We start from the raw sequence: 57671 nt of genomic DNA, 5'->3' as shown, positions 1-57671 counted from the left end.
TCGGTCACCGCCCATCCGATCCTGGAGACGTTGTCGGCGACGGGCGACACCCGCATCCTGCCGGATGAGCCGGTGGCGTTGCCGTCCGGCGCCGCACACATCACGCACGTCGACGAGGGTGCGATCTGCACCACGATGCTGGAGCTGTACCAGAACGAGGGCATCATCGCCGAGCCCGCGGGTGCACTGGCCGTGACCGGCCTGTCGCAGCTCAAGCTGCCCGACGATGCGACCGTGGTGTGCCTGGTGTCCGGGGGTAACAACGACGTCTCCCGCTACGGCGAGATCATCGAGCGGTCGCTGGTGCATCAGGGGCTCAAGCACTACTTCCTGGTCGACTTCCCCCAGGAACCCGGCGCCCTGCGACGTTTCCTCAACGAGGTCCTCGGACCCGACGACGACATCACCCTGTTCGAGTACGTCAAACGCAACAATCGCGAGACCGGCGCTGCCCTCGTCGGCATCCAGCTCGGCAGCCGCGACGGTCTGCCCGGTCTGCTCGATCGAATGGACCACTCGCGCCTCGATTGCGTTCAGCTGAAGTCGGATTCACCGGAGTATCGCTACCTGACCTGACAGCGGCCACAACCCCTGTGGGTGGTAGAGCCGGGGTTCCTGGTGAGTTGGCAACGTCGGCAACCACTTCGGGTGGTCGCGACCGGGGCTCGGCCGGCGGGTGGTTTCGACTCGACTTGTCGCTGCGCTCCGCGTCGGCTCAACCATCGGGTGTGGCGGCTGTCATCGGTGAGATGTCGATGTCGGCAACCGGTTTGGGTGGTTGATCCGGGGCCGGGCGTCGCGAGGACCCGTGTCGAAATCTGGTGGGATGACGGTGTCGGTGACCGGGGTGGTCGCGACCGGGGCTCAATCATCGGGTGTGGCGGCTGTCGTCGGTGAGATGTCGATGTCGGCAACCGGTTTGGGTGGTTGATCCGGGCCGGGCGTCGCGAGGACCCGTGTCGAAACCTGGTGGGACGACGATGTCGGTGATCGCCGGTAGCGCACAGCCGCTCACGCACCAGGCTTCCGGGGACCGATCACCACCGAATGGCCGCCCAGCCGGAGTCCGTCGGCGACCACATCGTACCGACCCCAGCCGAGCCGCACCGCCGACACCGGCACCGGTACGTCGACGGAGCCCTCGCCGAGGTTGCACACCACCGCCCAGTCGTCACGGAACATCACGAACCACCGTGCGTCCTCGTCGAACTGGGTGCCGGTGGCACCGAAGTCGGTGCCGGCGAAGGCCGGTTCGGTCTTGCGGAGTGCGATCAGGTCGCGGTAGAACGCGAGCATCGCGGCGTGTTCGGGGAGTTCGCGCTCCGACCAGTCCAGCTTCGACCGCAGGAAGGTCTGCGGATCCTGGGGATCGGGGATGTCGTCGGCGTCCCAGCCGTGGGCGGCGAACTCGGCCTTGCGGCCGCGGGCGGTGGCCTCCCCGAGCTCGGGTTCGGGATGGGACGTGAAGTACTGGAACGGAGTTCGCGCCGCCCACTCCTCACCCATGAACAGCATCGGGGTGAACGGGGACAGCAGTACCAGGGCCGCCTTGATCGCGATCTGCCCGGCATCGAGATAGGCGGTCGGCCGGTCGCCGATCGCGCGGTTGCCGATCTGATCGTGATCGCAGGTGTAGGCGACCAGGGAGGTGGTGGGCAGGGTCGGCGGAATCGGACGACCGTGGTGGCGGCCACGGAACGACGAGTAGGTGCCGTCGTGGAAGAATCCCCCGCGCAACACCTTCGACAGCGACTCCAGACTCCCGAAGTCGGCGTAGTAGCCCTGGCGTTCCCCCGACACCGCGGTGTGGATCACGTGATGGATGTCGTCGTCCCATTGCGCGGTGAGTCCGTAGCCGCCGGTCTTGCGCGGGGTGAACAGGCGCGGATCGTTCAGATCGCTCTCGGCGATCAACGACAGCGGTCGGCCCAGCTCCGCCGACAGCGCATCGGTCGCCTCGGCCAGCGCTTCGAGCAGATGCACCGCCCGATGGTCGACGAGCGCGTGTACCGCGTCCAGACGCAGTGCGTCGACGTGGAATTCGTCGAACCACCGTAGCGCGTTCTCGACGATGAACCGCCGCACTTCGTCGGAATCGGGTCCGTCGAGATTGAGCGATGCCCCCCATCCGGTCGAACCGGAACCGAGATACGGACCGAACTCCGACAGGTGATTGCCCGACGGCCCGAGATGGTTGTAGACCGCATCGAGCGCCACACCCAGGCCGCGGACGTGGCACGCGTCGACGAACCGGGCGAGTGCCGCAGGGCCGCCGTAGGACTCCTGCACGGCATACCAGCCGACCCCGTCGTATCCCCAGTTGTGGGTTCCGTTGAACGCGTTGACCGGAAGGGGTTCGACGAGGTCGATGCCGAGATCCACCAGGTCGTCGAGGTGTTCGATCGCGGCGTCGAGTGTTCCGTCGGGAGTGAAGGTTCCGATGTGCAGCTCGTAGATCACCGCACCTCGCACATCACGGCCGGTCCACTGCGCGTCGTGCCACTGCGCGTCGTCGACGGTGAACAGCGCCGAGAGTCCATGGACCCCCTCGGGCAGTCGCGTGGACCGTGGATCGGGTATCGGATGGTCGACGCCCGCCATCGTGAATCCGTATCGCAATCCGTGCCCGTCGACGACGCCGAGTGCGGCGAGTGCGTCGGGATCGGGCCGATACCAACCGGGTTCGTCGTCGGGCAGCATCGTCACAGTGGATCGTCCGGTCAGGTCCGGGGAGTCGACGACGAGCTGCAATCGCTGCGTGTTCGGTGCCCACACGCGCACCTCGTCGAGGGCGCGGGGTGGTCGGAACGGACGCGTCGCTGCGGTGCGACAACGATTCGGGCGTTTCTGCCCCGAATGTTTCTCTGCGGTGGTTATCGTGGCGTCACCCGAGCGGGTGTGGTCCCTCTCCGGGAGGCGACCATCTTGTGGTTCGCTCATCGTCCTCACCCTAGGTTCGCGATGGGAGGAGTGCAGGCCGCGCAGGGTGTGACCCATGCCATAACGGACGAGGGTGGTGCGGTATATTACTGCCGACCAGGCCTGCCAGGGGGGCGACGCGATGGTTGAGAGACGCAGGGACGGGGATTGAGTACTGACGTGGAGGCTCCGGGGGATGGGGCCGTAGCGACGGACCGGAGGGAGCCGAGGGCGGCAACCACCTGGTTCCGTGAGCATGTGGTCGCCGGCTTCGAGACGTTCGGTCGTCAGCTGGCGATGTTCGTCGAGGTATTCAAGGTCCTGATCGAGGACATCCTCAAGCGACGATTTCCGTTCGGGGAGTTCATCCGTCAGTGTGCCTTCATGTCCAGCACGTCGGTGTTCCCGACCCTGCTGGTCGCGATCCCGATCGGGGTGATCGTCTCGATCCAGGTCAGCAACATCGCCGGGCAGATCGGTGCGACGTCGTTCTCCGGCGCCGCCACCGGACTCGGTGTGATCCGCCAGGGGGCGCCACTGGTCACCTCGCTGCTGCTGGCCGGCGCGGTCGGTTCGGCCATCGCCGCGGACCTGGGCTCCCGCACGATCCGCGACGAGATCGACGCGATGAAGGTGATGGGCGTCAATCCCGTGCAACGGCTCATCTCACCGCGCCTGCTGGCCACGATGGTCGTCAGCTTCCTGCTCTGCGGCTTCGTCTGCTTCGTCGGATTCATCACCGGCTATGTCTTCAACATCTACTTCCAGGGGGGCACCCCCGGTAGCTACACCGGCACGTTCGCGGCGTTCGCCTCGGTCTCGGATCTGTTGTTCGCGCTGGGGAAATCCGTGATCTTCGGTGCGATCGTGGCCATCGTCGCCTGCGACCGCGGCCTCAATACCCGTGGTGGGCCGGCCGGTGTGGCGAACTCGGTGAACGCCGCCGTGGTCAATTCGGTGCTGCTGCTGTTCACCGTCAACGTGGTCCTGACCCAGTTGTTCGCGATCCTCGTCCCCACCAAGGCGGTGTGAGATGACCGCGTCTCGATACGTCCCGCCACTGCTCCGTCCGGTCGAGGCGGTCAAGGGTGTCTACCGCGGCCCGCGCGACGGCCTGGCCCAGATGGGTCACCTGCTCACCTTCCTGGTCAAGTCGATCGGCGCAGTGCCCATCGCATTCACCCACTACCGCAAGGAAGTCTGGCGCCTGCTCGCCGACGTGGCCTGGGGAAACGGTGCGATCGTCGTGGGCGGCGGCACCGTCGGCGTCATGGTGATCCTCGGGATCATGGGCGGTGCGACCGTCGGCATCGAGGGATTCACCGCCCTGCACCTGCTCGGCCTGGACCCGGTGACCGGTGGGCTGTCGGCGTTCGCCACCACCCGCGAGATCGCCCCGCTGCTCGCGGCGACGGCCTTCACCGCCCAGTCGGGATGCCGGTTCACCGCCCAGCTCGGTTCCATGCGGATCAGCGAGGAGATCGACGCGCTGGAGTCCATCGCCATCCGTCCATTGCCGTACCTGGTGACCACCCGGATGTCGGCGGCGGTCCTCGCGATCATGCCGCTGTACTCGGTGTCGCTGGCTGCCAACTACCTCGCCTGCCAGATCATGTTCCAGCTGCAGAGCGGGCAGGGCAACGGCAACTACCTCAACTACTTCCACTCCTTCCTGATCTCGCAGGACATGGTGTTCTCCTTCGTCAAGGTGATCGTGTTCGCCCTGCTGACGACCTTCATCCAGTGCTACTACGGGTACTTCGCTTCCGGCGGTCCCGAAGGGGTGGGAGTGGCGGCCGGCCACGCGATCCGGCTGGCCATCATCGTGATCGTGTTCGCGAATCTGGTCATGACGCTGGTGTTCTGGGGGACATCACCCGGCATCAAGATCTCGGGTTAGGGGGTCGGCATGCAGATCTCCACCGATGGTGCCAACCCGTCTCTGCCGGCCTATGTGCTCCGCGGGCTGGCCTTCGTGATCGCCCTGGCGGTTCTGTTCGTACTGCTGTTCATGCGCTACCAGGGCGTGTTCACCCAGACCGTTTCGGTGAACACGCAGCTCACCGATGTCGGTGACGGCCTCAACGACGGCGCCGACGTCCGCTACAACGGCCTGATCGTCGGGCAGGTCACCGGCGTGCGACTGGCCGAGGGGCAAGTCGGAACCGGGGGACAGGCGCTGCGGCAGGTGGACATCGACGTGCTGCCCGCCCAGGCCGACGGCATCCCGGCCAACGTCACCGCCCGCACCGTCCCGTCTAATCTGTTCGGCGTCAACTCGGTGGAGTTGGTCGCCCCGGCCGACCCGTCGCCGCAGCACCTGGAGTCGGGGGCCACCATTCCCGCCGACCACACCCTCGAGACCGTCAAACTGCAGGACGCCCAGAACCAGCTCCGCACCCTGCTCGATGCGGTGCCGCCGGAGCAGTTGGCGGCCGTGCTGGGCACCATCGCCGACGCTCTCAACGGCGGCGGACAGGTGTTCGGCATGTTCGTCGGGGTCCTCGACCAGTACTTCAAGACGATCAACGACCAGTTCCCGCCCGGAGCGCCGTCGGGCTTCGACAACTTCGACAACTCGGTGCGCGGACTGGCACAGTCGTCGCCGCAGTTACTCGACACCCTCGGCCGCAGCGTCATCCCGGCCATGACGATCGCCGAGAATCGGGACTCGCTCACCGCCCTGCTGTCGGCGGCGCAGGGCGTCACCGACGAGGTGCAGGCGCTGTTCGCCGCCAACGGCGATGTCGGCAAGCGGGTCGTCGCCGACGCCAACACCATGCTCGGCGCTGCCGTCTACAACGAGGGTGCACTTCCGCAGGCGCTGACCGCGCTGAACGACCTGGCCGCCAAGGTGCTCACCGTCTTCACCGGAGTCAACGGACACGCCCAGCTCAACATCGGGGTCAGCTTCAGCGCCTTCCAGCGATACACCCGGCAGAACTGCCCGGTCTACAACGGGGGACCCTACGGTCAGCTGCGCGGACCGGGCTGCGTCGGACCGGGCACCGGCACCGGGCCCACCAGCTCCGGACCACTGCTGGTCTATCCGCAGGACGGGATGCGGCGCAACGCGGCCCGCCCGGCCGGATCGGTCACCACCCACTCCGACAACCAGACCCTGCAGACCGCGCTCAACCGCACACCGTCGGCCGCCGACACCCTGATGCTGGGCCCACTCGTCCAGTCGGTGACCCCGACCCAGACCACATCAGACCAGACCACATCGGATCAGGGCACACCCCCCACGGCGCACGGAGGTGGACGTTGAGTGCAGGACACGCCACCATCCGCAAACCGCTGATCGGCTTCTCCCTGTTCGCCGTCGTGGCATTGCTGTTGACCTACATCATCTACTCGACACTGGAACGGTCGGTGTCGGGCGACACCACCGGCTTCGACACCACCTTCTCCGACGCATCCGGCCTCGCCGTCGGCGACGACGTCCGCATGGCCGGGGTTCGGGTGGGCCGCGTCGACGCGATCGAACTCGACGGCGGCAAGGCCAAGGTGACGTTCGAGGTGCAGGACAGTCAGCCGATGTACACCACGACGAAGGCCGCGATCCGCTACCAGAATCTGATCGGCCAGCGGTACCTCGCGCTGAGCCTCGCCGACGGCGAGGCCCGGCCGTTGGCGGCGGGATCGAGTCTGCGACAGCCGTCGGAGGATTCCTTCGACGTCACCAGACTTCTCGCCGGGTTCCAACCGGTGTTCGACACGCTCACCCCCGAGCAGGTCAACGACCTGTCCAACGGACTGCTCCAGGCCTTCCAGGGCGACACCGTCTCGTTGAGCAACACCGTCGCCCAGGTCGGCAAGATGGCCTCGGATATGGCCGATCGGGATGTCGTGATCGGGGCGATCATCGACAACCTGAGCGGCGTGATGCGCGACCTGTCCCGGCAGGGCGATCAGGTCGGCACGCTGATCGACTCGGTCGGTCAGGTCGTCGAGAACCTCAACGCGCATTCGGCACGGTTCGGTCAGGCCGTCAGCCAGATCGGGGACACCGCAGCCGGATTCGCCGACGTGCTCAGCCAGACCCGCGGCGACCTGGCCCAGGCGGCGACCTCGGCGGACCAGGCCACCGAGAAGCTGATCGGCAACGGCGCCAAACTCGATCGCCTGGCCGTCGACCTGCCGATCTTCCTCGGACATTTCCCGTTGGTGCTGGGCGAGGGGGCCTACCTGAACATCTACGCGTGCGACCTCGACATCGCGATCGGTGACGTACTGTTCCCGCCGGGCATCATCAACAAGATCGGCGGCACCCGGCATTCGGTGGTGTGCCGATGAGGTCACGTCTGCGTCGCAGCTTCGACGGCAACCGCCGACTCTGGTACGGCCTGGTGGGAGCCGTCGTGATCGTCGCGCTGGTCCTGGGCGTCACCGCCCTCGCCGAGGCCGACCTCGGCAAGAAGACCTACACCGCCGATTTCGCGCAGGCCGGCGGCATCCGGGCCGGCGACAAGGTGCGCGTGGCCGGCATCGACGTCGGGAAGGTCACCGCGACCGAACTGCAGGGCAACCACGTCCACATGACCATGAAGGTCGACCGGAACGTCGACGTCACCTCCAACGGCTCGGCCGAGATCAAACTGTCCACCCTGCTGGGCCAGCGGTACGTCGATGTGTCCCTGGGGAACTCGCCCGACCCGGCACCCGCCGGTGTGATCTCCGAGACCCGGGTGCCCTACGACCTGCAGAAGACCATCGAGAAGGGCACCCCGATCCTCCAGGGCATCGACGACGCCGACCTCGCGCAGAGTGTGCGCGCGCTGAACCGGCAGCTCGCCGGGGCGCCGGCGGTGACCAAACCGACGCTCGACGCACTGACCCGGATGTCGGACATCATCACCGGCCGAAGCGACCAGATCAACCAGCTGGTCATCGACACCCGCACCGTCACCTCGATCGTCAACGACTCGCAGACCCAGCTCGCGGTGATCGTCGGGCAGGGCGCCCAGCTCACCCAGAAGATCGTCGCCCGGGAGTCGCTGGTGACCAAGCTGCTCGACGGGATCGCCGCACTGACCGATCAGGCGCGGGTCCTTGCCGCGGAGAACGGCAACCAGTTCGCGCCGATCATGGCCAACCTCAACACGATCAGCCAGGGTCTGGAGAAGAACCGGGCCAACCTGCGCAAACTGCTGGAGATCCTGCCGGTGACCGCGCGACTGACCAACAACATCCTCGGCGACGGACCGTACGCCAACGGATATCTGCCGTGGGGAATCTTCCCCGACAACTGGTTGTGCCTGGCCCGGGTGGTGGACGGATGCTGACACCGATGACCGAGTCCGTGGGCACCGACGGCTCGGTGGCACCTCGTGGGCGCCGGATCTGGGCGCCGACCGCCGTCCTGATCGTTCTCGCCGTCGGCCTGCTGTCGGGATGCTCGCTGATCCCGGCGGGGTGGACGACGGCGACCGGTCAGGCCATCGAGGTGTCGGCGTTCTTCCCCAATGTGGCAGGCCTGCACACCACCAATGACGTTGCGGTGCTGGGCATGCCGGTCGGCCAGATCACCGGGATCGAACCGCAGGGCAACCGTGTCAAGGTCACCTTCACCGTCGACAAGAGCGTTCCGATACCCGCCGACGCCACCGCCGCGATCGTCAACACCTCGATCGTCACCACCCGGCACATCGAGCTCACCCCCGCCTACTCCGGCGGCGCGCGACTCGAGAACGGTGCGGTGATGCAGAACGAGGGACTGAGCCCGGTGTCGGTGGGCGACCTGTTCAGCGCCGTCGACAAGCTCATGGTGTCGTTGTCGGGAGATGCCCCGGGGGAGGGGCCGGTGGCCGACATGATCGACATCACCGCCGGGATCACCGGCGGCAACGGGGAGCGGTTGCAGGAGGCGATCAACCAGCTCGGCAGTGCTTCGCAGGTGGTGGCGGGCAACGGCGACGGGATCGTCGAGATCGTCAAGTCGGTGCAGTCGCTGACCGCGGCGCTCACCGCGAACTACCCCAAGATGACGGCGTTCTCGTCGTCGCTGAACCAGGTCAGCGAGATGCTCGGCCGGCAGTCACCCGGTCTGGTCGCCACCCTCGCCGACCTCAATCAGACGCTGCTGAACACCTCGGAGTTCCTGCACAACAACGGTTCTGCGATCGGTGCCTCCACCGGACGGCTCGCCGCGCTCGCGGAGAATCTGAGCGACTACTCGCGGCAGGTGGTCGAGACCATCGACCTCGGGCCGCTGCTGTTCCAGAATCTGTCGAACTCGGTGTCGGCGGAGCAAGGGGCCTGGCGTGCGCAGGTGCTGCTCGACAAGTCGCTGCTCGACAACCAGCTGCTGTCGCAGTTCTGCCGGACGATCAAGTTGCAGAAGAATGGTTGTGAGACCGGGCAACTCGCCGATTTCGGGCCGGACCTCGGTGTGTTCTCCGCGCTGTTGGAGCTGAGCAAGTGATCGGGGGAATGCGGATGCGCAAGGCGCTGCTCACGCTGATCGTCGCGTCGATGCTCGCGGTGTCGGGGTGTGGTGTCCTCCCCGGGCTCACGGTCGAGCAGATCCCGCTGCCTGCTCCGGGCAACCTGGGCGAGACCATCGAACTCACCGCCTCGTTCGAGAACGCCCTGAACCTGCCGTCCCGGGCCAAGGTGAAGATGTTCGGGTCCGACGTCGGTGAGGTCACCGACATCCGGGCGGAGAACTACAAGGCGATCGTGACGATGCGGGTGTCCACGTCGTCGCGGGTGCCAGCGGGAACCGGAGCCGAACTACGCCAGGCGACTCCGCTCGGTGACGTCTTCGTCGCACTCCTGCCACCGAACCGGCCGACCGACGGATACCTGGCCGACGGCGACACCCTGACGGGCCCGACCTCGGCGGCGGCCACCGTCGAGGATCTCCTGGTCAGCATGAGCGGATTCGTCGACAGCGGATCGCTCGGCTCCACCCAGCAGATCATCACCGAACTCAGTGCCGCGGTGTCGGCGGGACCCGACAGCGGCACCGAGCTCGGTGGTGCGATCGAGGGGCTGACCACGGCGATCACCAAGCTGAACCAGAACTCCGCCGAGGTCGACACCGCGATGCGCAACACCCGGATCCTGACCGGTCAGTTCGCCGACGGACGCGCGCAGATCATGGCGGCGATCAACAAACTGGCACCGGCGTTCAACACGATCAACGGGCAGATCCAGCTGATCCTCACCACCCTGGACAAGACCAATCGGGTCACCGCCGCCACCAACGACTTCCTGCGCAACGACAAGCAGGACCTGATCGAGATGATCGGTCACCTGGCGTCGCTGCTCGACGAGCTCAACGCAGGTGTCGGCACGTTGGGGGCGCTCTCGGACAACGTCGCCGAACTCACCCCGAAGTGGGTCAAGTCCACCAGTTCGAGCGCGGCATCGTTGTCGGCGAAGGTCTACTACCTGAATCCGGGCGCCGGATTCGATTCGGCCAGTAGACTTCCGGAACTCCAGGATCTGGACGCGGGCGGTCAATCGTTGCAGCAGACGCTCACCCGCCTGCTCGCACGGCTCACCGGGACCCGGGGGTGCTGCGGATGAGTGCGGTCTTCGGATGGATGCGCAAACACTCGGTGGGGCTCGGCAACATCGCGCTCGTCCTGGTGATGCTGCTGGGCCTGTCCTATCTGACCTTCGGGGCATTGCGGTGGCAGCCGTTCCAGGGGCACTATCACCTGACGATCGACTTCCCGATCTCCGGTGGACTGCAGGACACCTCGCCGGTCACGTTGCGGGGTGCGCGGATCGGTGACGTCGACTCGATCCAGGTGCGTCCGCGGTCGGTGGAGGTGAAGGTCTCCATCGAGGACGACGTGAAGATCAACCGCAACACCATCGTCGCGGCCCTCGGATTGTCGGCGACCGGTGAACAATACGTCGACTTCCAGCCGCCGACCGCGGACGGTCCCTACCTCGCCGACGGTGACATCATCAACGTCAACCAGACGACGGTGACCACGCCGTTCCCGAAGCTGCTCGAGACCACACTCGGTGTGGTGGACCAGATCCCGCCGGAGAAGCTGACGGTGATCGTCGACAACCTCGACATCGCGCTCAACCCCGACAGCGACACCAACGACCTCAAGGCGCTGTTCGACGCCGGCGGGACGATCTTCGCCGACCTGTATCGGGTGCTCCCGCAGACCACCAAGCTGATCCAGGAGACCGGGACCATCCTGAAGACCACCGCCGAGATCCAACCGGACCTCGGTGGCACCGTCGCGGCGATGAGTAGTGTGGTGAACGCGGCGGTCGCCGCCGACCGGGAGCTGCGCACCCTGCTCGGCAAGGGGCCCGCGCAGCTGACCAGCCTGACCGGCTCGCTCGGCGAGATCCGCGACCCGGTGACCGATGTGCTCGGGCAGTTCGCCGACATCGCCCGGCAGGGTGCGCTCCGGGCCCCGGCGATCGTGAACCTGTTGCCGTCGATCCGGGATGCATCGATCAAGAGCCTCACCATGTTCCACGACGGCGCGTGGTGGGCGTTCGGCGCGATCTATCCGCGCCCGTACTGTGACTATCCGATCACGCCGACCCGGCCGACCAAGATCCTGGAGCTCACCATCCCGACCAATCTGTACTGTGTGACCGAGGATCCTCATCAGCAGGTCCGGGGGTCGGCGAATGCGCCGCGTCCGGCGGGGGACGACACTGCCGGACCACCGCCGAACTACGACCCGAATGCGCGCACGGTTCCACTCGACAAGTAGCGGCGAGGAATTCTGTGAGATGACAACTGTGGACGACAACGACACCGACAACACCCGCGAAGCCCGGGAAGCCGAATTCCTGGAGACCGAGACCCCGGACGCCGAGACCCCGGACGCCGAGACCCCGGACGCCGAGACCCCGGACGCCGAGACCCCCGACACGGGTGATCCGGCCGAGAAGCCGGCCCGCAAGGCCGTGCCGCCGGCCAAGAGCGGTCGCGCCCGGGCGCGGGCCGAGGTCGCCACCACCGAACCCGCACCGGCGACGAAGAAGGAGAACCGGGAGTTCTCGATCACGCTGTCGGGTCGCGCCCTGTGGCGTGCGCTCGGCGTCATCGTGGTGATCGCCCTCGCCGCAGCCGTCGGAGTGCTCGGATGGCTGGTCTACCAGGGTGATCAGAAGCGGTCGGCATTCGACGATTCCAAGCAGGTGTCGGAGGATTTCGTGACCCGGTTGGTCACGACGATCAACCCGGGCAACACCGACAAGTACAAGGAGATCCTGGGTCCGCTGTCGACGGGTGACCTGCGCAAACGGCTCGAGCAGGATCGCGCCGACACCGAACAGAACAGCCAGGCCCTCGCGATCGAGGCGACGTCGAAGATCGTGTCGTCGTCGGTGGAGTCCGTCGACACCGACGCCGCCAAGACGACGGTGATGGCCGAGGTCAGCGCCAAGAGCGCCAACGTCCCCAACGGCGAGACGCGGCTGATGATCTTCATGCTCGACCTGACGAAGGTCGACGGCCAGTGGCTGGTGTCGGAGTTCAGCGGCCCGCCCGGATCCACCAAGAGCGGCATCGTCGATCCGTCGCAGTCGCTACCCGGCCAGGGCCAGTCGACCGCCCCGACGACGACCCCGGCACCGACACCCGCCGGATGAATATCGACTCCATCGGCGTTCCGGCTGTGTTGTCCGAATCCGCCGGAGGTGACGATGTCCGGATCCACCCCCGGCGGTGGTCGGGTTTCGAGGTCGGGCGTCGGAGGTTTCGACTCGTCTCGTCGCTGCGCTCCTCGTCGGCTCAACCATCAACTGCGAGAATTGGATTGAGTTGTGGCCCGTGTCCAAGTCTCTGCCGCCGCTGCGTTCTGTTGATTGAGCCGGGGCTGGTGGTGGAGTCGGTGTCGTTGTGTTCTGTTGATTGAGCCGGGACCGAGCATCGCGAGGACCCGTGTCGAAATCTCGTGGGGTGGCGTCGCGCGGTGACCACTTCATGCGCTGCCGCCGGGCCGTCGACATCCGGTGAGGTACGCATCCCGTATCCACCTCCGACGACGATCACCCCCGGCGCAGGACCACCACCGGGTGGTCGGCGCGCAGGGCGGCCATGTCCACCACGCCACTGTGCACGCTGTCGTCGAGGACATCGACCCAGGAACCGGGTGGCAGGGTGACGGTGGTGGCGGCCGCGCCCGCCGGACTCAGGCTGTGGGTGAAACGTGCGGCGACCAGTATCACCGACGGGGGCTCACCGGCCACGCCCCGGGCGAAGGCGACGATGTGGTCTGCTGCGGTCCCGTCGGCATGGATCGGCCGATAGTCACCTCCCGGGCCGAATACCTCGGGGACGGCGGCACGCACCCCGAGGGCGGCCGCCACCAGGCGCGTCTTCGGGTGGTCGAGAGACCGGCCGTAGTCCACCGGGCGACGATTGTCCGGGTCGACCAGCGAGTCCTCGAACCACTCGGTGCCCTGATAGAGATCGGGAACACCTGGACCGAGGAGTCCGATCGCCTTGCGGGCCAGTGCCTCCTGCTCCCACGCACTCGCGATCCGCGAGACGAAGGAGTCGATCAGTCCCGACACGGGTGCGGTGGTGAGGGCGTCGATCCAGGCGTCGAGCGCATCTTCGAATCCGTCATCGACATCGGTCCACGACGTCCGCAGTCCGGCTTCGCGGGCGGCCTTGCGTGCGTAGGCACACAACCGTTCGCGCAGCTCGTCGTCGACCACCGCCGGGCGTTGGGAATCGACGGGCCACACGCCGATGACGTTCTGCAGCAGGAAGTATCCGGTCAGGTGATCGGGAGGCGGTGCGGCCGCCCACAACTGTCGCACCAGCAGTGACCATCGTTCGGGGACCTGTGCGATCACGGCGATCCGGGCGCGCACGTCCTCGCCGCGTTTGGTGTCGTGGGTGGATGCCGCTGTCATCGCCCGGGGCCAATCGGCGGCACGGATCACATTGTGGGCGTGGAAGTCCCGCAACGGCAACGTCGGGTCGGCCGGGTCCGACCCCACCTCCTGCGCGGACACCAGACGCGCGGTGCGGTAGAAGAGGCTGTCCTCGACGCTCTTCGCCGTGACCGCCCCACAGGTCTGGGCGAGGCGGGCGGTGGCCGCCGACCCCGGGTTGACGGTCTCGGCCACGATGGTGGCGAGCGCATCGGCGAGATCGGGTCGCCGTTCGCCGATGCGCGCCACGATGGCCTCCAGACGTGGCCGCAGCGAGGGATAGTCGGCGCGATAGACCCCCAGGCCGGCGATCAGCTCCGCGGTCGCCTCGGTGACGGCGGCGACGTCCGTACTCGGGTCGGAGTGGGTGATGGCACGCACCAGACGCCGATGTTCGGCCGGGAACATCTCGGCGAGGGTGCGCAGTTTGCGGTTGTGTTCGGTGTCGCGAAGCCAGCCGGCGTCACCGGGAATGCCGGTGGTGCGTTCGTGGATCTCCGACAACTCGACGATCCCCGACGGTGCGGTGAACAGCGCGTCGATGATCCGCATCTGGTCGTATCCGGTGGTGCCGTCCACCGGCAGACCGGGCTCCAGCGCCTCGTCGGCGGCGAGGATCTTCTCGATCCACAGCAGGCGGTCGGTACCGAGATCACCGCGCAACCGGCCGAGATAGTCCACCGGATTCCACAGGCCATCCGGATGATCCACGCGCACACCGTCGATCAGGTCCGCCTCGATGAGGTCGCGCAACCACGCGTGGGTGGCGTCGTAGACCGTCGCGTCCTCTTGCCGTAGGCCTGCGAGTTCGTTGACGGTGAAGAACCGGCGGTAGCCGATCATCCCCGAATCCCACGGGACGAGCCGATAGTGCTGGCGCGCGTGGACCTCCTGCGGGGTACCGCCGAGGGTGCCGGGCGCGGTGGGAAAGGCGTGGTCGTGATACCGCAGCACTCCGCGGGCGTCGACGGTGAGCGGTTCGAGATCGCCGTCGGCGGCGAGCACCGGCAACGCCAGGGCGCCATCGCATCCGTTGTCGACGGAGAAGTCGGCGTCGAAGAACGAGGCGTACCGCGAGCCCGGACCGTGTTGAAGCAGATCGGCGAACCACGGATTGCGCAGGACCTCCGCGACACCGGTGTGGTTGGGGACGATGTCGACGACGATCCCGATGCCGCGCTCGCGGGCCGCCGACCGCAGGGTGCGTAGCCCGTCGCGTCCACCGAGTGCCGAGGCCACCCCAGGAGGTGGGACCCAGTCGTATCCATGGGTCGACCCGGGCATCGCGGTCCCGATCGGGGAGAGGTACACATGCGAGACCCCGAGTGCGCAAACGTGATCGAGAATCCCGACGACCTCGGTGAACCCGAAGTCCGGGGTCAGCTGCACCCGATAGGTCGCGATCGGCTCCGGTCGCATCGCCACGTCAGGCCATCTTGCGCAAGACCAGCAACGACCGTTCCCGCACCGACAACACCGACCCCGACACCGCGGAGGTGACCGCGGACTCGCCGGTGGCACTGGCAGTGTCGAGTACGCCCTCCCATTCGAGGCCGTATCCGGTGGGGGGCAACCGGAAATCGATGCTCTCGTAGTGGGCGTTGAAGCAGATCAGGAAGCTGTCGTCGATCACCTTCTCGCCGCGCTCGTCGCTCTCGGCGATCCCGGCACCGTTGAGGAACACCGCCAGCGACTTGCCGAAGCCGCTGTCCCAGTCGGCGGTGGTCATCTCCGCGCCCGAGGGAGTGAGCCAGGCGATGTCGAGTGCCTGATGGCCCCACCGGATCGGCTTGCCGGCGAAGAACCTGCGTCGCCGGAACACCGGATGCGCGGTCCGCAGGGCGATCGCGCGCCGCGTGAATGCCAAGAGGTCGGCGTTCTTGGCCACCAGAGACCAGTCCATCCAGGACAATTCGGAGTCCTGGCAGTACACGTTGTTGTTGCCACGTTGGGTCCGACCGATCTCGTCGCCGTGGGCGAGCATCGGTGTGCCCTGCGACAGGAACAGCGTGGCCAGGATGTTGCGTTGCTGGCGGGCACGCAGCGCGAGGATCTCCGGATCGTCGGTGGGGCCTTCCACGCCACAGTTCCACGACCGGTTGTGGCTCTCGCCGTCGCGGTTGTCCTCACCATTCGCCAGATTGTGTTTCTCGTTGTAAGACACCAGGTCCCGCAAGGTGAAACCGTCATGGGCGATGACGAAGTTGATACTCGCCGATGGCCGGCGGCCGGTGGCCTCGTACAGGTCCGACGACCCGGTGAGACGAGAGGCGAACTCGCCCAACGTCGCCGGTTCACCTCGCCAGTAGTCGCGAACGGTGTCGCGGTACTTGCCGTTCCACTCGGTCCACAGCGGCGGGAAGTTGCCGACCTGATAGCCGCCCTCACCCACATCCCACGGCTCGGCGATCAACTTCACCTGGCTGACCACCGGGTCCTGTTGCACCAGATCGAAGAACGCCGACAATCGGTCGACGTCGTGCAACTCCCGGGCCAGGGTCGAAGCCAGATCGAACCGGAATCCGTCGACGTGCATCTCCAGCACCCAGTAGCGCAGCGAGTCCATGATCAGCTGCAAGGTGTGCGGATGCCTGCCGTTGAGACTGTTCCCGGTGCCGGTGTAGTCCATGTACATTTCGGGATTGCTGTCGACCACACGGTAATACGCCTTGTTGTCGATGCCGCGGAAGCTGATCGTGGGACCCATGTGGTTGCCCTCGGCGGTGTGGTTGTAGACGACGTCGAGGATCACCTCGATCCCGGCCCTGTGGAACGCCCGCACCATCGCCTTGAACTCGGTGACGGCGCTCCCCGGCTGATGTTTGTAGGCCGCCGCGTACTCCGCATGCGGGGCGAAGAAGCCGAAGGTGTTGTACCCCCAGTAGTTCTGCAGGCCCTTCTCCCGCAGGACGAAGTCGTTCATGAACTGGTGCACCGGCATCAGTTCGATCGCCGTCACACCCAGCGACTTCAGGTGGTCGATGATCACCGGATGACACAGCCCCGCATACGTTCCGCGCAGATGCTCGGGAACGTCCGGGTGGGTGGCGGTCATGCCTTTGACATGTGCCTCGTAGATCACCGTCTGGTGATAGGGCAGACGTGGCGGTCGGTCGTTCTGCCAGTCGAAGAAGGGGTTGATCACCACCGACAACATCGTGTGATGCAACGAATCGAGCTGCGGCATGTCCGATGACGGGTCCGGATCGACCTGCTGGGGATCGTTCGGGAACGGTGATTCCGGCTCCTCGAACACCTCGTCGTCGGTCTCGTCCGGGTCGGCGTCGACGGTGGCCACTACGGCCGCCACCTCGACGGTGGCCGGCTCCAGGGCCGCCTCCTCGACGGCCGCCGGCCCGTCGGTGGCGGTGAGTGGGTCGACGGGTTGAGCTTCGGTGCCGTCGACCGGTTCGCCACCGGCTCCCGCGCCGGGTGATGGGTCCGCGAGCGTGGGGGCCGCGGGTGTGGGGTCTCCCACGGCCCCGCCGCTCGTGACCCCGCCGGTCGTGACCCCGCCGGTCATGTCCCCGGTCACCGGGGCGCCGTCGAGAGCGGAAGCGATGACGGTGGTGGACAGCGGGAGCGACTCGGACCCACCGGGATCGGTGGGGTCGCCGGAACGTGTGGGGATGACGACGTCCGGCGAAACGACCGTCGTCACCGGGATCTCGCCTTCGGCCTCCGCGTCGGCGGCTTCGGTCGAGAGGGCGGAGACACCGTCGGTGTCGGGATCGTCCGGCGCGGTGTGATCCTCGGCTGCCCCGGAATCGTCGGTCGCAGCGTCGGGATCGGGTGCACTCCCGGTCTCCGTACCGGGGTCGGTCTCGGACGTCATCGGATACGAGAACAGCGACGGGTCGGGATCGAAGTCCCCGTAGAAGGCCTTTCCGTACGGGTCGAGAAGCAGCTTGCTGGGGTCACACCGCAGGCCCTGCGACGGATCGAACGGGCCGTGCACCCGGTACCCGTAGAACTGTCCCGGTCCGATCCCGGGCAGATAGCAGTGCCAGCAGTATCCGTCGACCTCGTCGAGCCGGATGCGCTGTTCGCTGCCGTCCGGCTCGATCAGGCACAGCTCGACCTTCTCCGCCACCTCCGAGAACAGCGAGAAGTTCGTGCCCGCACCGTCATACGTTGCGCCGAGCGGGTATGCCTGACCCGGCCACACCGGGAGCGGACGTGGCGCGGGCACACCGGGCGTCGACGCGGCACCCCGGGCTGTGGGGGTGCCTGCGAGACCGGCGGGATCGAGTGGTGCCTCGGTCGTGGACCGATCGTCTGCGGTGGGCGGTACGGTCATGCGCGCCGTCCTGTGTTCATGTGTCGACCCTAGCGGCGAACCCGCAGGTCTACATCTCGGACACGTGTCCCGGCCACCAGAGCGTGATCGGCGTCGCAACCGGTGGAGGCGGGTCGGTGTCGGGACCCGATCGGTGTGGGGATCGAACCGGTGCCGGGCTCGAAGTGGTCAGGGACGCGCGCCCGTCGTCGACGGCAGCGCTGCGCCCATCTGCGCACCGAGCCCGTCGGTGAGGCTGCGGACGTAGGTGGCGCTGAGATGATGCCAGTCCTTGTAGACGATGATGTTGCCGACGATCGCCGGGCACAGGTCGGGGGCGCACACACCGTTCGACATGTCGAGTGCGTGGAACAGCGGATTGGTCCGGGCGTATTCGGCGGCCGGATCGGTGGCCGAGAGGGCTGCCCACCGCTGGGTGCCGCACGACTCGGCGGTGCCACCCTCGGCCAGACATGTCGGGGTGTCGATCATTCCCTGCGCATTGTGCGGCCAGGGGGTGTCGCGGATGCCGAGAACCGGGATGCCGGCCCCGGTGAAGCGTTCGAAGATCGGCGTGTAGTCGGTGGGTGTCCAGTCGCCGGGCCCGTCGTCACGCGGACGCGTGGAGTTGGTGAACACGGCGTCGGGTTTGTCGGAGATGATCATCGGGATCACCCGCTCGACCCAGTCGTGGCACTGCGGGTAGGGCACACCGTTCTGTCGCGGTACCGGATCCGTGGACAGCGGACAGCCCATCTTCAGGTAGGTCTTGACCTTGAAGTGGTATCGCTGACCCAGGAGGTTGAGCGCGCTGATCCACATCTCCGCGTGCGATCCGCCGGCCAGCGCGATGGTCCGCGAGGCCGCCGGATCACCGTAGATGCCGACGTGGATCCGCGGATCCTCGAAGTCGCTCATGTACCCGTCGGTGGACGTCTCGGGGAAGTCCTTGATCACCGCAAGCGGGGTGGGTTGCGGATCGAGCGCCGGCACCGGTGCGTTCTCCAGCAGTGCGCGCGCTCCCGGATACTCGCGCGGATCGAGGTTCTTGGTGTCGACGGCGAGGGTGGTGACGTGCCGCTGCCAGACCTGGATCCCGGCCACGCCGACGATGCTCGCGACCACCAGGAGCGCGGTGACCAGCGATGTGTAGCCGAACCACCGCTTCTGCGACCACCCGACCAGTGGTCTCGGCAACGCGGGGGCCTCACCGTTGCGGAGCGGGTCCTCGATGTAGCGCTTGGTGAGCCAGGCGAGCCCGATGGACGCGGCCAGCAACACCACACCCTCGACGAAGTTCGCATGGTTCTTGTCCCGCCAGCTCAGGTAGAAGATCAGCAGGGGCCAGTGCCACAGGTAGAGGGCGTAGGCGATGGTGCCCAGCCAGACCGGCCCGGTGGAGGCGAGCATCCGGTTGACCGCCGGGGGTGAGGTGTCCTGCTGGGCGTGCCGGCCCCGGCCGACGCGTTCGGCGGCCACCGCCCCGGACCAGATGATCAGCACCGTCGCCCCGACCGGCACGAGCGCCCAGGGGCCGGGATAGGAGTCCACGCCGTCGATCCACCAGCCGCAGGTCACGATCAGCGCCAGTGCGACGACGGTCGCGGAGTTACGAATCCAGCGGGGAACCCGCCACGACGGCATCCACACCGCCAGCAGACCACCGGCCAGTGGTTCCCAGAGCCGCGACAGCGTGTCGTAGTAGTTCCACTGCTGGTTGACCTCCATCCGCATGTGCGCCCAGTAGAACGAGAGCGCGGCGAGACCGAGCAACGCCAGGCCGACGATCGTGCGGATCACGGCGGGACGGGCGATCGGGGCGAAGACGGTGGCGACCAGTTTGATCAGCGCGGCGACGACCATCGCCGCCAGCAGCATGCCGACGAAGAACTGCCCTTGCACCGACATCGACCAGATGTGCTGCAGTGGACTGTTCGCCGAGCTCGCCGCCAGATAGTCCTGGGAGTTCAGCGCCAGATACCAGTTCTGGTAGTACAGGCCGCTCGCGATCAGCTCGTGCCCGATGTTGGCCCACCGGGTCTGTGGCAGCACCACCACGGTCAGCACCAGCACCGCCACCAACACCGTGAACAAGGCCGGCAGCAGCCGCTTGAGCAGGCGTTTCAGCCGGGGCCACGGGTTGATCGTGTCCCAGTAGGAGACGCGGGCCGACTGGCTGTGGACGGCGTGACGCAGCAGCGATCCGATGAAGAAGAATCCGGACAGGGTGAGGAAGACGTCGACACCACCGGAGACCCGGCCGAACCAGATGTGGAAACAAGCGACCAGGGTGATCGCGATACCACGCAGACCGTCGAGATCGGTGCGATACGCGGGTGTGGCGGCAGGCGTCGCGACGATGCGGTCGGTGGCGCGTGTTCGAGTGGTGGCCAAGAGGTGGAGCGTCTTCCGTGAGGGAACGTCGGATCCGTGGGGCGGCATCGGGTCACCGATGGCTCGCCACCCGACGCGCTGAGCCCTTCCGCAGAGATTACCGGGTCACGCGTCGATCGCGGCGACCCGATGCCGCGCGCCGTCCAGGATCACGTCGAGACCGTCGGCGAACTCGGCACCGAAATCGCGGCCCGACGGTCCGATCACGCCGAGTCGCTCCATCTGCGCGCGGGTCTGTTCCTCGATGGTGAGGCCGATGACGAGCTGGCAGATCGCGGTGGCGATCGCCCGGGCATCCCGGTCGGTCAGGCCACCGGCGACGGCCACGGCGATGATGACGTCGGCGACGGCCTTGTCCGAGAGGCCCGACGCCCAGCTCGACGACACCACCTCGGCGCTGTCGGGCACGGCCAGTAGTGCCACGCGGATCCCGGTGGCGAAGTCGGCGAGCTGCCGGTCCCATGGCAGGGCGGGGTCGGGGCCGGGGACCGAGGCGAGGATGTCGTCGGCCAGGGCGGCCAGCAGTGTCTGTTTGTTCGGAAAGTGCCAGTACAGCGCGTTGGGGCGGACCCCGACCTCCGCGGCGAGCCGACGCATCGTCAGGTCGGCCAGGGAGTGCTGGGTGAGCACTCCACGGGCGGCCGCCAGGATGTCGGCTCGGCTGTTGCTCACGGGGCCCAGGGTAGAGGGCGTGTGCGGCGGTCCGGCGTGCACCCGCGGTGATCATCCGTGGCCGCGGCGCGTGACCCGGTCCACCGGACGCTGCGTGCGTGGGTGGCCGCCGTCGCAGGCCCGACCGTGCACCCCGTCGACGGGCGTGACAGGAATCCGCGCCGGTCGCAGACGGTGGCGACCACGGCCCACCCGTCACCTGTACACCGTTCAGGAACTTTCCTGTACGGTGTTCAGGCAGCGGGATGGTGACGCCACCCACACCCGCACCAGCCCCGGCTCGGAGCGTGTCCTCCGGCCACCCAGTCCGACCGAAGGATCGCTCCGTGGACCAGGCCAGCATCAGCGCCGTCGATGCCGCGCACATCTGGCATCCCTACGGCGCGTTCCCGGCGCCCACCGACCCCCTCGTCATCCGCTCGGCGAGCGGTGTGCGCCTGCGCACCGCCGACGGCCGCGACCTCATCGACGGGATGAGCTCCTGGTGGGCGGCGATCCACGGGTACGCCAACCCGGTACTCGACGACGCCGCCCGCCGACAGCTCGATGCGATGAGCCACGTCATGTTCGGTGGCCTCACCCATGAACCGGCGGCGCGGCTCGCCCAGCTGCTCGTCGAGATCACCCCCGCGCCGCTGAACAAGGTCTTCTTCTGCGATTCCGGGTCGGTGTCGGTCGAGGTCGCGATCAAGATGGCGGTGCAGTACTGGCGGGGCCGGGGCCGGCCCGGGCGCACGCGAATGCTCACCTGGCGCGGCGGCTACCACGGCGACACCTTTGCCCCGATGAGCGTGTGCGACCCCGACGGCGGCATGCACGCCCTGTGGACCGACGTGCTCACCCGGCAGGTCTTCGTCGACGCCCCGCCCTCCGACTTCCGGCCGGAGTACGTCGCGACCTTCGAGGCGGAGGTGATCGCCCACCGCGACGAACTCGCCGCGATCATCGTCGAACCCGTCGTGCAGGGCGCCGGGGGGATGCGCTTCCATGATCCCCGGTACCTGCGTGAGCTCCGCCGGGTGTGCGACGAGCAGGACATCCTGCTGATCTTCGACGAGATCGCCACCGGCTTCGGCCGTACCGGCACCCTGTTCGCCGCGGCGCACGCCGGTGTCGCGCCTGACATCATGTGCGTGGGCAAGGCGCTGACCGGCGGATACCTGAGCCTCGCGGCCACCCTGTGCACCGACGACGTGGCCGAGGTGATCAGTGCCGGGGAGGCCGGTGGGCTGGCGCACGGCCCCACCTTCATGGCCAATCCGCTGGCGTGTGCGATCGCCGTGGCCTCCACCGAACTGCTTCTCGACGGCCCGTGGGCGCAGCGGGTCGCGCGGATCGGTGCCGGTCTGGAACGCGGACTGGGTCGGTTGCGCGGGATCGACGGCGTCGCCGACGTCCGGGTCTTCGGGGCGATCGGTGTGATCGAACTCGACGCCCCGGTCGACATGCGCGCGGCCACCGCCGCGGCCGTCGACGCCGGCGTGTGGGTGCGCCCGTTCCGCAACCTCGTCTACGCCATGCCGCCCTACATCTGTTCCGACGACGAGATCGACACGCTCACCGGCGGCATGCGTGCCGCCGCCGAGGCCTGTGTCGCGATTCCGGTGGGAGGACCCCTGTGACCATCACCCAGACCGATGACCGTGAGCCGGCGACCGCCGACCACGACCTTGCCGACCACGACCTAGCCGACCACGACCTTGCCGACCACGACCTTGCCGACCACGGCCCCGCCGCAGACGGTCCCGTCGCCCTCGGATGGCTGCATCAGGCCGCCGCGGCCACGCTCGCCGCCGGCCTGCACCGCGAGCCGGTGGTGCGCCGCGAGGGGCAGGCGTTGCTGAACCTGGCCTCCAACGACTATCTCGGCCTCTCCACCCACCCGTCGGTCGTCCAGGGTGCGCATCTCGCCCTCGACCGCTGGGGTGCGGGGGCCACCGCCTCGCGGCTCGTCGCCGGCACCACCGCCGAGCACGTCGAGTTCGAGCACGAGATCGCCGACTTCCTGGGTTTTCCTGCAGCACTGATGTTCTCGTCGGGATACCTCGGTAATGTCGGCGCGATCACCGCACTGGTCGGGCGGGGTGACCTCATCGTCAGCGACACCGGCACCCACGCATCGCTGATCGACGGCTGCCGGTTGTCGCGGGCTCGGGTGGTGGTGGTCGACAGAGGTGATCACGAGGCCGTCGCCACCGCCCTGGCCGAACGCACCGAGGACCGTGCCCTGGTGGTCTCCGACTCCATCTACAGCGTCGACGGGGCCGCGGCGCCGGTCGCCGAACTCTATGCCGTCGCCCGCGCCCACGGCGCGGCGCTGCTGGTCGACGAGGCCCACGGCCTCGGCGTCCGCGGACCGGGAGGTCGCGGCGTGATCGCCGAGGCCGGGCTGTCCGGGGCCCCCGATCTGGTGGTCACGAGCGTCGCGTCGAAGTCCCTCGGCGCCCAGGGCGGCATCGTGCTCGGGCCGCACGTGCTGCGCGGCCACCTGATCGATCGCGCCCGACCCTTCATCTTCGACACCGGTCTCGCCCCGGCGGCCGTCGGCGGTGCCCGCGCCGCCCTGGGGCTGCTGCGCGCCGATCCGGACATGCCGAACCGTCTGCGCCGCAACGTCATCCACATGGCCGAGCGCTGCGATATCGACCTTCCGCGCCGGGCCGACGGGACGTCTGAGGTGTCGGCGGTGTTGTCGATCGTCGTCGGCGAACCGCAACCCGCGGTCGCCGCGGCCGCGGCCTGCCGCGATCAGGGTGTGCTCGTGGGCTGCTTCCGGCCGCCATCGGTACCCGCCGGTACCTCACGCCTGCGTCTGACCATGCGCGCCGACCTCACCGCCGACGACGTCGACCGTGCCGCGGATGTGGTGCTCGCGGCATTGCGTCAGGTGGGTGCGCGATGAGCGTTCGATCCCTGGTCGTCACCGGCACCTCCACCGACATCGGCAAGACCATCGTCACCGCGGCGCTGGCCGCCGCACTCGCCCCGCGTCTGGACGTCGCGGTGTGTAAACCGGCCCAGACCGGGGTGCTCGACGGCGAGCCGGGCGACCTCGCGACGGTCACCGCGCTCACCGGTCCGCTCCCGACCCTCGAGTGCATCCGCTATCCCGACCCGCTCGCACCGGAGACCGCTGCTCGCGTGGCGGGCCTCGCACCGGCCGATCCCGACGAGATGCATTCGCGGATATCGGCTTTCGCCGATCGTCATGATCTCACCCTGGTCGAGGGGGCGGGTGGCGCACTCGTCCGGCTGGCGCCCGGCCACACCGTCCTCGACGTGGCGGGAGCGCTCGGCGCTGCGGTCCTCGTCGTCGTGCAGGCGGGGCTCGGTGCCCTCAACCACGCCGAACTGACCGTCGCCGCGATCCGCGGCGCCGGGCTGCGGCCCGCCGGCCTGGTGATCGGCGCCTGGCCGCAGCAGCCGGATCTCGCGACCCGCTGTAACCGCGACGACCTGCCCCGACTCACCGGGGTCCCGGTGGTCGGGGTGATTCCCGACGGTGCAGGCCGCCTCACCGCGGGCCGGTTCCGGCTCGACGCCGCGAGTTGGTTCGACCCCGACTGGCTGACCGGCTTGCGCACCACCGACCCCGAGACACCGAACCGCACCCATCAAGGAGTTCTCGCATGACCCAGGCCCCCGTGGACCCGCGTACCGCGACCACCCCGACCACCGACTCGGCCGACATCCTCGCGATCGCACGCGAGCAGGTCCTCGAACGTGGGGAGGGACTCGGCCAGGAGCAGGTGCTCACCGTCCTGCAACTGCCCGACGAGCGGCTCACCGAGCTTCTGCAACTCGCCCACGACGTGCGGATGCGCTGGTGCGGTCCGGAGGTCGAGGTGGAGGGCATCATCTCGCTGAAGACCGGTGGTTGCCCGGAGGACTGCCACTTCTGCTCGCAGTCGGGCCTGTTCGCCTCCCCGGTGCGCAGCGCATGGATCGACATCCCGTCGCTGGTGGAGGCGGCCAAGCAGACCGCGAAGACCGGTGCCACCGAATTCTGCATCGTGGCCGCCGTGCGCGGTCCCGACAAGCGCCTGTTGAGTCAGGTGGCAGCCGGGATCGAGGCCATCCGCAACGAGGTCGACATCCAGATCGCCTGCAGCCTGGGCATGTTGACCCAGGAGCAGGTCGACCAGCTGCGCGACATGGGAGTGCACCGCTACAACCACAACCTCGAGACCGCGCGCAGCCATTTCCCGAACGTCGTGACCACCCACACCTGGGAGGAGCGGTGGGACACCTTGCGCATGGTCCGTGACGCCGGCATGGAGGTCTGCTGCGGCGGCATCCTCGGCATGGGCGAGACCCTCGAGCAGCGCGCCGAATTCGCCGCCGACCTCGCGGGTCTCGAGCCCGACGAGGTGCCGTTGAACTTCCTCAACCCGCGACCGGGTACCCCGTTCGGCGACCTCGACGTGCTGCCCGCATCGGAGGCACTGAAGTCGGTGGCCGCCTTCCGGCTCGCCTTGCCGCGTACCATCCTGCGCTTCGCCGGCGGCCGCGAGATCACCCTGGGTGACCTCGGTGCCAAGCAGGGCATCCTCGGCGGCATCAACGCCGTGATCGTCGGCAACTACCTCACCACCCTCGGCCGTCCCGCCGAGGACGACCTGGATCTGCTCGCCGATCTGTCGATGCCGATCAAGGCACTCAACGACAGCATCTGACAGGCGGAGTGCAGAGGTGGCTAGGCTCGCAGGCGTGGGAGTTGTGATGACGAACCGTCCCGGCGGCGGGGGTGACCTGACGGTCCCCGGTCCGTTGCACCAGCCGTGCCGGTACGGGGTGCACACCGGGATCGAGCTGGAACTGGAGTCGCCAGACGCCGTGCCGACCGCCGCGAGGCTCGGCCTGGAACCGCCGCGGTTCTGCGGGCAGTGCGGCCGCCGCATGGTGGTGCAGGTGCGCCCGGACGGCTGGGACGCCCGCTGTTCCCGGCACGGCACCGTCGACTCGAGCGAGCTGGGTCGACGATGACCGACCCGGTGGGTCCGCCGGCGTCCCGACGATCGGAACCCGTGCACCCCGAACCCGTGCACCCCGAACCCGTGCACCCCGAACCCGTGCACCCGGGATCCGGACGATCGGCGGAACCGGGTGCGCAGGGAACAGGGCCGCACGCACCGGGCCTGCCGGTGACGTTCCCCGCATACCCGCAGACCCCGATGGCCGTGCGGCCGGCCCACCGCACCCCGTCGACCCTGATCGCGGTGGCGGCGGTGACGCTGCTGCTCGGTGTGATCGCCGGCGCGGTGTGGGCGGTGGTCACCCCGGCGATGTCCGGGGTCCGTGCGGCCGACGGTGCGTCGGTGAGCGGCGCCCAGCTCGGTGAGGAATTTGCCGGGGTTGCCGCGTTCTGCCTGATCATGGGCGCATTCGGGGCGATCGCCGCTGCGGTGTCGTGGTCGGCGGCGCGGGGCTGGCGCGGACTGCCCGGGTACGGGGTGACGTTGGCGGCCACGATCGTCGGCACCGGGATCGCCGCCTGGGTCGGGACACAGATCGCCGATCGGCATCTGGCCGGGCCCACCGATGTGGCCGTGGGTGAGACCTTTCGGGTCGTGCCGGATCTGTGGCTCGACGAGTCGGTGCGCCAGGGGCCGAGCGGGCCGTGGGTGTTGCTGATCTGTGCGCCGCTCTTCGCGACGCTGGTGTACCTGGTGTGTGCGCTGGCGCAGCGCAACGCCGACCTCGGAGTCGGTGATCAGCCGCAGTGGCCGGCGATCGACACGCAGACCGTCACATCGGCGGTTTGAGCGTCGCGAACTCGTCGGTCACGCGTAGCGCCTGGTCGGCGAAGGCGTAGAGCGACGGTGGACGGCCACCCGAGCGGCCGGTGCGGCCGAGCAGTCCGGTCGCGACCACCACGCCGCGTCGGCTGAGGATGCGCAACAGGTTGGTGGTGTCGACGCGGTAACCCAGGGCGGCGCCATACACCTCCGACAGCTCCGACATCGCAAACCGGGACGGGGCCAGGGCGAAGGCGATGTTGGTGTAGGAGAGTTTCGCCGCCAGCCGGTGGCGGCCGGCCTCGATGATCGACGCGTGGTCGAAGGCCAGGTCGTCGGCACCCAGGTCGTCGACCCGATACCAGGCCGCGCCGCTCGGCAGGTCGGTCGCGGCGTCGGAGGGCACCAGGCCCAGATACGTGGAGGCGATGGTCCGTACGCCGGGGACCCGGTGGGGGTCGGAGAACACCTCCAACTGCTCGAGGTGTGCGACGGAGCGGACGTCCATCTTCTCGGCGAGGAGCCGATGTCCGGTCACCGACAGGTCTTCGTCGTCACCGACGTCGCCGCCGGGCAGGGCCCACGGTGCGCGGTCGTCACCGTGGGTGAGCAGCACCGAGAGTGCGGGTGCGCCGTCGGGTTCGATCTCGCGGACCTGGAAGACCACGCAGAGTACCTCGACGCGCATGGCCGGCGTCCCGGGATCGGAGGGGTCGGGACGCGACGGCATGGCGACGATTCTATGGGCATGCCCGCCGCCGTCCCGACGGTGTGCCTGCCGCCGTCCCGACGGTGTGCCCGCCGCCGTCCCGACGGTGTGTCGGCCGGGCGGGTGCGGCGGGTCGCCGATTCACAGCTCCTCGAGGGTGACGAGGCCGTCCTGGATCGCGCGGGCGACCAGGGAGGCCTTGGTACGGGCGGCGCGACCGGCGTCGGCGTACTTGGTCCGGATACGCGCGAGGTGGGTGTTGACCGTGCCCACCGAGATGGTCAGCTGCGAGGCGACATCGGCCTTGGAGTCGACGAGCAGCCAGGTGCGCAGGACCTCGACCTCACGCGTGGTCAGCGGCACCGGAAGGGTGCGGGATTCGGGTCGCGGCGCGGAGATCACGGCGATCGGCTCGACCCGGCGCGGGGGCATCACCGGTCGCGCGGCGAGCCGGTCCAGGGCCTCCTGGCGGCGACGCACCGCCTGCAGCGGGGTGGAGTAACTCCGACGGCCGGGGATGGGGCTCCGCGGCGCGATCGGCGGCATGGGCTGCTGCGAGGCGTTGCCGGTGGCGGTACCGAGGCTTGCGGTCATGATGTCGGACTCCTGAAGTCGTGGGTTGACGGGGATGACGTTGGTGTTTCGGCTGATCAGAACGCTACGGAGTACAACGGTGGATCACACGAGTAGTGGACTACTTGGAATGGGCTTGGAATGCCCGCAGAGTGACCGGTGTTACGATGACTGCAGGTTTTCGATCAATAGTCGAAAACCTGCCGCCGGTACACAGCCCGTGCCGTGCGCAGGCCGCAGAGCGGCAGGACAGAGGAGTTCTCCAGATGAGCATCACCAGCGACCGACCCGCGGTGACCGAGTCGACTGCTTCGACTGCGGCGGACATGCAGTGGATCGACGGTCCCGGTGGATTCACCGGCGTCGAACCCACCGTCGAGTGGGCCGAGGAGATCCGCAGGCTCGCCACGGCCCGCAACGCCACGCTGCTCGCGCACAACTATGAGCTCCCGGCCATCCAGGACGTGGCCGATCACGTCGGCGACTCGCTGGCGCTGTCGCGGATCGCGGCCGAGGTCGACTCCGACGAGATCGTGTTCTGCGGTGTGCACTTCATGGCCGAGACCGCCAAGATCCTCAGCCCGGACAAGCGGGTCCTGATCCCGGACGCCCGCGCCGGGTGTTCGCTGGCCGATTCGATCACCGCCGACGACCTGCGTGCGTGGAAGGACGAGTTCCCCGACGCCGTGGTGGTCTCCTATGTGAACACCACCGCCGAGGTCAAGGGACTCACCGACATCTGCTGCACGTCGTCGAACGCCGTCGACGTGGTCGCCTCGATCGATCCCGACCGCGACGTGTTGTTCCTGCCCGATCAGTTCCTCGGCGCGCACGTCAAGCGCGAGACCGGGCGCGACAACATCCACATCTGGGCCGGTGAATGTCACGTCCACGCCGGCATCAACGGTGACGAGCTCACCGAGCAGGCCGCCGCCCACCCCGACGCCGACCTGTTCATCCACCCCGAATGCGGGTGCGCCACCTCGGCGCTGTACCTCGCCGGTGAGGGTGCGGTGCCCGACGACCGGGTCAAGATCCTGTCCACGGGCGGAATGATCGACGCCGCTCGCCAGACCGGCGCCAAGCAGGTCCTGGTGGCCACCGAGATCGGCATGCTGCACCAGCTGCGCAAGGCTGCCCCGGGGATCGACTTCCAGGCGGTCAACGAGCGCGCGTCGTGCCCGTACATGAAGATGATCACCCCCGCCGCGCTGCTGCGGGCCCTGCGCGAGGGGCGGGACGAGGTGTTCGTCGCCGACGACGTCGCCGCGCGCGCCCGCCAGAGCGTCGAGCGCATGATCGCCATCGGCAACCCCGGTTCGGGGGAGTGAACGCGCCGATGAACGCGACCTTCGTGGGGCAAGAGGCGGCGACCGGTGATCTCCACCTCGCCGTCACCGACGAGGTGCGGGCGCTGATCCGCACCGCGCTCGACGAGGATCTGCGGTACGGGCCCGATGTGACCACTGCCGCAACGGTTCCCGCCGATGCGACGGTGGATGCCGCGATCGTCAGCCGGGCGCACGGCGTGATCGCCGGGGTCCCGGTGGTGCGTGCGGTGTTCGACGAGGTGATCGGTGCCGACCGGTATCGGGTGACCGCCGCGATCGCCGACGGCACCCACGTCGCCCCGGGTGACGTGGTGCTGGCCGTGCATGCGCCGACGGCTGCGCTGCTGACCGCCGAGCGCACCGCGTTGAACCTGATCTGCCACCTCTCGGGTGTCGCCACCGCGACCGCGGCGTGGGTCGCGGCCGTCGACGGCACCGGGACCGGGATCCGTGACTCACGAAAGACCCTGCCCGGCATGCGGTATCTGCAGAAGTACGCCGTGCGTGCCGGTGGTGGCGTCAACCACCGCATGGGCCTGGGTGATGCGGCGCTGATCAAGGACAACCACGTCGCGGCCGCGGGCTCGGTCGGCGCCGCACTGCAAGCCGTCCGGACCGCGGCACCCGGTCTGCCGGTCGAGGTCGAGGTGGACTCGCTCGAGCAACTCGACGAGGTGCTGGCGCTGTCGCCGCAGCTGGTGCTGCTCGACAACTTCGAGCCGTGGGAGACGCAAATGGCCGTGCAGCGTCGCAACGCGCGGTCGCCGGAGACCAAACTCGAGAGCTCGGGTGGCCTCGCCCTCGAGGTCGCCGCCGACTACGCGCGCACCGGCGTCGACTACCTCGCGGTCGGCGCACTCACCCACAGCGTCACCGTCCTGGACCTCGGCCTCGACACGGTTGATTAGGTCTGTCCGCGCGACCCCGCCGCTGCCGTCGAATCCGGTGGTGCGCCGGTCTTCTCGGTGGTCGGGCCGACGGGCACGCGGCGACGGATCCGGTCGGGACGGTCGCGTACGTTCGACGGTGACCACCGCGTGGTCACCGTCGGGATCAGCGCTCGCCGAGACCGGCCGAGCGGTGCCCACGCCGTGGCCGTGAGGGCGAGAGGCGTGCGTCGCCTCGGGCACCGCCGGTGACCTGTTCACCATGCAGAACGACATCATCGTGCCGTATCTGCGGGATCTCACCACCGACGAACAGCGCGCCCGGTGGGTACCGGGATTCACCGCCGGTGAACTGGTGGTCTCACTCGGGATGAGCGAGCCGGGCGCGGGCTCGGATCTCGCCGCGATCGGCACGACGGCCCGGCGTGAGGGCGACGAGTACGTGCTCAACGGGTCGAAGACGTTCATCACCTCGGGTGCGACGTGCGATCTGGCGATCGTGCTGGCCAAGTCCGGGGAGCGCGACGGCCGGGGCACCAGCCTCGTCGCGGTGGAGTACGGCACTCCCGGTTTCACCCGGGGCAAGCCGATGCGCAAGATCGGGCGCCACGGACAGGACACCGCCGAATTGTTCTTCGACGAAAGCCGCGTCCCGGTCGCCAACGTGGTGGGCGAGGCCGGTCGCGGTTTCGCCGGGGCGGTCCGAAATCTCCCGCGCGAACGGCTGTCGCTGGCGGTCGCGGCGGTGGCCTCGGCGCGAGTGGCACTGCAACTCGCACTCGACCATCTCACCGATCGGAGGGCGTTCGGGGGTCCACTGGCGCATCTGCAGTCGGTCCGGATGACCCTCGCCGAACTGCACACCGACGTCGACGTGATGCAGACCTACGTCGATCGGTGCGTGCGTGCCGTCGGTGACGGCAACCTGACCGCCGAGGAGGCCGCCGGCTGCAAGTACAAGGCCACCGAACTCCAGTGGACCGTCGTCGACACCGTTCTGCAGCTGTTCGGCGGGTACGGGTACATGGAGGAATACCCGATCGCCCGGATCTGGCGGGATGCCCGGGTACAGCGGATCTACGGGGGAGCAAACGAAGTGATGAAGGACCTCATCGGCCGACGGCTGGTGGGCGCATGAGCGCGCTCGCCGGACGGACCGTCCTGGTCACCGGCGCCTCTCGCGGCGTCGGCCGCGGAATCGCGCTGCGGCTCGGTGCCGCCGGAGCCGCGGTTGCGGTGAACTATCGCCGCGATGCCGACGCCGCCGAGTCGGTTGTCGCCGAGATCCGTTTCGCCGGAGGGGTTGCCGAGGCATTCGGAGCCGAGATCGGTGCGCCGGATGCCGGGCCACGTCTGGCCGACGAGGTCCGTGCGCGCCTCGGGCCGGTCGATGCGGTGGTCAGCAATGCGGGGTCGGCGAGCAAGGGCGCCACCGTGGCCGACACCCCGCTCGCGGACTATCGCGCCCAGCTGGATGTCCACGCGCTGGGACCGATCGCGTTGATCCAGGCGCTGCTGCCGGACCTTCGTACGGCCGATCGTGCCGACGTGGTGATGATCTCGAGCAACACCGTCGCCAAGGCCCCGGGGCACGCGGCTCCGTACACGATGGCCAAGGCCGCCATGGAGACCTGCGTGTTGACCCTCGCCCGGGAAGAACGCGCGCACGGAGTCCGGGCCAACATCGTCGCACCCGGGCTGGTGGACACCGAGATGGGCCGTCGCCTGGTCCGTGCGTCGGCACGCGTGGACATCGCCGACCTCGATGCGGCAGCGCCTTTCGGTCGCGTATGCCGTCCCGACGATGTCGCCGGCGTCGTCGAGTTCCTGTTGTCGCCCGGCTCGGGGTATGTGACCGGGCAGCGGATCAGCGTTGACGGCGGCGGCCGGGACGAGGGCATCTTCTGACCGGTCTGGTGTGTATGGGCAACGAAATATGTTGGCAGAGAACGGATTCAGGATACAAATGACATCTCGTCAGGTATCGTGAGGTGGGTCACTCCGGTTGACCCCTCCCTGTGCCCCTCCCGCAACGGATGTCGCGAGCGTTCCCGCGACATCCGTTGCCGGGGAGCAGTTCCTGCAGCATATGCTGCCGGCGCGGGCACACAACTCCCATCGAAAGGTTCTGCGGATGAGTGGTGAGAAATCCGTGTCCGTCCGGTCCGAAACAGCCGACGACACATCGACGAAGCCGGCCTCCTCGGCCAGAAGGGTGTCGATCGCCAGCGGCGTCGGAACCCTGATCGAGTACTACGAGTTCGGCGCGTACGGGTTCGCGGCGGTGGTGATCGCCCCGCAGTTCTTCCCGTCCGACAGTGCGGCCACATCCCTGTTGTCGACCCTGGCCGTGTTCGGTGTCGCCTACGTGGCCCGGCCGCTGGGCGGAGTGGTGTTCGGCCGTCTCGGCGACCGCACGGGACGCCGATCCGCCCTGGTGGTGACGCTGCTGTGCATGGGAGTGTCGACCGCGGCCCTCGGTCTGCTGCCGACCCACGCAACGGTGGGGATCGCGGCCCCGATCCTGCTCATCCTGGTGCGTCTCGCGCAGGGATTCTCCGCGGGCGGTGAGGCGCCCGGGGCGGTGACGTTCACCGCCGAATCGGCGCCCAACGCGCGGCGCGGCTTCTTCGGGTCCTTCGTCCAGATCGGGTCGTCACTGGGATTCGCGGTGGCCGCGGCCGTCACGGGAACGGTGGCCCTGGTGACCACGGATGCGCAGATGGAATCGTGGGGATGGCGCATCCCGTTCCTGTTGTCGATCCCGTTGACCATGATCTGTCTGTGGATGCGCGTCCGGCTCGACGACAGCCCAGAGTTCGCCGAGATGGCGAAAAGCGATGAGATCCAGAAGAATCCGCTGGGCACGGTGCTGCGCCACAACAGCGGCGCGGTGGTGCGGGCGATCGGTCTGGCCATCGCCTTCACCGGTGCAGGCTACGTCGGACTCTCGTACCTGAGCGTCTACCTGATCAGCGAGTTGGACTACAGTCCGGATCTGGTGTTCTGGATGACGGCCCTGGTGATCACGGTGAGCAGCATGCTCAACCCGCTCGCCGGCGCCCTCGGCGACCGATTCGGCCGGCGGCCGGTGCTGATCGCGGGCTTCGTCATCGTCGGGGTGTTGTCGATTCCGCTGTTCGCCATCCTGTCGGCCACGCACAGCGTGGTCGTGGTGGGAGGCATCTACTTCGTGTACATGTCGTTGCAGGCATTGATCGGCGTCCCGGCCTGGTCGGTGATGGCCGAACTGTTCCCTCGTCGTGTCCGGTACACAGGGGTGTCGTTGGGTGCCAACATCGGCACCATCCTCGGGGGCGGTACGGCGCCCTACGTCGCGACGCTGCTGGTCGCCACGTTGGGCACGGCGACGGCGCCGGGTTACTACGTGACCGCGGTGTGCGTCGTCGGACTGCTTGCGATCCTGACCGTTCGCGAGACGGCTCGGCGTCCGATGGAGATCTAGGCCGGGCGATCATGGCGAGTGGCCGTCGGGTCGGGGTGGTCGCGGCTGTGCGCGACCGGGACCCGACGGTCGGCCATGGTGCCACCGGTCGTCTGCGGGAACCCGCGGGTGGCATCACGCCCAGATCGCCCGCGCGATCATCGGCCAGGATGCGCGTAGTTCCGCCGCGAACAGGCCCCATGAATGGGAACCGACAGGTCGGATGTCGAGGTGGTGGGCGATGCCCAGCGACGCCAGACGCGCCGACAGCGCTGCGTTGCACCCACTGGCCACCGACTCCACGGGCAGACCGCCGGGCAGCTCCAGCGGACCCAGGCGATCCACCGGGCCCGGCACACCCGTCGCAGAGCCGAGGTAGATCGCCTTGCCGCGCAATCGGTTCGCGTTGACGATCGGGTCGTGTGCCGCCCATGCCGGTGCACCGGGCGGCCCCCACATGGTGAGCACGTTGCCGCCACCGCGGGCCACCACCATCGTGTTGGTCAGTACACCGAGAGGGAATCCGGTTGTGGGACAGCCACTGTAGGCGGCGACGGCCCGGTAGCGCTGCGGTGCCTTGGTGGACAGGTCGACGGCCGGTCCCGCCGACATCGTCACGCCGCTGATCGCATTCGCACCGGTGGTGCGGACGACCTTGGCGATCGCCGCGGGCAGTTCGTGGTTGATGTAGGTCTGCCATTTGTTGCGGCCCAGGACAGGGTCGTCGTGCTGCCAGTCGGTGAACATGGAGAACCTGCCACCGATCGGCAGGACGACGTTGACACGTTTGCCGGCGAAGAACGGCCGGACACCGCCGTGGTGATACCACGACACCCCGTCCTCGGCGCCGCCTGCGCCGGGCAGCATGTAGAAGACCGGGGCGACGGGCTTACCGGGTAGATGCAGGACCTGGTTTCGGAGCACCCGGTTCATCGAGGGGGAGTGCACCAGCACCACCGTCTCGGTGGGTGGCACCTCCTGGACCGACACCACATCGGCCCGCGCCGATGTGGCCGGTACCGTCAGGATGGTCGCTGCCGCCGCGGCCGCGGCGATCACTGCTCGCGAACACGCTCTCCGAAATCGCGCCATGGTTGGCGATTCTCGGTGGCCTGTGGGGTTGCTGTGAACCGGGGTATGGCGGAACGTTAGGCCTTCGTGATGGTTTCGAGTCCGGGGCTACCGGCCGGCTTCGGTCAGCTGCCAGCCCTGTGCGCTCTGGAGCCGATGCCAGAATCGTGCATAGGTCCCGTCGGCCTCGAGCAGTTCGGCATGGGTGCCCTGCGCCTCGATCCCTCCGGTGGCGTCGAGGGCGATGATCGTGTCGGCGCGCGCGATGGTGGCGAGCCGGTGGGCGATCACCACGACCGTCGCCCGCTCCCGGAGTTTCTCCACCGCGGCGACGATGTTCGCCTCGTTCTCCACGTCGAGAGCCGATGTCGCCTCGTCGAGGACGACGATCGGTGCGTCCTTGAGCAGCGCCCGGGCGATCGCAACGCGTTGCCGCTCGCCACCGGAGAGGCCGCGTCCGCCCTCGCCGACCCGGGCCGACCATCCGTCGGGAAGCCGCTCGGCGATCTCGGTGACACCGGCGATGTCCGCGGCGGCACGGATCTCGCCGGGGGTGGCATCGGCCCGGCCGACGGCGACATTGGCCTCGAGGGTGTCGTCGAAGAGGTAGACGTCCTGGAACACCATCGACAACTGGGCCATCAGCTGTTCGGTGGTCTGCTCGGTGACCGGACGGCCGCCGACGAGGACCTGGCCGCCGGCGACGTCGTAGAAGCGGCAGATCGCCCGCGCGATGGTGGACTTCCCGCTTCCGGACGGGCCGACGAGGGCGACCATCGTGCCCGCCTCGACCTTGAACGACACATCGTGGAGCACCGGTGCGCTCGCCGGTGAGTAGGTGAAGCCCACGTCGACGAATTCCACCGTCCCCGGTGCGGGCAATGCGGCGGCGTCCTCGGGTTCGGGCAGCGGTACCGCGGTCAGGACCCCGTCGAGCTGATCGAGCAGTGGCCGGCGAGACTCCAGGGCCATCGCCCCGGTGGTGATCTCCGACAGCGTGGAGGTGAAGCGCAATGCCAGACCGATGAAGGCCAGCGCCGGGATCGGTTGCAGCGATCCGTCGATGGCGAGCGATCCGGTCAGCGTGATGAGTACGACGATCACACCCTGGGTGACCATTCCGCTGAGCAGCAATCCGACGGTCTCGATCCACAGTGCTCGGGTCTTGGCCGTGTGGGCCGCCTCGAGTGCGTCGTCGAGCGGTCCGAAGTCGTCGCTGCGGCCGCACGAGCGGATCGCGCCCTGGCACTGGACGTACTCCACCACCTGGTTGGCGAGCGCGTTCTCCGTGGGTTCGTGCATCGCGCGGCCTCGACGCATCAGGGCGGTCGAGGCGAGGGTGATGAGCACGAAGACCGGGATCGAGATGGTCAGCACCAGACCGAGCAACGGATCCCAGAACCATGCGGCGACGACGATCACCACCGTCGCGGTCAGTCGAGACACCAGCGGACCGAACATGTGCGCAAAGATCTCGCCCGCCGACATCAACTCGGTGGACACCATCCGCGAGAGTGCACCGGCGAGCGGACGGGCGAACCATCCGAGCGGCTGCCGGGCCACCTGATCGCCGACCAGTCGATGCAGGCTGCGCAGGAAGTCCAGTGCAACAGCGTAATTGGTGTACTGGGTGATGTAGTTGAGACCGAATGCCGCGGCCGACAGGATGCCCAGAATCCACAGCCAGCCGGCCAGTCCGAAGCCCCACACCGGGGTGCCCTGGGCGAGAGTGCTGATGGTCGGCAGCAGGGCGGCCAGCGCGGCACCGTCGACCAGCCCCACCCCGACGGCGGCGGCGATGGCCGGACGCATGCGTTCGGGATGCGAGATCATGCGCTGCATCCGCGGGACGATGTCGATCAGGGGGAGGTTCATCGGTGTGTCCCTTCGGCGGTGCCCGTGGGGCCTGTGGTGCCCGACCCGGTGTCACGCGACCCGGTCTCTGGCGAGCCGGTGCGGTGCGTCCCGGCCAGTCGGGCGTCGGCGCCGGCCCGCTGCCACATGCGGGCATAGGCCGGGTGGTCGGCGAGCTGGTCGTGGGTTCCGGTGGCCACGACCCGTCCCGACTCGACGACGATGATCTGGTCGACCCCCTTGATTACCTCCGGCCGGTGGGCGATCACCAGCACCGTCCGGCCGCGGACCAGGGTCGAGAGCGCTTGCTGGATCTGGTGTTCGGACTCGGGGTCGGTCAGCGCGGTGGCCTCGTCGAGGACCAGGATCGGGGCGTCCACCAGGACCGCCCGGGCGATCGCGATCCGTTGGGCCTGCCCGCCCGACAGTCCCGAATCCGACCCGTAGACGGTGTCGAAACCGTTGGGCAGAGCTTCGATCTCGTCGAGAATCCTTGCCGCGGAGGCGGCCTCGCGGATCTGCCCGTCGGTGGCGTCCGGTCTGCCGAGTGCGATGTTGTCGCGGATGCTGATGGTCAGCAATTGCGGATCCTGCAGGACCATACCCACCTGCGAGTACAGATCGTCGATCTCGGTGATGTCGACGCCGCCGATCCGGATGGTGCCCGACGCGGGGTCGTCGAAGCGGGCGAGCAGGGTCGCGATGGTCGATTTCCCCGATCCCGACGGGCCGATGAGTGCGGTGACCGTGCCGTGCGGCAGGGTGAAGCCGACGTCGTCGACGGCGAGCACCGCATCCGGGCCGCTGCCGTAGGAGTAGCGCACCGCCTCGAAGGTGACATCGTGTGCCGTCGGGCGCCGGGCGTGGTCGGCATCGGGTTCGGTCAGGATCGGGGTGTCGATGAGCGCGGCGAGACGCGAGGCCGCGGCACCGGCGAGTTGTCGGCTCCACGTCGAGTGCATCCACGTCTCGAGCGCATACGGGATCAGCAAGGCGATCAGCGAGGTGGCGAGCACGTCGGCGGTGCTCACCTGATCGTGGTGTACGAGAACCGAACCGACACCGATGTTGACCAGCAACACGAGCGGGATGGCGAGGAACGAGGTGCCCAGTGCGGAGACGCGGACCAGCGGCCGCACCCAGTCGAGGTAGAAGTCGTAGAACTCGGCGGCCGACTCCTGGTAGTTGCGATGGGCGCGCCCGACCCGCCCGAATGCCTTGACCACGGAGATCCCCGCGACGAACTCGACCATCCGCGCCGAGACGGTGGACAGCCGACGGTCCATCTCCACGGTCTTCTCGCCCATGCCCCGCATCGACATGGCCATCGCCCCGATGTAGAGCGGCAGGGTGGCGATGGAGAGCAGCCCGAGGCGCCAGTCGATGACGAAGGCGTAGATCATCAGCGCCGCCGGCATCACGACAGCCGCGGTCCCGTCGACCGGCTGGTGGGCGATCAACTGGTGGACGGTGCCGATGTCGTCCTGCATGCCCTTGCGCACGCGACCGGAGTTGGTGGCGGTGAACCACGCGAGCGGTACCTTGGCGAAGCGATGCACCAGCCGGAGCTGGATGAGGTGGCCCAGCCGGATGTCGGCGAGGTGGGTGACCAGCAGGGCGACGAGGTAGATCGCGAGCCGTAAGACGAAGGTGATCAACAGGATTCGCAACCAGCGCCGGATCTCGTCGCCGTCGACGGGGGCACCCGCGGACGAGGCGGCGAGGAGTGTGCCGCCGATCTGGACCAGGGCGATGTAGGGGACCACGGCGAGAACCCCGGACACCACGGCGAGCAGCCGGCCGATGGTCAGCGGCACGGCGACCGGTCGCATCAGACGCTTGAGCGCGAGGGCGTCGGCCTTCTGTTTCTCCTTCTCGCTCAGAGCGTTTCCGTCGCCGTCGGTGTGCTCACCAGACGGTGGGCGGGCGGCGTCGGAGTCGTGCGGGTCGGAGTCGTGCGGGTCGGAGTCGTGCGGGTCGGAGTCTGCGGGATCGGTGACGGCGTTGGCGGCGGTCATGGCACCTCTCGCGATCCATGGCGACCTGCGGCGTCACGTGCCGCGGTGACTTAGGGTAGCCATACTTAAGTTCGGGTCGCGTTCACCATAGGTCGTGCGCCGATCGCCTGGCAAGGGTCACGATGTCATCGACGGTCCCGCCTGCCACGGGGGACGGACCGTGCGCACCAGCGAATAGCGGACGATGTCGGGGCGGTGCAGTTCCGAGGCGTAGAACAGGCGCCGACCGCTCGCGGCGACTCCGATCAGTTCCAGGGTCATCACCGGATCTCCGGCCGACATGTCCAGCAATGCCGCCGATTCCGCGTCGAGCACGTCGGCCCCCGGGGTGGCCACCTCCCAGACCAACGATTCGCCCCACGCCTGGGCGACGGCGGTGAACACCGAATCGTCGAGTCGCGTCGGCTCGGCGTCGGGGACGAGCAGGTACCCCGTGGCGACCATCACCGGCAGGTCGTCGGCGAACCATCGTTTGGTGGTGTGCACACAGGGGGCGCCCGGGTCGCAGTCGAGGAGTGCGGCCACGTCGGCGGGGAGTGAACCCCAGGTCTCGGCGACGATCTCGACGCGGGCCTCGTAGCCGAGCCGCTCGAGTAGTTCGGTGTGCTCGAACTGATCCTCGAGCCGCACACTCATCCGCAGCGCCAGCGGGTCGACGACGGTCGCTGCTCCCTGCCGTCGTCGTAGCAGCCCTTGCCGTTCCAGATCCGCCATCGCCTTGCGGAGCTGCTGTCGGGTGCAGTGCAGCCGGTCCACCAGGTCCATCTCGCCTGCCAGCGGTACCCGGCCGGCGGAGGCATCGCGGGCCAGGCGCAGCAGTTCCCGGGTGATCCGCCCGTGCGAGGCCGCGTCGTCGGATGCCGAACCGGCGCGGCTAGCCATTCTCGGACCCCTCGCTGACGTCGATCGCGGCGATCTCGGCGAGCAGTCGGCTCTTGAGGTCGTCGTCGGCGAAGCTCGCCAGCACCGACGACCGGGCGAGATCGCGGAGCTCGGATCGATCGAGACCCCAGATCTGAGATGCCACAGACCAATCGGTCTCCAGCGACGTGCCGAGGATGGCCGGGTCGTCGGTGTTCAGCGTCACCGGGACGCCGGCCGCACGCAAGCGTGGGAACGGATGCACCTCCCACGATCGATACAGTCCGAGCGCGACATTCGACCGTGGGCACACTCCCAGCGGGATCTGCTGATCGCGCAGGCGGTCGAGCAGCGACGGGTCCTCGACCGCGCGGATTCCGTGGTCGATGCGTTCGGCATGCAGATGGTCGAGCGCATCACGGACGCCCTCGGGTCCCGACGACTCGCCGGCGTGCACCGTGCGCCGCAGACCCCGGTCACGGGCCAGCGAGAACGCCTCCGCGAAGCGGTGACTCACCGGCCCCGACCGGTGTTCGTCACCGTCGACGGACAGGGCGACGACCCGTGGTGGTCGGGACTCGATGATCAGCTCGACGAGTTCGAGGGCCGACGCCGCGGACTGTCCGCGAGACAACGACACGCATGTGGTGACCTCGGCGAGGCCGTCCACGCGGGCCTCGTCGAAGCCGTCGGCGAATGCGGTGAGGAGAGCCGGAACCCGATCCGCCCACCGCCCCCAGTGTCCGGGATTGACGATCACATCGGTGTAGCGGATCCCGGATGCGGTCTGGCGTGCGGCGAACCGGTAGGCCAATGACCCTGCCTGCTCGTGCGTGGTGACGAGCCCGCATCCCCAATCCAGAAAGCGCAGAAAGGAACTCAACCCGGTCTCGGCGCCGTCGTCGATGCCGGCGGTGGCCCCGCCGAACAGCCGGTCGGCCGGGAAGGGGAGTCGCGCGCCTGCGGCCTTGGCAAGGCCGAGGAGGTCGGCCAGTCCCAGCGAACCCTCCAGGTGGACGTGCACCTCGGCCTTGGGCAGGGCGCGAATCCACGCTTCGTCGACGCGATGTGCCACGGCGGATCTGGTCATGCGCAGAGACTCTACCGAGAACGCCGGACTTATCAACAAGTTCGTGAACCGTTCATTCGAGATGCATCGGAGTCGACTCGATGGGGTTCCGATCCCCGTAGCATTGCCGAGTTCTGCTGGTCAAACCGATCTGGTCGTTTGATTCACTGTGGTTCTGCCCCTGTTGTCACCGGGTCCGAACTCCCAGGATGTCCACTTGTCAACAAGTTGCCGACGGTCGGGATGTCCTGCATCTCGTCGGGCGGTGTGGAGAACCCCAGAGGACGTGGTGCACATGAGGATCAGAGCAATCCTGGCGAGCCTGCTCGCCGCCGTCGCGATGGTGGCGACCGCATGTTCACCCGACAGCGGGGCCGACACGTCATCGGCGCCGAAGGTGGCGATCATCCTGGGCGGCCTGGCCAACGACGGCGGATTCAACCAGTATGGCGCCGATGCCGTCCACAACCTCGAGAAGGACGACAAGGTCACCGCACAGATCCGCGAATCGGTACACACCGACGCCGACGCGCAGGCCGCGCTGCGGCAGTACGCCGCCGACGGCTACGACCTGATCATCGGCTGGGGCCTGGACTTCGCGAACTCGGTGTTCTCCGTGGCGAAGGAGTTCCCGCAGGCACACTTCCTGGCCACCGGATCGGCCGACATCCTTGCCAAGACCACGGCCAACGTCGAGACCTGGACCTATGCCAGCGATCAGCAGGGCTACCTGCTCGGCTGGGTCGCCGGCAAGGCCGGGCTGTCGCCCACGGCCGTCGTCGACGGACAGCTCGCACCTTTCAACGAGATCACCTACAAGGCGTTCTCGGTGGGTCTGAAGACCACCAATCCCGCTGCGACCGAGCTCAAGCCGGTCTTCACCGGTAGCTGGGAGGACCCGGCGCTGGCGAATCAGGCCACCAAGGCCCAGATCGCGGCGGGCGCGAAGCTGATCGTCACCGGTGCCGAGGGCTACACCTCGGGTGTCATCGCCGCGGCCAAGGAGGCGGGTGTCGCGACCATCGGTGCGTCGGCCACCTCCTCGTCCGATGCGGCTGAGGTCAATATCGGTTCTGTCGCACTGGACTTCACCCCGACCCTCGCCGAGGCCGTCGGCCGCGTCGAGGCCGGTACCTTCGGCGACCACGGATACACCTCGACCATCGCCAACAAGGGACTGGTGTTCACCGGATACCACCGCGTCGCCGCCGCACCCGGATTACCCGCCGACCTCGAGGCCCAGACCACCCAGCTCGCTGCCGACCTGGCCGCCGGCAAGGTCACCATCCCGCCGATCTCGTGACCGGTATCGAGCTGCGTGCGGTGACCAAACGGTTCGGCCACCAGGTCGCACTGCGCGACGTCGACCTCGCCGTGCGATCGGGCCGGGTCCATGCCCTGGTCGGTGAGAACGGTGCGGGCAAGTCCACCGCGCTCAAGATCCTCTCGGGCGCCGAACAACCCGACTCCGGAAGCGTGCACATCGACGCCCGCCCGGTGCGCCTGCGCCACCGACGGGACGGTATCGACCACGGCGTCGGCACCGTGATGCAACAGCTGAGTCTGATCGGTGACCTCACCCTCGCCGAGAACCACATCGTGGCCGGCGATCGGTTCCGCGCCGATCGTGTCCGGGCGGCCCGGCAGCTCGCCGCCGTCGCCGAGCGTGCCGGCTTCCGGATTCCGGTCGACACACCCGTCGCCGAACTCGAACTGGCACAACGTCAACAGGGCGAGCTCGCGATGGCTCTGGCGGGCGGTGCGCGCATCCTGTTGCTCGACGAGCCGACCTCGGCGCTGGGGCCACACGAGACCGAAGCCCTGTTCGGTACCATCCGGACGCTCGCCGACGCCGGCACCGCGGTGCTGCTGATCACCCACCGGATCGACGAGGTGCGCGCGGTCGCCGACGACGTCACCGTCCTGACCCGCGGCACGGTGTCGCTGTCGGGGGCGATGACCGATGTCTCCGACGACCGTCTGGTCGCGGCGATGATCGGCGAGCAGGACGAGGGTTCCGAACGGGTTCGGACGGCGGTGCGTCGGGCCGCCCCGGTGCTGTCGCTGACCGATGTCGGGACCGAGGGTCCCAAAGGTCTTGCCGGCGTGGACATCACCGTGCACGCCGGGGAGGTGGTCGGCGTCGTCGGCGTGGGCGGCAACGGTCAACGAACCCTCGCCGAGGTCGCGGTGGGACTGGTGACGGCGTCGACGGGCCACGTGCGCGTGGGTGATCGGTCACGCGCCGACGACGCCACACTCCGCGACACGGTGTCGTATGTGCCCGAGGAACGGGACGAGGCACTGTTGCCCGATGCCGATGCGGCGCACTCGGCGGTGCTGCGAACCCTCGGGCGTGGCGGATTCCGCACCCGGTTGCGCACCCTCGACTGGTCGGCGATCCGCACGTTCACCAACACCCTGATGCGGCGACACGACGTGCGCCCGGCGTCGCCGGCGGTGCGCGTCGGCGCACTCTCGGGCGGCAACCGGCAGAAGCTGGTGGTCGGGCGCGAACTCGACGCCGACCCGGTGGTGGCCGTCCTGCACGGACCCACCCAGGGGCTCGACCCGCGTGCCGCGGTGGCCATTCGCGCCGAGATCCGCGCGGCCGCCGAGCGTGGCACCGGCATCCTGCTGATCTCCGCCGACATCGACGAGGTCCGCGACCTGGCCGACCGCATCCTGGTGATCTCGCGTGGCCGCATCGTCGACGAGTTCGACATCGAGCAGTACTCCCTGACCCGGGTGGGCCGGGCGATGGCGGGTGTCACCAAGGGGGCCGCATGAGCGCGTTCGCCGAGGCCTTGTCGGATCGACTGGCCGATCGCCGTACCCGGCTCCACATCCAGGCCGCACTGTACGTGGCGGGAGGAGTCGGCGTGGTCGTGGCATTGGTCCTGTCGTCCGGCGCCTACCTGGACACCGCACTGATCGGATGGTTCGACGGCGCATTCGGCAGCAGCTATGCGGCCACCCAGACCATCCAGAACGCGACCACCCTGACCCTCGTCGCACTGGGCGCCGCGGTGGCATTGCGCACCGGGGTGATCAGCATCGGAGGCGAAGGGCAGGTGATCGTCGGGGCGATCGCGGCCACCGCCGTCGCGTTGGGACTCGGCGAGGCCGTACCGCACCCGGTGGCGTTGGTGCTCGGCGTCGTCGCCGGTGCCGTCGGCGGCGTGCTCTGGGCGCTCCCGCCGGCGTTCGCGAAGTGGCGGTGGAACGTCAACGAGATCCTGTTCACCCTGCTCATGAACTATGTCGCCGTGTCCCTGCTGGCATATCTGCTGCGGACGTCGTTACGCGATCCGCAGTCCAACTCCAGTCCGCAGAGCGCGCCGATCCCGGGAGCGTCGATGCTGCCGTTGCTCCCGGTCCCCGGACATCTGCACGCCGGGGTGCTGCTCGTCGTTCTCGCCGTGGTGGTGGGACTGTGGTTCCACCGCACCGGCTGGGCGTTCCTGCTCGACGTGCACCGGACGAGACCTGCGCTGGCATCGCGCGCCGGGCTGGGACATGGCCGGGCGATCCTCGTCGCCTTCGTGGTGTCCGGTGCCGCGGCCGGGGCGGCCGGATGGGTGCAACTGGCCGGGGTGACCGGACGCCTCGAGCCGAACATCACCGCGGGACTGGGGTTCTCGGCAGTCGCCGTTGCCGTGCTCGGGCGGTTCCACCCGATCGGGATCGCAATCGCCGCGATCTTCTATGCGTCCCTCGGAACCGGTTCGGCCGGAGTGCAATTGGCCACCGGAACCACACCGGCCGCGATCGGCACCGTCTCGCAGGGCATCCTGCTGTTGACCGCGGCACTCGTCGGCGCGGTGATGTACGCCGCACGCCGGACCCCAGGTGGTGCGGGGACCCCCGCCGCCACCGCGATCGAGGAGCCGGTCGGATGAGCACGGTCGAGTTCTGGACCGTGGTGATCGCCGGAGCGATCGGACTGTCGGCACCGATCATCGTCGCCGGTGTCGGGGAGATCGTCTTCGAGCGGGCCGGCGGTTTCAACGTCGGCATCGAGGGGATGATGCTGCTCGGCGCCGCCACCGGGGTGGTCGGCGCCCGCGTCGGCGGTGTCTGGGTGGGCCTGCTGTTCGCCCTGCTGGCCGGCGTGCTCGCCGGCGGCGTCCTCGGCTTCGCCCACGCGATCGTCGGCGCCGACATCGTGGTGGTGGGCGTCGCGGTGGGCACCATCACGACCGGACTGTCGGTGTTCATCTACCAGTGGCTCTCGCCGGCCGGGGCGGTCAACCGCACCGTGCCCACCCAGCCGGTCCTGACGCTCCCGCTGCTGGAACACCTCCCGCTGGTCGGTCGGGGACTGGCGCATGCCGGACTGTTCTTCTACGCATCACTGGTCCTGGTGGTGGTCGTCGGCTGGTTCCTGCGCAACACCCGCGCGGGGTTGCGGCTGTCCGCGGTCGGCGCGGCACCCGAGGTCGCCCGGGACCGCGGGATCTCACCGTCGGCGACGTTGTGTGCGGCAGCGGTGTTCGCCGGCGGCTGCGCCGGGCTCGGCGGTGCGGTGGTCTCGCTCGGCAGCATCGGCACCTTCTCGCCGGGTATGACCGGCGGCGTCGGATTCATCGCCCTGGCAGTGGTGATCGTCGCCCGGGGACGTCCCGGGGGACTGGTGATCGGCGCCCTGGGATTCGCGTTCTTCAACAGCCTGGCGTTGCTGGCGCAGACTCGTGACCTCGGCCTCCCGGTGGAGCTCTATCAGGGGCTGCCCTATGTGGTGGCACTCGCCGTGCTGTGTGTCGCAGCCTCGGGACGCGGGTTCGGTCGCAGGCTACGACGTCGCCCACCACGCCCGGCGGCCACCCGACCCTCCGGGGACCCCGGAGATGTGGAAACACCACTCATCAAGAACGACAAGCACTCTCATCCAGATCAACCACAGGAGGCACTCTCATGACCATCGGATTCCTCGGCGATGCACACGATTCCGTCGATGCCCGCGAACGCGACCACATCGACACCGTCGTCGGATTGGCGGAGCAGTTCGCGAAACTCGCGGCCGATCACGACGAGCGCGCCGAGATCAACGTCGCGAACCTCGACGCCCTGCACGATGCCGGGCTGACCGCAGCGGTGTTGCCTGCGGCGGTCGGGGGAGAGGGACTGTCCTATCGGGCATTCGGCGCCATCGTGCGGGCGATCGCGCAGGGCGATCCGGCCACCGCGACGATCTGGGCGATGCACACCGGCGCCGGGGTGGGGCTGGCGGAACTGACCCGGGACGGCCTCGGATCGTTCTTCGCCGACGAGTTCCTGGCCGGCCGCCGGTTCGCCAATGCGCTGTCGGAGCCCGCCACCGGCAACGCCTTCCTCAACCCGCAGCAGGATGCGCAGCCGGTCGACGGAGGCTGGACGCTGCACGGAGCCAAGCGATTCGTCTCGGGCAGTGAGATCGCCGATTACCTGCTGGTCAACGCACGCGTCGACGGAGAGCCCGCGTACTTCGCCGTCATCCCCGACGACTCGGTGACCTTCGTGCCGATCTGGGACACGCTGGGCCTGCGCGCCACCCGCAGTCAGCTGGTGTCCTTCGACAACACGCTGCTCGCCGCGGACAAGCGCGGCCGGGTTCCGGGCCCCACCGACTTCGCCGCGATCCCCGCGGCGCTGCCGGCCATCTCGCTGGGGATCGCCGACGCCGCGCTCGCCGCCCTGATCGCACACGCTCGAGGTCGTGAGATCGCCGGTGCACCGCTGTCGCACCAGCAGTGGGTCCAGCACGCCGTCGCCGACGCCGAGATCAAACTGACTGCCGCACATGCCCTCTACGACAAGGCACTGCGTGAGGCCGACGCGCATGACCCGGCCTTCTTCTCCGACCTGAACCGAGCCAAGTACCTCGCCAACAAGGTGGCCGTGGAGGTGTCCGGTCTCGGCGTGCGGATCGGTGGAGGCACCGGCTTCCTGAAGACCTCACCCATCCAACGGCACCACCGTGATGCGCAGGCCGGGCAGCTGATGGCGCACTCCACCGAGGTACTGGCGACCGTCATCGGCAGCGAGGTCCTCGGCGTCGGGGCGCAGGAGCGGTGACCGTGGCACGTCCCCGGATGATCTTCAACGCGTTCAACATGTTCACCGTGTCCCATCACGATCAGGGGATGTGGGCCTGGCCGGGAAGCCGACAGCGCGAGTACAACTCGGTCGACTACTGGGTGGACGTCGCACAGCTGCTCGAGCGTGGGCATTTCGACACCCTGTTCTTCGCCGATGTGCTGGCGCCGTACGACACCTTCGGCGACAGCAGCGAGCGGGCCATCGCGAGTGGCATGCAGTTCCCGGTCAACGATCCCGGCACCCTGATCCCCGCCCTCGCCCACGCCACCGACGACCTGGGTTTCGTCCTGACCCAGAACATCCTGCAGGAACCGCCGTATGCGTTCGCGCGCAAGATGTCGTCGCTCGATCACCTCACCCGCGGACGGATCGCCTGGAACATCGTCACCACGTTCCTGCCCGGTGCGGGCCGCAACCTGGGGTTCGCCGGATTGCCCGACCACGCCGAACGGTATGCGCGCGCAGACGACTTCGTCGACGTCGTCTACAAGTTGTGGGAGGCGTCCTGGGAGGACGACGCCGTCATCGCCGACGCCGCGACCGGCCGATACAACGACCCGGCCAAGATCCATCGCATCGATCACACCGGGCCCTACTACGACGTCGTCGGCCCGCATCTGTGTGAACCGTCGCCGCAGCGCACGCCGTTTCTCGTGCAGGCCGGGGTGTCCGCGCGCGGACGTGACTTCGCCGGCCGCAACGCGGAGGCATTGTTCATCAATGCGTTGAGTCCGCAGGAGGCCGCACCCGTCGTCGCCGACGTCCGGGCCGCCGCAGCCCGTCACGGGCGTGATCCGGCGAGCGTGGTGTTGTTCGGCATCCTCGGCTTCGTCGTCGGCAGCACCGAAGCCGAGGCCAAGCGGCTACAGGAGGAGATCACCGACTTCCAGAGCATCGACGCCCACCTCGCCAAGCAGAGCGTCTTCCTCGGATACGACTTCGGCCAACTCGACCCGAACGAGCCGATCGGTGAGATCGCCACACGGCCCGAAGGAAAGGAAGGAGTCGTCGGGCAACTCATCGCGATGTCGCCGAACGATCGTTTCACCATCGGTGAGCTGGTCCGCTGGTACGGCAACCTGCGGGTGGTGGGCACCCCGGAACAGATCGCCGACCACATCGAGGCCTGGCAGGATGCCGGCGTCGGTGGGATGAACGTCCAGTACGTGGTGTCGCCGGGCACCTTCGAGGACTTCGTCGACCATGTCGCTCCTGAGCTGAAGCGCCGCGGGATCATGCAGGATCGCTACCGGCCGGGAACGTTGCGGGAGAAGATCTTTCCCGGCAACGGGCCGTACCTCCCCGAAGCGCATCCGGCTCGCGGACACCGTCGGGCGGCATTCGGTGTGACCGTCTGACCGAGACCTGCCAGAACCTGGCGTCGTGCCGAGCGGGGTGTGGATAGTCCACGTGGTGGCGCGTTTTCGGCCACTTCGTGGAGTGTCGGGGACCCGACAATCGCCATATCGGACCGCGGCCGAATCAATGGTCGACCACCGTACGCGGATGGGCGTCCGGCGGGTGCCATACGGTGCGTCCGGCATCCGGACCGTCGGACTGCCTGCCGCCCGACGCGGGGGATCGATTTGTTCGCCAGAACGTGCACAGCACACTGAACCCGTGCGGATCATCCCCGCCGCACCCCATCCGACGCCACATTCTGGACGGCTTCACGAACCCGGTGAAGGCGTCGCATCGCTGACCGCGAACCGCCGCCACCACCGCGTGGGAAACCCGGTGGCGCGCGACCCGTAAACTGGGTGGGTAAAACCCCACCCAGACCAGGAGTGACCCATGCTCGCCCGAACCGACCTGCGCGGTAGCACCCCGACGCTCGCTGAGCTGCGTCGTGCGCTGCCCCGCGGTGGCACCGACGTCAACGCCGTACTCGACACGGTGGCGCCGGTGGTCCATTCGGTCGCCGAGCGTGGTGCCGAGGCCGCCCTGGAGTACGGCGAGAAGTTCGACGGCGTCAAACCCACCTCGGTGCGGGTTCCGGCGCAGGTCATCGCCGACGCCCTGGCCGGCCTCGACCCGGCCGTCGTCGACGCGCTGCGTGAATCCATCACCCGTGCCCGCGCCGTGCACGCCGACCAGCGCCGCGAGACCAGCCGCACCCAGGTGGTCGACGGCGGCGTCGTCAGCGAGAAGTGGATTCCGGTCCGGCGCGTCGGTCTGTACGTCCCCGGCGGCAACGCCGTGTACCCGTCGTCGGTGATCATGAACGTCGTCCCGGCCCAGGAGGCGGGCGTCGGTTCGCTCGTCGTCGCCTCGCCGCCGCAGAAGGACTTCGGCGGCCGGCCGCACCCGACCATCCTCGCCGCCTGTGCGCTGCTCGGCGTCGACGAGGTGTGGGCCTGCGGCGGTGCCCAGGGCATCGCGCTGCTCACCTACGGCGGCGTCGACACCGACGGCGGAGTGCTCGACCCGGTCGACCTGATCACCGGACCCGGCAACATCTACGTCACCGCCGCGAAGCGACTGTGCCGCGGCGTGGTGGGCATCGACTCCGAGGCCGGCCCCACCGAGATCGCGATCCTGGCCGATTCCACCGCGGTCCCCGAACTCGTCGCCGCCGACCTGATCAGCCAGGCCGAGCACGACGTACTCGCCGCGTCGGTGCTCGTCACCGACTCCATCGAGCTCGCCGACGCCGTCGACGCCGCACTCGTCGACCAGGTCGCCCAGACCAAGCACCGCGACCGGGTGGCCACCGCCCTGGCCGGCGCCCAGTCGGGCATCGTCCTCGTCGACGATCTCGAGGCCGGGCTCGCCGTGGTCGACGCCTATGCCGCCGAACACCTCGAGATCCAGACCGCCGACGCCGCCGCGGTCGCCGACCGCGTACACAACGCCGGTGCGATCTTCGTCGGCAACTACGCGCCGGTCAGCCTCGGCGACTACTGTGCCGGGTCCAATCACGTCCTGCCGACCTCGGGTTCGGCGCGCTTCGCGTCCGGCCTGTCGGTGCAGACCTTCCTCAAGGGTGTTCACGTCATCGACTACGACGAGGCAGCACTGCGCGACGTCGCCGCCAAGGTCGTCACCCTCGCCCAGGCCGAGGACCTGCCCGCCCACGGCGATGCCATCACCCGACGCTTCGCCGGTGAGGTGACGAGCCGGTGACCGCATCGCGCGACGCGGTGACCACCCCGGCCGTCCCGGGCGCATCGATCACCGTCGACGACCTGCCGTTGCGCGACAACCTGCGCGGTAAGAGTGCGTACGGTGCACCGCAATTGCGGGTTCCGGTGATTCTCAACACCAACGAGAACCCGCACCCGCCGTCGGAGCAGTTGATCGCCGACGTCGCCGAGTCGGCGCGGGCGGCGGCACAGGAACTGCACCGCTACCCCGACCGCGACGCGGTGGCCCTGCGTACCGAGCTCGCCGCGTACCTCACCCGTGCGACCGGTGTGTCGCTCTCGGTCGAGAACGTCTGGGCGGCAAACGGTTCCAACGAGATCCTGCAACAGCTGCTGCAGGCCTTCGGCGGTCCCGGGCGCTCGGCACTGGGCTTCGTCCCGTCGTACTCGATGCATCCGATCATCTCCGACGGCACCGACACCCGGTGGCTCGAGGCCAAGCGCGACGCCGACTTCGGCCTCGACATCGACTACGCCGTCACCGAGATCGTCGCGACCCGTCCCGACGTCGTCTTCGTGACCTCGCCGAACAACCCGACCGGCGCCTCCATCCCGAACGCCGGACTCCGGGCGATCGTCGAGGCGGCACCCGGCATCGTGATCGTCGACGAGGCCTACGGCGAGTTCTCCGAACAGCCGAGCGCCGTCGAACTGATCGACGGGTACCCGGCCAAGGTCGTCGTCAGCCGCACCATGAGCAAGGCCTTCGCCTTCGCCGGCGGTCGCCTGGGATACCTGGCCGCCTCACCGGCGATCGTCGAGGCGCTGCAACTGGTGCGCCTGCCGTATCACCTGTCGGTGCTGACCCAGGCCGCCGCGCGCGCGGCCCTGCGGCATTCCACCGAGACCCTCGCCGGGGTCGCGACCATCGTCGCCGAACGCAAGCGGGTGGTGGCCGAACTGGCCGCCGCCGGCTTCGACGTGGCGGAGTCCGACGCCAACTTCGTGCTGTTCGGACGGTTCACCGACGCCCCGGCCTCCTGGCGCCGCTACCTCGACAACGGGGTGCTCATCCGCGATGTCGGAATCCCCGGCCATCTGCGCGTCACCATCGGCCTGCGCGCCGAGAACGATGCATTCCTCGACGTCAGCCGTCAGCTCGCCGCCACCGACCTGGGAGAGAAGGGGTAAGTGACCTCAGGACAGCAGCCCGCACCGCGTATCGCGCGGATCGAGCGCACCACCAAGGAATCGTCGATCACCGTCGAGTTGAACCTCGACGGCACCGGCAAGACCGACATCTCCACCGGTATCCCGTTCTACGACCACATGCTCACCGCGTTCGGTGCACACGGCAGCTTCGACCTCACCGTCAAGGCCGAGGGTGACATCGAGGTCGAGGGCCACCACACCATCGAGGACACCGCCATCGTCCTCGGCCAGGCGCTCGGCCAGGCCCTCGGCGACAAGAAGGGCATCCGCCGCTTCGGCGACTGCTTCATCCCGATGGACGAGACCCTCGCCCATGCCGTCGTCGACGTCTCCGGCCGGCCGTACTGCGTGCACACCGGCGAGCCCGAACACATGCTGGCCGCGGTGATCGGCGGCTACCCGGGGGTGCCGTACTCGACGGTGATCAACCGGCACGTGTTCGAGTCGATCGCCCTGAACGCCCGCATCGCATTGCACGTGCGCGTGCTCTACGGGCGCGACCAGCACCACATCACCGAGGCCGAGTTCAAGGCCCTCGCCCGGGCACTGCGTGAGGCCACCGAGTACGACCCGCGCACCAGCGGTATCCCGTCCACCAAGGGGGCACTGTGAGCGCCCCGACCATCGCGCTGCTCGACTACGGCAGCGGCAACCTGCGCTCGGCGCACCGCGCCCTCGAACGGGTCGGCGGCGACGTCACCGTGACCAGCGACTTCGACACCGCCATCAACGCCGACGGCCTCGTGGTCCCCGGTGTGGGTGCATTCGCCGCCTGCATGGAGGGTCTGCGGGCGGTGAAGGGCGACCGGATCATCGGCCGCCGGCTGGCCGGCGGCCGACCGGTGCTGGGCATCTGTGTGGGCATGCAGATCCTGTTCGAGCAGGGTGTCGAATTCGGTGTGGAGGCCGAGGGCTGCGGCGAGTGGCCCGGCGCGGTCACCCGGCTGCATGCCCCGGTGCTGCCCCATATGGGCTGGAACACCGTTGCCGCACCGGAGGATTCGGTGCTGTTCGGCGGGCTCGACGCCGAGACCCGCTTCTATTTCGTGCACTCGTACGCGGCGCAGGAATGGACCATGGACAACGACGGCACCGCGCTGCGGGCACCCGCCCTGACCTGGGCCGACTACGGCGGAAAGTTCTTGGCCGCGATCGAGAACGGGCCGCTGAGCGCGACCCAGTTCCATCCGGAGAAGTCGGGCGATGCCGGAGCGCACCTCCTGCGGAACTGGATGGGGAGCCTGGCATGACCGGCGCCGGTGACGGAAACACGCCCTACCGGTTCTCCTACGGCAAGTTCGTCCTGTACGTGCTGGGCTCGGGAGTGCTGGTGCTGGTGGTGTGCGTGCCCATCATCCTGGTGCTCGCGCACTGGAATTCCGTCGCCGGACTCATCGCCGCACTGGTCACCGTGATCTTGATGATCGCCACGATCGGCACGGTCTCGAAACGACAGATCGGCAAGGCCGAGGCCGCCATGCGCGCCCGCGGTCAGCTACCGCCCACCTGACATCCATCAGACCCGTCACCACCCAACGGAAATCAGCAAAGGACCTACCGATTCATGGGTAACACCCTCGAACTCCTGCCCGCCGTCGACGTCGCCGACGGTCAGGCCGTCCGCCTGGTGCAAGGTGCCGCGGGCACCGAGACCTCCTACGGTTCGCCGCGCGAGGCGGCACTGGCCTGGCAGCGTGACGGCGCCGAGTGGATTCACCTGGTGGATCTCGATGCCGCGTTCGGCCGCGGCGACAACCGGGCCCTGCTGGCCGAGGTGGTCGGCGAACTCGACGTCAAGGTGGAACTGTCCGGCGGCATCCGCGACGACGACTCGCTCGAGGCCGCCCTCGCCACCGGTTGCACCCGCGTCAACCTGGGTACCGCCGCACTCGAGAACCCCGAATGGTGTGCCCGCGCGATCGCCCGCCACGGCGACCGGATCGCGGTCGGCCTCGACGTGATCGGCGACGGCTCCTCCTACCGGCTGCGCGGCCGCGGCTGGGTCACCGACGGCGGTGACCTGTGGGAGGTCCTCGAACGCCTCGACCGCGACGGCTGCGCCCGCTACGTCGTCACCGACGTCTCCAAGGACGGCACCCTCGCCGGACCCAACCTGGAACTGCTCGGCGAGGTCGCCGCGGCCACCGACGCCCCGATCGTGGCGTCCGGCGGGGTCTCGGCGATCGACGACCTCGTCGCCATCTCCGGGCTGGTCGAGCAGGGCGTCGAGGGAGCGATTGTCGGCAAGGCCCTCTACGCCGGCCGGTTCACCCTCCCGGAGGCGCTGAAGGCGGTCAGCGGCCGTTGACCACCGGCACCGACCTGGATCTGCCCCGGCTGCTGGACGTGGCCGGCGGCATCCTCGACGGCGTCAGTGACGAGTTCGTCGCCGGGCTCGGCGCACCGAGTGCGGTGAGCAAGGGACGCACCGACTTCGCCACCCAGGTCGACCTCGACCTCGAACGCCGCATCTCCGCCGCACTCGCCGACCGCACCGGGATCGCCGTGCACGGCGAGGAGTTCGGCGGGCCGCCGGTCGACGAGGGTGTGGTGTGGGTGCTCGACCCCGTCGACGGAACCTTCAACTACTCCGCGGGCATCCCGTTCACCGGCATCCTGCTCGCCCTGCTGGTGGAGGGGCGCAGCGTGCTGGGCCTGACCTGGATGCCGTTGTCGGGGCAGCGGTTCGCCGGGCACGTCGACGGTCCCCTGCTGTGCAACGGTGAGCCGGCCCGGGTGGAACCGCCGGCCAGGCTGTCGGAGGCGGCGATCGCCTTCGGTGCGTTCAACGCCGCACACGGCGGGCGGTACGCCGGTGCCCGCCGCGCCGATCTGCTGCGCGCCCTGTCCGGACGGGTCGCCCGGGTGCGGATGACCGGCAGCACCGGCGTCGACATGGCGTATGCGGCGTGTGGTGCCTTCGGTGCCGCGATCGCCTTCGGTCGCCACCCCTGGGACAACGCGGCCGGTGCCGCACTCGTGGCCGCCGCCGGTGGCGTGGCCACCGACCTGGCCGGTGACCCGTGGACGGTCACGTCACCGTCGCTGGTGGCCGGTGCACCCGGCATCCACCGTGAGGTGATGGCCGTCATCGACGAGGTGATCGCCGGGGACTGGTCAGGCCGGGAAGCTCTCGATGAGGAGGAACAGACCCGATGACTTTGGCGGTACGCGTCATTCCCTGCCTGGACGTCGACGACGGCCGGGTGGTCAAGGGCGTCAACTTCCAGAACCTGCGCGACGCCGGTGACCCGGTGGAACTCGCCGCACGCTACGACGCCGAGGGGGCCGACGAGCTCACCTTCCTCGACGTCACCGCGTCGAGCTCGGGGCGCTCCACCATGCTCGACGTGGTGCGCCGCACCGCCGAGCAGATCTTCATCCCGCTCACCGTGGGCGGCGGCATCCGCACCGTCGACGACGTCGACACCATGCTGCGCGCCGGCGCCGACAAGGTCAGCGTCAACACCGCGGCGATCGCCCGTCCCGAGGTGCTCGACGAGATGAGCCGTCGCTTCGGGTCACAGTGCATCGTGCTGTCGGTGGACGCCCGCACCGTCCCGGACGGCGACGCCCCCACCCCGTCCGGATGGGAGGTCACCACCCACGGCGGACGTACCGGTACCGGCATCGACGCCGTCGAATGGGCAAGGCGCGGTGAAGAACTCGGAGTGGGAGAGATCCTGCTCAACTCCATGGACGCCGACGGCACCAAACAGGGCTTCGACCTCACGATGCTCGCGGCGGTACGTGCGGCCGTCGACGTGCCGGTGATCGCCAGTGGTGGCGCCGGTGCGGTGGAGCACTTCCCGCCGGCGATCGAGGCCGGTGCCGACGCGGTCCTCGCCGCGTCGGTGTTCCACTTCGGTGAGCTCACCATCGGGCAGGTCAAGGACGCGATGGCCGCTGCCGGCATCACCGTCCGTACCGCCCGCGACACCGGACCGGAGGTGTGATCCGATGGCCCTCGACCCCGAGTTGTCGGCGAAGCTCAAACGCAACGACGACGGCCTGTTCGCCGCGATCGCGCAGGAACGCGAGACCGGCATCGTGCTGATGATGGCGTGGATGGACGACACCGCGCTCGAACGCACCCTGGCGACCCGCAAGGCCACGTACTACTCCCGGTCACGGCAGCAGTACTGGGTCAAGGGGGAGACCAGCGGGCACACGCAGTACGTGCACGACGTGCGCCTCGACTGTGACGGCGACACCCTGTTGCTGGTCGTCGACCAGGTGGGTGCGGCCTGCCACACCGGCAACCACAGCTGTTTCGACACGCCGTCGCTGCCGTTCGGCGAGGACGCCCCGGCCACCTGATCTGCGCACCGACGACACCTGGGACAATCGGACCCGGAGGCGGCCGGTGCCGGCGACGGAGAACCAGGACGGCAGGATCGGGCCACCAGAGCCGGACCGAGCAGCGTCCGCACAGACTTGACGACGAAAGGCGAGCAGGTATGCCCCTGATCCAGATCTCGCAGACCCCCGGACTCTCCGACCGGGTCAAACGGGAGACCATTGCCGCGGTCACCGAGGCCTACGCCCGGGCCACCGGCAAGAATCCGGATTCGGTGTGGGTGACGATCACCGAGGTCCCGCGGTCGCAGTGGGGCGTCGGCGGCGAGCCGCTCGGATGAGCGCGACCACCGCGCCGGGCGCGTCCGACACCACCACGACCCTCGCCGAGTTCCTGGACCTGGCGGCCGATCACCGCGTCGTGCCGGTGACCCGCAAGGTGCTCGCCGACTCGGAGACCCCGTTGTCGGCGTACCGCAAGCTCGCCGGAGACCGTCCGGGCACCTTCCTGCTCGAGTCGGCGGAGAACGGCCGGTCGTGGTCGCGCTGGTCGTTCATCGGTGCCGGTGCACCGTCGGCGCTGACCGTCGTCGACGGCAAGGCGCACTGGTGGGGAACGGTTCCGTCCGGCGCCCCGGTCGACGGTGACCCGCTGACCGTCCTCGCCGAGTCGCTGGAGCTGCTGGCCACCGACCCGCTGCCCGATCTGCCGCCGCTGACCGGGGGATTCGTCGGCTTCATGGCCTACGACATGGTCCGGCGTCTGGAACGCCTGCCCGAGACCACCGTCGACGACCTGGGTCTGCCGGACCTGATGATGCTGCTGGCCACCGACCTGGCCGCAGTCGACCATCACGAGGGCACGATCACCCTGATCGCCAACGCGGTCAACTGGGACGGGACCGCCGAGCGCGCCGCCGAGGCGTACGCCGACTCCGTCGCCCGGCTGGATCGGATGACCGATGCGCTGGCCTCACCGGCTCCGTCGACGGTGTCCCACTTCAGCCGGCCCGCACCGGATTTCACGGTGCAGCGCAGTCGCGAGGAGTACCACGAGATCGTTCGGTCGGTGATCGGCGAGATCGAGGCCGGCGAGGCCTTCCAGGTGGTGCCGTCGATGCGATTCGAGATGGACTCCGACGCCGATCCGGTGGACATCTACCGGGTGTTGCGTGCCTCCAACCCGAGTCCGTACATGTACCTGCTGCGCATGCCGACCGGTCCGGAGGGCAGCGACTGCGAACCGATCACCATCGTCGGCTCCAGCCCGGAGGCCCTGGTCACCGTGTCCGACCGGGTGGCCACCACGCACCCGATCGCGGGGACCCGCTGGCGTGGCGCCACCGATGAGGAAGACCAGTTGCTCGGCAAGGGCCTGCTCGAGGACGAGAAGGAGAACGCCGAGCACCTGATGCTCGTCGATCTCGGCCGTAACGACCTGGGCCGGGTGTGCCGTCCGGGTACCGTCAAGGTGAGTGACTACCGGCACATCGAGCGCTACAGCCACGTGATGCACCTGGTGTCGACGGTGTCGGGGACGCTGCGTGAGGACAAGAACGCCCTCGATGCGGTCACCGCCTGCTTTCCGGCGGGCACCCTGACGGGCGCACCCAAGGTGCGTGCGATGGAGATCATCGACGAGCACGAGATCACCCGGCGCGGTCTCTACGGCGGCATCGTCGGCTACCTCGACTTCGCGGGCAACGCCGACACCGCCATCGCGATCCGCACCGCACTGATCAAGCAGGGACGCGCCTACGTGCAGGCCGGTGGCGGCGTGGTCGCCGACAGCGATCCCGACTACGAATACAACGAGGCGCGCAACAAGGCGACGGCAGTGCTCAACGCCGTGGCCGCCGCGTCCACGATGCGACGGGTCGGCGCCGCACCGGAGCCCGAGGAGGCGACCCGCCCAGATGAGTGACCAGCAGGACCCGACCCCGTCGGACGCACCGGAGCCCGACTCCGGACCCGACCGCAGCGCCCCCGGCGGCCTCGATGACGCCGCCGGCAAGACCACCCGCGGCGCCGTGGCCATCCGGCGCACCAAGATCGTCGCGGCGGTCCTGATGGCCGCGGCGGCGGCCGCGTTCTGGGCTGCGTCGCGGCTGACGTGGGCGACCGTGTTCGCCGGGGACGGGATGTCCCCGGACCGGTACATGACGGTCAAGGGCGCCGACTGGAGTCCGTGGCTGACGCCGTTGGCGCTGGTGCTGTTGGCAGCGATCCTGGCTGCGTTCTCGCTGCGGGGATGGGCACTGCGGATTCTGGCGGTGCTGGTGGCCG

Annotated in this window: 51 protein-coding genes (2 of these 51 running past the window's edge); 39 read left to right on the top strand and 12 right to left on the bottom strand. The window is 68.6% G+C overall.

Features of this window, described 5'->3' with window-relative positions; genetic code table 11:
- Positions 1-576: the final stretch of a threonine ammonia-lyase IlvA gene (gene ilvA, locus ACWDUA_RS04800; protein ID WP_449749859.1), read on the top strand. The gene continues 810 nt to the left of window position 1, outside the view; the window shows 576 of its 1386 coding nt (coding positions 811-1386); its start codon lies beyond the left edge, outside the window; it ends in the stop codon at positions 574-576.
- Positions 577-1011: 435 nt separating this feature from the next.
- Here ilvA and treZ read toward each other — a convergent pair whose 3' ends face one another.
- Complete coding sequence (gene treZ / locus ACWDUA_RS04795) at positions 1012-2775, bottom strand: malto-oligosyltrehalose trehalohydrolase (RefSeq protein ID WP_449749858.1); 1764 nt, start codon at positions 2773-2775, stop codon at positions 1012-1014.
- Positions 2776-3087: 312 nt separating this feature from the next.
- On the opposite strand from treZ, the gene ACWDUA_RS04790 reads away from it, so the two are divergent.
- From ACWDUA_RS04790 to ACWDUA_RS04750, 9 genes are read left to right on the top strand one after another with little or no spacing between them, the layout of a single operon-like run.
- Positions 3088-3951, top strand: coding sequence for an MlaE family ABC transporter permease (locus ACWDUA_RS04790; protein ID WP_449749857.1), 864 nt, complete (start codon positions 3088-3090; stop codon positions 3949-3951).
- Position 3952: 1 nt separating this feature from the next.
- Positions 3953-4819: an ABC transporter permease gene (locus ACWDUA_RS04785; protein ID WP_449749856.1), complete on the top strand. Its 867-nt coding sequence runs from the start codon at positions 3953-3955 to the stop codon at positions 4817-4819.
- A gap of 9 nt (positions 4820-4828) precedes the next feature.
- Positions 4829-6190: an MlaD family protein gene (locus ACWDUA_RS04780; protein ID WP_449749855.1), complete on the top strand. Its 1362-nt coding sequence runs from the start codon at positions 4829-4831 to the stop codon at positions 6188-6190.
- Entirely contained in the window at positions 6187-7218 is a 1032-nt protein-coding gene (locus ACWDUA_RS04775; RefSeq protein WP_449749854.1) for an MlaD family protein, read from the top strand. Before ACWDUA_RS04780 ends, ACWDUA_RS04775 begins: the two co-directional genes overlap by 4 nt.
- Entirely contained in the window at positions 7215-8207 is a 993-nt protein-coding gene (locus ACWDUA_RS04770; protein ID WP_449749853.1) for an MCE family protein, read from the top strand. Before ACWDUA_RS04775 ends, ACWDUA_RS04770 begins: the two co-directional genes overlap by 4 nt.
- Before the next feature lie 5 nt (positions 8208-8212).
- A complete protein-coding gene (locus ACWDUA_RS04765; protein WP_449749852.1) occupies positions 8213-9346 on the top strand; it encodes an MCE family protein in 1134 nt (377 codons plus the stop codon).
- 14 nt (positions 9347-9360) lie between these two features.
- The gene (locus ACWDUA_RS04760; protein WP_449749851.1) at positions 9361-10458 is read left to right on the top strand and encodes an MlaD family protein; all 1098 of its coding nucleotides are present in this window, start codon (positions 9361-9363) and stop codon (positions 10456-10458) included.
- Positions 10455-11627, top strand: coding sequence for an MlaD family protein (locus ACWDUA_RS04755; protein WP_449749850.1), 1173 nt, complete (start codon positions 10455-10457; stop codon positions 11625-11627). Before ACWDUA_RS04760 ends, ACWDUA_RS04755 begins: the two co-directional genes overlap by 4 nt.
- A gap of 19 nt (positions 11628-11646) precedes the next feature.
- Positions 11647-12510, top strand: coding sequence for a hypothetical protein (locus ACWDUA_RS04750; protein WP_449749849.1), 864 nt, complete (start codon positions 11647-11649; stop codon positions 12508-12510).
- A 399-nt stretch (positions 12511-12909) separates the two neighbouring features.
- On the opposite strand, the gene treY is transcribed toward ACWDUA_RS04750, so the two are convergent.
- The 4 genes from treY to ACWDUA_RS04730 all read right to left on the bottom strand — a co-directional run bounded on the left by treY (position 12910) and on the right by ACWDUA_RS04730 (position 21151).
- On the bottom strand, positions 12910-15225 hold the full coding sequence (treY, locus tag ACWDUA_RS04745; protein WP_449750040.1) for a malto-oligosyltrehalose synthase: 2316 nt from the start codon (positions 15223-15225) through the stop codon (positions 12910-12912).
- 7 nt (positions 15226-15232) lie between these two features.
- Positions 15233-18106: a glycogen debranching protein GlgX gene (gene glgX / locus ACWDUA_RS04740; RefSeq protein ID WP_449749848.1), complete on the bottom strand. Its 2874-nt coding sequence runs from the start codon at positions 18104-18106 to the stop codon at positions 15233-15235.
- 168 nt (positions 18107-18274) lie between these two features.
- Positions 18275-20527, bottom strand: a complete 2253-nt coding sequence (locus ACWDUA_RS04735) for an acyltransferase family protein (protein WP_449749847.1) — start codon at positions 20525-20527, stop codon at positions 18275-18277.
- A gap of 57 nt (positions 20528-20584) precedes the next feature.
- Positions 20585-21151, bottom strand: coding sequence for a TetR/AcrR family transcriptional regulator (locus ACWDUA_RS04730; protein WP_449749846.1), 567 nt, complete (start codon positions 21149-21151; stop codon positions 20585-20587).
- A gap of 326 nt (positions 21152-21477) precedes the next feature.
- Between ACWDUA_RS04730 and ACWDUA_RS04725 the strand changes: the two genes are divergently transcribed.
- The 6 genes from ACWDUA_RS04725 to ACWDUA_RS04700 all read left to right on the top strand — a co-directional run bounded on the left by ACWDUA_RS04725 (position 21478) and on the right by ACWDUA_RS04700 (position 26916).
- The gene (locus ACWDUA_RS04725; protein ID WP_449749845.1) at positions 21478-22773 is read left to right on the top strand and encodes an adenosylmethionine--8-amino-7-oxononanoate transaminase; all 1296 of its coding nucleotides are present in this window, start codon (positions 21478-21480) and stop codon (positions 22771-22773) included.
- Between the two features lie 140 nt (positions 22774-22913).
- Entirely contained in the window at positions 22914-24053 is a 1140-nt protein-coding gene (locus tag ACWDUA_RS04720) for an 8-amino-7-oxononanoate synthase (RefSeq protein ID WP_449750039.1), read from the top strand.
- Complete coding sequence (gene bioD, locus ACWDUA_RS04715; protein ID WP_449749844.1) at positions 24050-24784, top strand: dethiobiotin synthase; 735 nt, start codon at positions 24050-24052, stop codon at positions 24782-24784. The genes ACWDUA_RS04720 and bioD overlap by 4 nt, the downstream gene beginning before the upstream one ends.
- Complete coding sequence (bioB, locus tag ACWDUA_RS04710; RefSeq protein ID WP_449749843.1) at positions 24781-25827, top strand: biotin synthase BioB; 1047 nt, start codon at positions 24781-24783, stop codon at positions 25825-25827. The genes bioD and bioB overlap by 4 nt, the downstream gene beginning before the upstream one ends.
- A gap of 46 nt (positions 25828-25873) precedes the next feature.
- Positions 25874-26137 carry a biotin synthase auxiliary protein BsaP gene (bsaP, locus tag ACWDUA_RS04705; RefSeq protein WP_449749842.1) on the top strand — a complete coding sequence of 88 codons (264 nt, stop codon included), beginning with the start codon at positions 25874-25876 and terminating at the stop codon, positions 26135-26137.
- A 158-nt stretch (positions 26138-26295) separates the two neighbouring features.
- A complete protein-coding gene (locus tag ACWDUA_RS04700) occupies positions 26296-26916 on the top strand; it encodes a DUF2567 domain-containing protein (RefSeq protein WP_449749841.1) in 621 nt (206 codons plus the stop codon).
- Here the strand turns inward: ACWDUA_RS04700 and ACWDUA_RS04695 are convergent.
- Both ACWDUA_RS04695 and ACWDUA_RS04690 read right to left on the bottom strand, forming a co-directional pair.
- Positions 26900-27619, bottom strand: a complete 720-nt coding sequence (locus ACWDUA_RS04695; protein WP_449749840.1) for an NUDIX hydrolase — start codon at positions 27617-27619, stop codon at positions 26900-26902. The two genes, ACWDUA_RS04700 and ACWDUA_RS04695, sit on opposite strands and share 17 nt — an antisense overlap.
- Positions 27620-27739: 120 nt before the next feature.
- On the bottom strand, positions 27740-28192 hold the full coding sequence (locus ACWDUA_RS04690; RefSeq protein ID WP_449749839.1) for a LuxR C-terminal-related transcriptional regulator: 453 nt from the start codon (positions 28190-28192) through the stop codon (positions 27740-27742).
- A 245-nt stretch (positions 28193-28437) separates the two neighbouring features.
- Between ACWDUA_RS04690 and nadA the strand changes: the two genes are divergently transcribed.
- From nadA to ACWDUA_RS04665, 5 genes are all read left to right on the top strand, one after another.
- The gene (gene nadA, locus ACWDUA_RS04685; protein WP_449749838.1) at positions 28438-29502 is read left to right on the top strand and encodes a quinolinate synthase NadA; all 1065 of its coding nucleotides are present in this window, start codon (positions 28438-28440) and stop codon (positions 29500-29502) included.
- 8 nt (positions 29503-29510) lie between these two features.
- Positions 29511-30410, top strand: coding sequence for a carboxylating nicotinate-nucleotide diphosphorylase (gene nadC / locus ACWDUA_RS04680; protein WP_449749837.1), 900 nt, complete (start codon positions 29511-29513; stop codon positions 30408-30410).
- Positions 30411-30651: 241 nt separating this feature from the next.
- Positions 30652-31527, top strand: a complete 876-nt coding sequence (locus ACWDUA_RS04675) for an acyl-CoA dehydrogenase family protein (protein WP_449749836.1) — start codon at positions 30652-30654, stop codon at positions 31525-31527.
- Positions 31524-32297, top strand: coding sequence for an SDR family NAD(P)-dependent oxidoreductase (locus ACWDUA_RS04670; protein ID WP_449749835.1), 774 nt, complete (start codon positions 31524-31526; stop codon positions 32295-32297). Before ACWDUA_RS04675 ends, ACWDUA_RS04670 begins: the two co-directional genes overlap by 4 nt.
- Positions 32298-32604: 307 nt before the next feature.
- A complete protein-coding gene (locus ACWDUA_RS04665; protein ID WP_449749834.1) occupies positions 32605-33855 on the top strand; it encodes an MFS transporter in 1251 nt (416 codons plus the stop codon).
- Positions 33856-33969: 114 nt separating this feature from the next.
- On the opposite strand, the gene ACWDUA_RS04660 is transcribed toward ACWDUA_RS04665, so the two are convergent.
- The 5 genes from ACWDUA_RS04660 to add form a co-directional block, all read right to left on the bottom strand.
- The gene (locus tag ACWDUA_RS04660; RefSeq protein ID WP_449749833.1) at positions 33970-34926 is read right to left on the bottom strand and encodes an alpha/beta hydrolase; all 957 of its coding nucleotides are present in this window, start codon (positions 34924-34926) and stop codon (positions 33970-33972) included.
- Positions 34927-35013: 87 nt separating this feature from the next.
- The gene (locus tag ACWDUA_RS04655; RefSeq protein WP_449749832.1) at positions 35014-36780 is read right to left on the bottom strand and encodes an ABC transporter ATP-binding protein; all 1767 of its coding nucleotides are present in this window, start codon (positions 36778-36780) and stop codon (positions 35014-35016) included.
- Entirely contained in the window at positions 36777-38777 is a 2001-nt protein-coding gene (locus ACWDUA_RS04650) for an ABC transporter ATP-binding protein (protein ID WP_449749831.1), read from the bottom strand. The genes ACWDUA_RS04655 and ACWDUA_RS04650 overlap by 4 nt, the downstream gene beginning before the upstream one ends.
- Positions 38778-38894: 117 nt before the next feature.
- Complete coding sequence (locus ACWDUA_RS04645; protein ID WP_449749830.1) at positions 38895-39659, bottom strand: GntR family transcriptional regulator; 765 nt, start codon at positions 39657-39659, stop codon at positions 38895-38897.
- Positions 39652-40728: an adenosine deaminase gene (gene add / locus ACWDUA_RS04640; RefSeq protein ID WP_449749829.1), complete on the bottom strand. Its 1077-nt coding sequence runs from the start codon at positions 40726-40728 to the stop codon at positions 39652-39654. The genes ACWDUA_RS04645 and add overlap by 8 nt, the downstream gene beginning before the upstream one ends.
- A 274-nt stretch (positions 40729-41002) precedes the next feature.
- On the opposite strand from add, the gene ACWDUA_RS04635 reads away from it, so the two are divergent.
- From ACWDUA_RS04635 to ACWDUA_RS04550, 18 genes are all read left to right on the top strand, one after another.
- On the top strand, positions 41003-42010 hold the full coding sequence (locus tag ACWDUA_RS04635; RefSeq protein ID WP_449749828.1) for a BMP family ABC transporter substrate-binding protein: 1008 nt from the start codon (positions 41003-41005) through the stop codon (positions 42008-42010).
- On the top strand, positions 42007-43497 hold the full coding sequence (locus ACWDUA_RS04630) for an ATP-binding cassette domain-containing protein (RefSeq protein ID WP_449749827.1): 1491 nt from the start codon (positions 42007-42009) through the stop codon (positions 43495-43497). Before ACWDUA_RS04635 ends, ACWDUA_RS04630 begins: the two co-directional genes overlap by 4 nt.
- The gene (locus tag ACWDUA_RS04625; protein WP_449749826.1) at positions 43494-44609 is read left to right on the top strand and encodes an ABC transporter permease; all 1116 of its coding nucleotides are present in this window, start codon (positions 43494-43496) and stop codon (positions 44607-44609) included. Before ACWDUA_RS04630 ends, ACWDUA_RS04625 begins: the two co-directional genes overlap by 4 nt.
- The gene (locus tag ACWDUA_RS04620; RefSeq protein ID WP_449749825.1) at positions 44606-45628 is read left to right on the top strand and encodes an ABC transporter permease; all 1023 of its coding nucleotides are present in this window, start codon (positions 44606-44608) and stop codon (positions 45626-45628) included. The genes ACWDUA_RS04625 and ACWDUA_RS04620 overlap by 4 nt, the downstream gene beginning before the upstream one ends.
- Positions 45625-46764, top strand: coding sequence for an acyl-CoA dehydrogenase family protein (locus ACWDUA_RS04615; RefSeq protein ID WP_449749824.1), 1140 nt, complete (start codon positions 45625-45627; stop codon positions 46762-46764). Before ACWDUA_RS04620 ends, ACWDUA_RS04615 begins: the two co-directional genes overlap by 4 nt.
- 2 nt (positions 46765-46766) lie before the next feature.
- Entirely contained in the window at positions 46767-48146 is a 1380-nt protein-coding gene (locus tag ACWDUA_RS04610; protein WP_449749823.1) for an NtaA/DmoA family FMN-dependent monooxygenase, read from the top strand.
- 436 nt (positions 48147-48582) lie between these two features.
- A complete protein-coding gene (hisD, locus tag ACWDUA_RS04605; protein ID WP_449749822.1) occupies positions 48583-49914 on the top strand; it encodes a histidinol dehydrogenase in 1332 nt (443 codons plus the stop codon).
- Positions 49911-51065 (top strand): histidinol-phosphate transaminase, encoded by a 1155-nt coding sequence (locus ACWDUA_RS04600; RefSeq protein ID WP_449749821.1) that lies wholly within the window; start codon positions 49911-49913, stop codon positions 51063-51065. Before hisD ends, ACWDUA_RS04600 begins: the two co-directional genes overlap by 4 nt.
- Positions 51066-51698, top strand: coding sequence for an imidazoleglycerol-phosphate dehydratase HisB (gene hisB / locus ACWDUA_RS04595; protein WP_020792190.1), 633 nt, complete (start codon positions 51066-51068; stop codon positions 51696-51698).
- Entirely contained in the window at positions 51695-52336 is a 642-nt protein-coding gene (gene hisH / locus ACWDUA_RS04590; RefSeq protein WP_449749820.1) for an imidazole glycerol phosphate synthase subunit HisH, read from the top strand. Before hisB ends, hisH begins: the two co-directional genes overlap by 4 nt.
- Positions 52333-52596 carry a hypothetical protein gene (locus ACWDUA_RS04585; protein ID WP_059036519.1) on the top strand — a complete coding sequence of 88 codons (264 nt, stop codon included), beginning with the start codon at positions 52333-52335 and terminating at the stop codon, positions 52594-52596. The genes hisH and ACWDUA_RS04585 overlap by 4 nt, the downstream gene beginning before the upstream one ends.
- Positions 52597-52650: 54 nt before the next feature.
- Positions 52651-53394: a bifunctional 1-(5-phosphoribosyl)-5-((5-phosphoribosylamino)methylideneamino)imidazole-4-carboxamide isomerase/phosphoribosylanthranilate isomerase PriA gene (gene priA, locus ACWDUA_RS04580; RefSeq protein WP_449749819.1), complete on the top strand. Its 744-nt coding sequence runs from the start codon at positions 52651-52653 to the stop codon at positions 53392-53394.
- Positions 53391-54245 carry an inositol monophosphatase family protein gene (locus ACWDUA_RS04575; RefSeq protein WP_449749818.1) on the top strand — a complete coding sequence of 285 codons (855 nt, stop codon included), beginning with the start codon at positions 53391-53393 and terminating at the stop codon, positions 54243-54245. The genes priA and ACWDUA_RS04575 overlap by 4 nt, the downstream gene beginning before the upstream one ends.
- Positions 54242-55042 carry an imidazole glycerol phosphate synthase subunit HisF gene (hisF, locus tag ACWDUA_RS04570; protein ID WP_449749817.1) on the top strand — a complete coding sequence of 267 codons (801 nt, stop codon included), beginning with the start codon at positions 54242-54244 and terminating at the stop codon, positions 55040-55042. Before ACWDUA_RS04575 ends, hisF begins: the two co-directional genes overlap by 4 nt.
- Positions 55043-55046: 4 nt before the next feature.
- Positions 55047-55406 (top strand): phosphoribosyl-AMP cyclohydrolase, encoded by a 360-nt coding sequence (hisI, locus tag ACWDUA_RS04565; protein ID WP_449749816.1) that lies wholly within the window; start codon positions 55047-55049, stop codon positions 55404-55406.
- On the top strand, positions 55334-55726 hold the full coding sequence (locus tag ACWDUA_RS04560) for a tautomerase family protein (protein WP_449750038.1): 393 nt from the start codon (positions 55334-55336) through the stop codon (positions 55724-55726). Before hisI ends, ACWDUA_RS04560 begins: the two co-directional genes overlap by 73 nt.
- A complete protein-coding gene (locus ACWDUA_RS04555; RefSeq protein WP_449749815.1) occupies positions 55723-57309 on the top strand; it encodes an anthranilate synthase component I in 1587 nt (528 codons plus the stop codon). Before ACWDUA_RS04560 ends, ACWDUA_RS04555 begins: the two co-directional genes overlap by 4 nt.
- On the top strand, positions 57302-57671 hold the 5' end (the start) of the coding sequence (locus ACWDUA_RS04550) for a TIGR02234 family membrane protein (RefSeq protein WP_449749814.1). It continues 434 nt past the right edge of the window; the window shows 370 of its 804 coding nt (coding positions 1-370); it begins with the start codon at positions 57302-57304; its stop codon lies off the right edge, out of view. The genes ACWDUA_RS04555 and ACWDUA_RS04550 overlap by 8 nt, the downstream gene beginning before the upstream one ends.

The sequence above is a fragment of the Gordonia sp. NPDC003376 genome, from assembly GCF_053589235.1.
The sequence above is the reverse complement of the archived record's forward strand: the minus strand, read 5'-3'. Positions and strand labels throughout refer to the sequence as shown.

What these genes read in the sequence shown, in the direction of transcription:
- ACWDUA_RS04785 (WP_449749856.1), top strand. Translation starts at nt 3,953, where the DNA reads ATGACCGCGTCTCGATACGTCCCGCCACTGCTCCGTCCGGTCGAGGCG.
- ACWDUA_RS04780 (WP_449749855.1), top strand. Translation starts at nt 4,829, where the DNA reads ATGCAGATCTCCACCGATGGTGCCAACCCGTCTCTGCCGGCCTATGTG.
- ACWDUA_RS04770 (WP_449749853.1), top strand. Translation starts at nt 7,215, where the DNA reads ATGAGGTCACGTCTGCGTCGCAGCTTCGACGGCAACCGCCGACTCTGG.
- ACWDUA_RS04765 (WP_449749852.1), top strand. Translation starts at nt 8,213, where the DNA reads ATGACCGAGTCCGTGGGCACCGACGGCTCGGTGGCACCTCGTGGGCGC.
- ACWDUA_RS04760 (WP_449749851.1), top strand. Translation starts at nt 9,361, where the DNA reads ATGCGCAAGGCGCTGCTCACGCTGATCGTCGCGTCGATGCTCGCGGTG.
- ACWDUA_RS04755 (WP_449749850.1), top strand. Translation starts at nt 10,455, where the DNA reads ATGAGTGCGGTCTTCGGATGGATGCGCAAACACTCGGTGGGGCTCGGC.
- ACWDUA_RS04750 (WP_449749849.1), top strand. Translation starts at nt 11,647, where the DNA reads ATGACAACTGTGGACGACAACGACACCGACAACACCCGCGAAGCCCGG.
- treY (WP_449750040.1), bottom strand. Translation starts at nt 15,225, where the DNA reads ATGCGACCGGAGCCGATCGCGACCTATCGGGTGCAGCTGACCCCGGAC.
- glgX (WP_449749848.1), bottom strand. Translation starts at nt 18,106, where the DNA reads ATGACCGTACCGCCCACCGCAGACGATCGGTCCACGACCGAGGCACCA.
- ACWDUA_RS04735 (WP_449749847.1), bottom strand. Translation starts at nt 20,527, where the DNA reads ATGCCGCCCCACGGATCCGACGTTCCCTCACGGAAGACGCTCCACCTC.
- bioD (WP_449749844.1), top strand. Translation starts at nt 24,050, where the DNA reads ATGAGCGTTCGATCCCTGGTCGTCACCGGCACCTCCACCGACATCGGC.
- bioB (WP_449749843.1), top strand. Translation starts at nt 24,781, where the DNA reads ATGACCCAGGCCCCCGTGGACCCGCGTACCGCGACCACCCCGACCACC.
- bsaP (WP_449749842.1), top strand. Translation starts at nt 25,874, where the DNA reads ATGACGAACCGTCCCGGCGGCGGGGGTGACCTGACGGTCCCCGGTCCG.
- ACWDUA_RS04695 (WP_449749840.1), bottom strand. Translation starts at nt 27,619, where the DNA reads ATGCCGTCGCGTCCCGACCCCTCCGATCCCGGGACGCCGGCCATGCGC.
- ACWDUA_RS04690 (WP_449749839.1), bottom strand. Translation starts at nt 28,192, where the DNA reads ATGACCGCAAGCCTCGGTACCGCCACCGGCAACGCCTCGCAGCAGCCC.
- nadA (WP_449749838.1), top strand. Translation starts at nt 28,438, where the DNA reads ATGAGCATCACCAGCGACCGACCCGCGGTGACCGAGTCGACTGCTTCG.
- nadC (WP_449749837.1), top strand. Translation starts at nt 29,511, where the DNA reads ATGAACGCGACCTTCGTGGGGCAAGAGGCGGCGACCGGTGATCTCCAC.
- ACWDUA_RS04675 (WP_449749836.1), top strand. Translation starts at nt 30,652, where the DNA reads ATGCAGAACGACATCATCGTGCCGTATCTGCGGGATCTCACCACCGAC.
- ACWDUA_RS04670 (WP_449749835.1), top strand. Translation starts at nt 31,524, where the DNA reads ATGAGCGCGCTCGCCGGACGGACCGTCCTGGTCACCGGCGCCTCTCGC.
- ACWDUA_RS04660 (WP_449749833.1), bottom strand. Translation starts at nt 34,926, where the DNA reads ATGGCGCGATTTCGGAGAGCGTGTTCGCGAGCAGTGATCGCCGCGGCC.
- ACWDUA_RS04655 (WP_449749832.1), bottom strand. Translation starts at nt 36,780, where the DNA reads ATGAACCTCCCCCTGATCGACATCGTCCCGCGGATGCAGCGCATGATC.
- ACWDUA_RS04650 (WP_449749831.1), bottom strand. Translation starts at nt 38,777, where the DNA reads ATGACCGCCGCCAACGCCGTCACCGATCCCGCAGACTCCGACCCGCAC.
- ACWDUA_RS04645 (WP_449749830.1), bottom strand. Translation starts at nt 39,659, where the DNA reads ATGGCTAGCCGCGCCGGTTCGGCATCCGACGACGCGGCCTCGCACGGG.
- add (WP_449749829.1), bottom strand. Translation starts at nt 40,728, where the DNA reads ATGACCAGATCCGCCGTGGCACATCGCGTCGACGAAGCGTGGATTCGC.
- ACWDUA_RS04635 (WP_449749828.1), top strand. Translation starts at nt 41,003, where the DNA reads ATGAGGATCAGAGCAATCCTGGCGAGCCTGCTCGCCGCCGTCGCGATG.
- ACWDUA_RS04625 (WP_449749826.1), top strand. Translation starts at nt 43,494, where the DNA reads ATGAGCGCGTTCGCCGAGGCCTTGTCGGATCGACTGGCCGATCGCCGT.
- ACWDUA_RS04620 (WP_449749825.1), top strand. Translation starts at nt 44,606, where the DNA reads ATGAGCACGGTCGAGTTCTGGACCGTGGTGATCGCCGGAGCGATCGGA.
- ACWDUA_RS04615 (WP_449749824.1), top strand. Translation starts at nt 45,625, where the DNA reads ATGACCATCGGATTCCTCGGCGATGCACACGATTCCGTCGATGCCCGC.
- hisD (WP_449749822.1), top strand. Translation starts at nt 48,583, where the DNA reads ATGCTCGCCCGAACCGACCTGCGCGGTAGCACCCCGACGCTCGCTGAG.
- ACWDUA_RS04585 (WP_059036519.1), top strand. Translation starts at nt 52,333, where the DNA reads ATGACCGGCGCCGGTGACGGAAACACGCCCTACCGGTTCTCCTACGGC.
- priA (WP_449749819.1), top strand. Translation starts at nt 52,651, where the DNA reads ATGGGTAACACCCTCGAACTCCTGCCCGCCGTCGACGTCGCCGACGGT.
- hisF (WP_449749817.1), top strand. Translation starts at nt 54,242, where the DNA reads ATGACTTTGGCGGTACGCGTCATTCCCTGCCTGGACGTCGACGACGGC.
- hisI (WP_449749816.1), top strand. Translation starts at nt 55,047, where the DNA reads ATGGCCCTCGACCCCGAGTTGTCGGCGAAGCTCAAACGCAACGACGAC.
- ACWDUA_RS04555 (WP_449749815.1), top strand. Translation starts at nt 55,723, where the DNA reads ATGAGCGCGACCACCGCGCCGGGCGCGTCCGACACCACCACGACCCTC.